This window comes from Blautia sp. HA9023, from assembly GCF_056504095.1.
In genome coordinates this window covers 1-57,671 of record NZ_JBWLUR010000002.1, presented here as the reverse complement: position 1 = coordinate 57,671, position 57,671 = coordinate 1, and the positions used below count along the sequence as shown (strand labels likewise).

Genomic DNA, 57,671 nt, shown 5'->3' with positions numbered 1-57,671 from the left:
AAGCTGTGCCATTTCATGGAAACTATTACACAGTACCTGGAAGCGAGACCAATATCCGTATCATACACAGACATAAAAAGCAGCAGTGGGAGAGAAGTGAACTTTCTTTTGGAGATGTAAATATTGCAGATTTTGTATACATGTATAAAAAAATGCAGTTCCATAATCATCAGAACCTGGGTTTTGAACAGCTCACGAAACCACTTTCCAAGAATTACGACACAGAAGCTACCTGGCTCAGACTTCCTGAAAATGTGGTCAGACAGTACCGCAATCTCTTACAGCCGGACAGAAACGGTTATTATGTAAGAAATAACCACTTTGAAGGTCTGATGTTTGCGTTGAAAAATGCAGCTCTGATGGTGACAATGACAGAAGGTTCCGATCTTGGGGTGGCAATGTCCACCAATGCACTGGAACTTTCCGGAAGCACTTCTGAGGAGGTTTCTCTCTATTTTTACGACCGTTATGTAGGAGGCCTTGGATTTGCAGAAAAGATCTATGATCTGATCCCCAAAGTGACAGAACAGGCTATCCGAATGGTTTCCGGCTGCAGGTGCAAAAACGGCTGTGCAGTCTGTATTGGAAATGACAGGCTTGACCGGAACGTGATCCTGTGGGGGCTGAAAAATTTATCTGAAGAATCGGAACTGACCGTGCAGAAAACGAGGAATATTTCTTATCCGGATGAAAAGAATACAGAATGGAATCGATCAGGACAACGGGAATTCACATTATCTGATCTGCAGGAGAAGTGGGTTTTATTCTGCAATCGGGTCAAAGAAAATAATAATACATTTGCAGGATTTTTCTCAATGGTATCCGGACTGGAAGTCAAAGCCTCCTCTCTGATCCTCTATCTGAGAGATCCGTTTTATGCAGAATGGGCCAATATGCAGGAGAACCGAACAGGAATCTCCAATGTGCTCAGTACTTACGTCTTTCTTCCGGTTGATTTCCGCTTTGCGATCCTTACAGATACAGAGAAACCGGAAGATATGCTAAAACGTGAAAAAATGATGCGCAGATATCACACTCTGAAAAAGGATGAAACATATGGAACTGAATGATTATCAGAAAACAGCGGTTCTGGATGAACATAATGCCTGCCTGGTCCGCGCAAACGTAGGAAGCGGAAAAACAACGGTTCTTATCGAAAAGATCCGTTATCTTCACCAGCAGAAAAAAATCCCCCTGGAAAATATGATCGTTCTGACCTTTACAAATAAAGCAGCAGGCGAGATCAAAAACAGGCTGAAGATCCAAAATATAGAAGAAAACCCCTCGTCTCTTTTCTATGGAACATTCCACGGCATTGCCCTAAAGCTCCTTCAGGAAGTGCTTCCATTAGAAGAACTTGGCTACACAAAAGATTTCCAGGTCTGTCTGCCTGAAGAAGAACTGGAACTTGCCAATCAGCTGATCCACCAGCATACTCTCAGGATCAAATATAAAAACCGTCTTCGAAAAAGACTGGATCATAAATACAGGTCAGCCACATCCAGACAGCCCGGATACCAGGACGATTTTCCGAAACTGGTAACTCTCCTTACAGAAGAAAAACGGAAACAGAACAAAATGAGCTACGAAGACCTGTTGCAGTGTGCCACGAAACTTCTGAAAGATCATCCACAGCAACTTTTGCAGCTGAAATGGATCATCATTGATGAAGTGCAGGACTGCGATGAACTTCAGTTTGAACTGATTCGTCAATTAAAAAGACCGGAAGTCGGGCTTTTTGCAGTGGGCGATCCCAATCAGGTGATCTACAGCTGGCGTGGAAGTATGTTCAATATTTTTTATAAATTCCGTGAATTGTATCACGCAGAAGAACTATCCCTTCCTGTAAATTACCGTTCTTCCCAGACGATCCTGGCAGTTTCCAGAAGATTTCAGGAATCCGGGGATTCTCTTACCGGCGTACAGGAAGAAGGAGAAAAAATCTCTGTCAAAAATCATTACGATCCTTTTCAGGAAGCAGAATATCTGGCAGAAAAGATCCTTGCTCTTCATGAAAGAGGCGTTCCACTTGAGGAGGTCGCAGTGTTTTACAGGCTTCAGAGCCAGTCAGAGATCCTTTCAAAAGTTCTGGAAAAACATCAGATCCCATATGAAATCTCTCAGAAGAAAATCATTCAGGATATTCCGGTTCTTGCCTGGTTTCTTCATATACTGCGTTTTTTAAGCAATCATGAGGATCTTACCAGCGGAACTTATGTCCTTTGCGACAAAACTTTCGGGGAAGGATGGAACTCAAAAAAAGCCCGGACAGAGATTCTGAATTTTACACAAGGGAGTGTATTTCTCTCGAAATCCTTACTTTTTCAGGCCATGTGGGAGTATCGGGACACAGGCTCCGGCTACATAAATCTGTGGGAACAGCTTTCTCTGGAAAAATATCTCCGACCGTCTTCCAGCGACTATAAAGAAAACAGGAGGCAAATCCTTTCCCTGTTAAAGAAAATGGAATCCTATCACAGTATCAGGGATTTTCTTAATGATCTTGTACTGAATGGCATGGAACCGGAAAAAGATGCGGTTTCCGGAGAATCTGTAAAACTGATGACGCTCCATGCCTCCAAAGGGCTGGAATTCGATTACGTATTTATCATTGGTGTAAATGATGGGCTGATTCCCTTAAATAGCCGTGATGCTTCTACAGAAGAGGAAGAGAGGAGACTGTTTTATGTGGGAATGACAAGAGCAAGGAAATTCCTGGAATTATCTTTTTACATCAATCCCGGAACTGCGCGGGTATTTCCAGGTCCAGGTCGCTACCTTTCCAGTCTTCCGGAGAAATATCTTGCCCATCCGGCAGATGCCACAAGAGATACAAAAGAAGCTGCCCGGCACCTTCAGGACCTGAAAAAGATGATCCTGGAAGAAAAACTCCGAAAATTGGAAACACCGAAAGAATATGCCAGATCCCAGGAACAGGAAACTTCTTTATCCCCAGATGAAAAGACAGCATTGCCGGAAAACATCCCACCAGAAACACCAAAACAACTTGTAGAACATCCCAAATACGGCCGCGGGTCCATTATCTCCGAAACCGAAGATACCATTGTGATACAATTTGATGATTACGGCGAAAAAGAAATGCTAAAAGCCTTTTCACAGTTGAAAAAAATTCCAAACAATAATTGACAAATTTTCCGTATAAATATACACTAAAATTGTTAAAAAAACAAACACGGGCAAAGCAGCCGAAAGACTGTGGCGCAAAGCTATAGGGCCTGTAAAATGGCAGCCAGTTGCATAATTCAAAAGCACTATAGTTCTCTCTGTCTGAACATGGTGCTTTTTTTATTTTACCCCGTGGAAAGGAAATGGTGATGCAGATGGTGCACTTCTGATGTCCTATACGGCTCAGAAGCTGGCATGAACGGATATATACCAAAACCGGTAAGTATCAAGGATATCACAAGGACATTAAACGGAAATATCGTGTAAAAAACAACGAAGAACTGGATGGCGCAATTTACGAAATGCTGCAACTGCTTGGAAAATGCAGTGGTGCCGATCGAGTATATATTTTTGATAAAAAAGAAAAGAACCGAAAAGAATACTTCTGTCTTCAGTATGAATGGAAAAATGAGGACGACATATTAGAAAAAGAACAGTTATTTTCAGAAATCACGGTAGAGGATATTCCACATTGGACAGACGAACTGAAAAAAGGATTGACGATCCAGGTTACAGATTGTGAAGAACTTTCTCCTATGGAACAGGAATACAACCTGATGAAGAAACATCACACATATTCCCGCGTCCTCGCACCTATTTTCAGCAGAGACCATTTAAGCGGATTTATCGGAATGGATCATTTTTATAAAGGAATCTCAGAACTGTTTATTCATCAGCTTGCGTTCGTAGGTGCTCATCTGAATACAGCCAGGGAAAATCTCCGCATGTTTACGCTTCTGGGAAAAAATCTTGAAAGCATGGAAAAAGAACGTCAGATCCTGAATGTTCTCTGTGAGGACTGTACTTCTGTATATAAAGTCAATCTTCTGGATGATACTGCCGAAGTTGTAAAACTGGAACAGGGTGCCAACGCTCCGAAGATTCTGAAAAACAGAGAAAAAATCATACTTTGTTACTCAAAAGAACTGAAATACTATTATGATCATTTTGTCATAAAAGAATCCGCGCCGGATTTTTTGGAGACATTTGACTGTCAGAATCTGATAGGCGAGCTTAAAACCAGGGATAAGATCAGCCGCAGATATCAGTCCCGGGAAAATGCCAACAGGCATCAGTATTTTGAAATCAGAGCCACCAGACTTCCTTCTTCAACGGATTTTCCGGTTCTGATCGCTTTTCGTCATGTAGATGAGATCATAAAGGAGGAGCGAAATCATCAGAGAGAGCTGGAAGATTCTCTGGCAGAAGTGAAAATGAACAATGAGATCATATCCGCCATCAGTAAGATCTACTACATGATCTACCGGATCGACCTTCAGGATTTTTATTATGAGGAGATTACCGGCGGCAGTGAAAATCACCGTTTTACAGGAATGAAGGGAACCGCAGCTGCCCATATCACCAGTGATAGCAGCGAAAAAGTCGCGTCCAAATACAGGGCCATGGTAAAACAGTTTTATGACCTCTCCACTCTGAAAAAACGTCTGGAAAAAGAGGAGTCCATTGCAGTTGACTACCTTGCCACAGATAACAACTGGCATCTGGCCAGGTTTATTGTCCAGTCAAGAGCGGAAGATGGAACAGCCAGACAGGTTCTGCTTGTGATCCGCGTGATCAGTGAGGAAAAAAGGCGGGAAAAATATCTCATAGATGCGGTAGAAGAGGCCAACCGTGCCAATGAGGCAAAATCAGAGTTCCTTTCCAGAATGTCCCATGACATCCGGACTCCTATGAATGCCATTATGGGATTTACCAGAGTTGCAAGAAACCATCTCCATGAACCGGACAAAATACTGGACTGTCTGGATAAGATCAACTTAAGTGGAAGTAATCTGCAGCAGCTGATCAATGATGTCCTGGATATCTCCAGGATCGAAAGTGGGGAATTTCGCATTGATTCTGAGCCAGTAAAACTGTCTGAATTATGTAAACTTTACGAACAGAATATCCGTGGAACAGCAGAAGATAAGAACCAGAAATTTATCTGTAACCGACATGACATTATTTATGATACCGTGCTGTCTGACCGTCTGCGGATCGGTCAGATTTACATGAACCTGTTATCCAATGCAGTGAAGTATACTCCTGAGGGAGGAACGGTTGAACTGGAAGTTTATGAGGAACCATTTCCGGATAAAGATAAGATCCGCCTGGTTTCCATTGTCCGGGATAACGGGATTGGAATGAGCGAAAAATTCATGAAAGAAATGTATTCTCAGTTTTCCAGAGCAATTGATACAAGAGTGAATAAAGTACAGGGAAGCGGCCTGGGCCTTGCTATTGTAAAAAAGATCGTCGACCAGATGAACGGAACCATTGAAGCAACAAGCAGACTCCACGAGGGAACCACTTTCCGTGTGACTCTGGATGTACCTTTTATCAGGGAGCAGGAAGTATCAGAGACAACCGCGGAAATTCCGTTCTTCAAACTCAGGCCATCCAGGATCATAAAAACGCTTCTGATCGCAGAAGATAATGACCTGAATTATGAGATTCTGGAAGAACAGTTGGAAATGTACGGCATTCACTGTGTCCGGGCAGTAAATGGGAAAGAATGTGTACAGCTTTTTGAAATCGATCCCTCCGGAACATACGATGCCATTCTCATGGATATGCAGATGCCTGTGATGAATGGTCTTGATGCAACCAGGGCGATCCGCCGTCTTCCATCCCCGGAATCAAAACAGATCCCGATCATCGCACTGACTGCCAACGCCTATCTGGAAGACGTCCAGAAATGCAAAGAAGCAGGAATGAACGATCACATGTCCAAACCTGTACAGATAGAACAGATCATCCGAACTGTGGAGAGATGGATGAAATAATCGATATAGCAAATTCCAAATGCGCACGACAAACGCATGAGTAAATAAATTGTGAACACACCCCTTTTCTAGTAAAATAAAAGAAAAAGGGGTGTTATTTATGCAGGAATTATTAGAGTGGATGGAATACATTGAAGATACTCGTCAGCAGACAAAGGTTCGTCATACGTTGAAGGATATTCTTGTCATTGTGTTGTTTGCAACTCTTGCGAATGCGGATGACTGGGTTGAGATGGCATTGTTTGCAGAAAGCTATCAGGATTATCTTCGAAAGTATATTGAACTAAAAAACGGAATCCCCTCTCATGATACGATCCGGCGTGTCATGGGGATGATATCGCCCGAAATTCTGCAGCAGCTCTATGGAAAATGGCAGGAGCGGCTGGATAAAAATGATGGAGAACTGTTGAAGAAGATCATCTGCATAGATGGAAAAACGATGTGTTCGAATAAACGTGGAGAAGAAAAAGCAAGTCACATTGTTTCTGCATGGAGTAAGGAAGATGGATTTTGTCTGGGACAGAAAGCAGTCAAAGAAAAAAGCAATGAAATAACAGCGATTCCAGAGCTGTTGGAAAAAATCCAGATAAAGGGTCAGATCATTACGATTGATGCAATGGGAACGCAGACAGCGATCGCAGGAAAAATCAGGCAGAAACGAGCGGATTATGTTCTGGCATTGAAGAAAAATCAATACACAATGTACGAAGATGTAAAAGAATACTTTTCGAATGAGGAGTTTCAAAAAGAAATGCGCGAAAAGGGGGCATATAAGAAGACCCGTGAGAAAGCCCATGGGCAAATTGAGATCCGAGAGTATTATCAGACGGAAGATATCCGGTGGCTGAGCCAAAAGAAGAATTGGAAAGGCCTGAGAAGCATTGTAATGGAGAAGAAACGAATAGAAAAAGCAGGAAAGATAACGTATGAATATCGATATTTTATAAGCAGTTTAAAAACGGATATCAACGAAGTCAGCCGAGCGGTGCGAGGTCATTGGAGTATAGAAAGTATGCATTGGCATTTGGATGTAACATTTCGGGAGGATGCAAATACGACAATCGATAAAATGGCGGCACAAAATTTGAACATTATAAGAAAATGGAGCCTGAGTATTTTGAAACCAGCAGAACTATCAAGACATAAGTTGTCAATGAGAAAGAAAAGGTTCGTAGTAAGTTTGCGTCCAATTAAGTATTTAGAGGAGCTTTTAGAAGCTTAAAAAGTAGAAAAAATAAAATTTGCAGTTGCTAACCATTCATGCGTTTGTCGTGGCAGAATTGTTGTATACATTGCCAAAGTTGCGGTAAAATGATATGCTGATTTTATTGGATAGGAACGATATTTCGGTGGTTCGGAGGCGGAAGATGAGAAAGAAGTTAAACACCCAATTTAATACAAGGCAGTATATGGTTTCAAGAGACTTCGAAATTTATTATTATAAAGATCAGCATATGAAAAAGGTTGCCAACCATATCCATGATTACTATGAGATTTATTTTTTTCTGGAGGGTGATGTATCTCTTGAGATAGAGAAAAAAGAATATCCGCTGCAATACGGAGACGTGGCGGTAGTGCCTCCTGGTCTGGAGCATCATGCAGTCATTCACGATGAAAGCGTGCCCTATAGAAGGTTTGTATTCTGGATTACGGTTGACTATCTGAACCGCTTGATGGAAGATGCTAGGGAGTATGGCTATTTGATACAGCTGGTGCAGACAAAAGGAGAATATATTTTCCATCACGACAGAATCGCTTTTAATACGATTCAGACAAAAGTATTTCATTTGCTGGAGGAAATTTATTCCAATCATTTTGGAAAAGCGGCGAAGGTTTCCCTGTGCGTCAGCGATCTGCTTCTTCATTTAAACCGGACTGTATATAATGAAAGACATGAGCGTAGTGTTCAGGAGGAACAGCAGCTGTCAGAAAGATTGATAGACTATATTGAAGAGCATCTGGAAGAAGAATTGTCTCTGGACAGGATGGTAGCAGAATTTTTTGTCAGTAAATATCATATTGCCCATTTTTTTAAGGATCATATTGGAATGTCAGTTCATCAGTATGTGCAGAAAAAGAGACTGGAGGCATGCAGAGAGGCAATCCGGAATAACATGAAGATCAGCGAAGCTTATCTGCTGTTTGGCTTCAAAGATTATTCCGGATTCTATAAAGCATTCCGCAAAGAATACGGAATGTCCCCGAAAGAATGGCAGGAGACGGTTATGAATATACCGGAATTTTAATGGAAGTGCAGTCGTTTCAGATCCATACATTATATCCATGTACATAATGCATGGATGAGTATCGATCTAATCACAGGAATCATCAAAGAGAAATGAAACGGTACTTGTACCAGGAAAGGAATAAGGATGAATAGAGAGGAAGCAAGAAAAAAAGCGGAAGCGCTAGTTGCCAAAATGACGGTAGAAGAAAAAGCAGGGCAGCTGAAGTTTGATGCACCGTCAATTGAACGCCTTGGAATTCCCGCTTATAACTGGTGGAATGAGGCTCTTCACGGAGTGGCCCGGGCCGGAACTGCTACTGTTTTCCCGCAGGCGATCGCACTGGCTGCAATGTTTGATGATAAAAAACTAAAAGAAATTGCAGATGTAATCGCAGAAGAAGGAAGAGCAAAGTATCATGCATTTTCCGGGGAAGGGGACAGGGATATTTACAAAGGCCTTACGTTCTGGTCTCCCAATGTCAATATTTTCAGGGATCCTCGATGGGGAAGAGGACATGAAACTTATGGAGAGGATCCTTATCTGACTTCAAGACTTGGGGTCGCATTTGTAAAAGGACTTCAGGGCGATGGGGATACAATGAAGGCAGCAGCCTGTGCAAAGCATTTTGCAGTACATTCCGGACCAGAAGCACTCCGACACGAATTTGATGCGAAGGCTTCTCCAAAAGATTTGTATGAAACTTATCTTCCAGCTTTTGAAGCCCTTGTGAAGGAAGCGGACGTTGAAGCTGTAATGGGAGCTTATAACCGGACAAATGGCGAACCATGCTGTGGAAGTAAAACATTGCTGAAAGATATATTAAGAGATGACTGGGGATTCAAAGGACATGTTGTATCAGACTGCTGGGCAGTCCGGGATTTCCATTTGAACCACAAAGTGACGGAAGGGCCAAAAGAATCTGTAAAAATGGCGCTGGATGCGGGCTGTGACCTAAACTGCGGATGCACGTATGCTTATATAATGGCTGCGCTGAAGAAGGGACTGATCACGGAAGAGCAGATTACCAGATCCTGTGTCAGACTGTATACAACGCGGTTTCTATTAGGATTATTTGATGGAAGTGAATATGACAGTATTCCTTATGAAGTTGTGGAGTGTGAGGGACATAGAAAACTTGCGGTCACAGCGGCAGAGAAAGGAATCGTTCTTTTAAAGAATGATGGAATCCTTCCTTTAGATAAAAGCAGAATAAAGACAATTGGTGTAATAGGACCAAATGCAAACAGCAGAAGAGTGCTTTCTGGAAATTATCACGGAACTTCCTCACATTATGTAACTGTTTTGGATGGAATCCAAAAGGAAGCAGGAGAAACCTGCAGAGTTCTGTATTCAGAAGGCTGCCATCTGTATAAGGATAAGACCGAGCCTCTAGCATGGCCGGATGATCGGATCTCAGAAGCGATAATTACTGCAAAACACAGTGATCTTGTTGTTCTTGTGCTTGGCCTGGATGAAACTGTTGAGGGAGAAGAACCGGATGAGGGAAATGCAGGTCAGGCAGGAGACAAGGAATCTCTGGAGCTTCCTCTTTGTCAGCAGAAGCTTCTGGAAGCGGTTGCAACAGCTGGAAAACCAGTTGTCACCGTATTAATGTCAGGAAGTGCAATGGATCTTCGTTATGCAGATCAACATACAAATGCAGTTCTTGAAGCCTGGTATCCGGGTGCTGAAGGCGGAACAGCACTGGCAGACATATTATTTGGCAAGGTGTCCCCTAGCGGAAAGCTTCCAGTTACATTCTATTATGATACCGATGATCTTCCGGAATTTACCGATTATTCCATGGAAAACAGAACTTACCGGTATATGAAGAAGGAAGCATTATATCCCTTCGGATTTGGGCTTACCTACGGAGATGTATTTGCAGAAGCTGCGGAATTTACGGAAAAGCCACAGAAACATAAGAATTTAAAATTAAAATGTACTGTAAAAAATGAAGGTCTGGCAGACACCGACGATGTAGTGCAGGTTTATATCAAGGACTGGAAATCAAAATATGCGGTAAGAAATTATCACCTCTGTGCATTCAAACGAGTACATCTGAATGCCGGAGAAAAAGAAACTTTTGAAATAGAAATTGATAAAGATGCATTGCAGATTGTGGATGAAGAAGGAAAAAGGTATATAGACAGTGATGAATTTTCTGTTTATATTGGAACTTCCCAGCCGGATCGCCGAAGTGAAAGGCTATTAAAAAGAAAGCCTTTAGAACTTCGATTCAATATAGAATGATCTGAGTCTTTGATAAAATAAGCCGAAAACAATTTTAATAAAATTTTCTCATCACAGTATCTTGAACCTCCTGCCCGGATATGTTAAACTTAATAAGTTTTAAAAATGCAACTAACTACTATCTGGCCATGTTTATACACAGATCTAAAAAGCAATTTTCACTGTGGCACAAACATGGTCAGATTTAAGATAAAACGGTGTTACACCGTATAGAACCGTATAGAATAGGAGATTTAGACAGAATGGCATTGAGTCCAAAAATGTGGTAGTGAAATTTCAGTATCTCCGGAAACTCGCATAAATACAGGAAATATGCGGTTTAACGACTCATGAACTTCTATCAGTAAATGGTACTCAGTGGTAAGGAATACGCTCAAGCAGCAACAAAAACTGGGTAAAAATGTGGTCATAAAACAACCTAGACATTTTTTTCTGATGATTGCATGGCACTGGGAAACGAATTTGCAATTATCTATTTTTTTAGTAGTAAATGATTAAAATTAATATAGACTATTGGAGAAATCTTTTATGATGTAAGCAAGGAGATACTGTTTATATTATAAAAGATTTTTACGTATTAAAACCAAAAGTGGATATTCACAAAATCTATAGGTAATTGGATGTTGTTGAAAACGCAGATTTAGAGTATAATAAATATATAGCCGAAGAATAGTTTTTAAAGTGCTGTAGAAAAGGAGAAAGACTTTGAATACAGAAATCAAAAATACGATTCTTACGACGGATAAAGACGCACAATATGATGAAAGCGCGAAACGATTACTTGGCCAGAAAAGTATCCTGGCCCATATATTAGTAAAGACTGTTGATGAATATGCAGGAATGGATCCGAAAGAGGTGGTTTCTTACATTGAAGGCGAACCATTTATTAACACTGTTCCGATAGAAACTGGTCTTACTAATGCTGTTATTAAAAATGCTGGATCTCGTGTGGTTGGTCTTAATTCTGAAAATCCGGAGCTTCATGAGGGAATGATATGATTTGATATTATATTTTATGTCAGAATGAGGGATGGATTGTCGCAGATTATTATCAATGTAGAAGCCCAAAAGGACGAACCAAACGGGTATGATATATTGAATCGGGCAATCTTTTATGTAAGCCGTATGATTTCTTCGCAAAAAGAAAGAGATTTTTCAAATTCAAATTATAATGATATCAAGCGAGTCTATTCCATCTGGGTTTGTATGAATATGCCGGAAAATAGTCTGGAACACATTCACCTGGTGAAAGATAGTATTGTAAATTCCCATGCATGGAAAGGCAAACTGGACTTGGTTAATATCGTAATGATCGGACTTGCCAAAGAACTTCCGAAGCATGAGGAGAAATATGAATTACATAGATTACTGGGAGCATTGTTATCTCAGGATTTAACAGCAAACGAAAAACTGGATATCATTGGAAATGAATATGCAATTCCAATGGAAAAGGATTTTAGAGAGGATGTGAGTATTATGTGTAATTTGAGCCAGAAAATTAAAGAGACTGGAATTGAAACCGGAATTGAGATGGGTAAACGGGAAATGATTATGAAAATGTACAACAAAGGTTATACAGCTGCTCAGATCGCGGATGTAGCTGAAATGGACGAAAAAAAGATAAAAGATATCATAAAAAATGCTGAATTGTTGACAGTATAAAAGATTGAACAGAATCTGATTATTCAAATGTTGTGTAATTGGATGTTTGGCGGGGTGTTACGATAAGCATCTCGCCATTTTTTATTATACGATGTCATGGTCAGAGTATCTGTAAATTATAACATATTATGCATCAGCTGCGATACAGGTATTTCCACAACAGTTACAAAAAGATGGTGAACCGGACTGAATCCACCATCTTTTTTCTTTATCTTCTGTTATTAATAATCTCTCTCGCCATATCTGCAAGTTCTCCGGCAGATAATTTTCCATCTATTTGCAGCAAATCATACTGGATGCCATCCTTATTCCAGTTAACGCTTTGAACCTGACTGACTTCAATCTGAGAAGCACTGTCATTGTAACTGAATATAACTTTTCCACTGGACTGGTCTTTTTTATCTTGTTCTGTCAATTCGTAATCATCTGATACCACTTTATTTATATAATGTACATAATACAAATTTGTTCCATTTACAGTGGCAATAATATCACCTGACGGAGTAAGTTTTGAGTTAAATTTCTGCTGTTCAAACAATACAACATCTCCATTCTTCTGATAATCAAAGGACACAGATTTAAAATTCTCAATTACATTTGCATTGCCATCCTTAAAACTGTTTTTTATAATATTGCCCTCTTTGAAGCAGTACCCGTTCTCAAAGGTATCAATCAATACCGGTCTATACCCAATATCCTTTGTAATCTGTTCTGACGTTGGAAGAGATGTATAATCAGCACGTGATGCAGATGAACCTGTCCACATTGAAATCTTTCCTGTTGCTGCCATAGCAGTAACTCCAATTGTAAGTGTTGCAGCTATCAACAAAGGTAATATTTTCTTTTTTGATCTCATAGTCGTTTGCTCCCTTTCTGTATCTGCGAAGTCAAGTTTTGCATAGACTCTCTGTCTGACATTCTCTGTATCAATATCAAGAGCATTGCAGGAAATATCTGCCTGTTTTTGTATTCCCAATTCTTTAAGCAAATTTTTTCTTCTCATAATTTTTCCTCCGCATCCGATAACATTTTTCTGAGTTTTCTTTTTCCTCTTGAAAGTCTGGTCTTAACTGTAGAAATATTAAGTCCCATTGCTTTTGAAATATCCTTGATTTTTTCATCAAATTTATACCGCCTTACAAAAATCTCGCTGTCAGGTTCGCCAAGGCTCATAACTGTTTCCCATACATAATTATTGTGAAAATTCTCTTCCATGAAATTTTTGCCATCTGACAGCTCAATATCTTCAAGAGATGTATGATCCATCTTTCTGTTTATCCGTTTCAGAGCAAAATTCCGGGCAACAGCAGCAAGATATGACCGTAATGTACCTTTCTGCAAATCTATCCTCCCGGTATTCTTCCAAAGTACAACAAACACATCTGCCACAATTTCTTCAATATCCTCTTTCGGCAGTGAATTGCCGGCCATATGATACAAAACAGTACTCAAATACGGCGTATAAATTCGGATTGCTTCATCTATTGAATTTTTTTCTCTGTTCCTGAGACGCTGCAAAAGTTCTGCTTCATCTGTCATATCAATCCTACTTTCTTTTTAATATTTTCAAAAATTAAAAGCTTTTAACCTTTACATTCTTATATATCCTGTCAAAGAGCAAAAAGTTTCAATTTTAGAAAATTATGATATTGATACACCACTTTACAACTTTTTTATAAAAAAATATCGTACAGGATTTCCTGATGTATAATGAATTTGGCATAAAACATTACAAAGGAAAGTGACCCTGTACGGCAAAAACATTATACAGCGAAAAAACACTGATAGGTAGACTTCAGCAATATTTTTTGATCTATTTTGAAACTTTTTTTGTTCCGACAGCAGATACCTTATTTCTGCTGATATTATCTATACTGGGCCGCACACAACGGTTCCAACTATCTGAATGGACACTGCTTTGTGAGAGTCATGTTATGCCTGAATTTCACAGCAAAGATCATGTCATCATCCCTTGTGACAGCTGGGATACAAAACACAACCTGCTATCCATCGTTGATGAATATCCGAATCTGGATCTGATTGGCAATGCAAGGAGTGCTTCTGTCATGTATGATCTTGCTTATGTCCATCTTTTTGTTTGTAAAATTTCTGAAAATATTCTGGTGAAATGGTAGTATAATACGGAGAATGTAAAAAACGTAAGAGAGTAAAAATGAAACTACCGGATAAATTAGCACCGTTTCTGGAATTATTGCACATATACAGAGAAACTGGGTGAGAAAACAGTAAAAGCATATCGGATTGATCTAAGCAGTGTTTGGTTTTGGTCGCCTGTGAAGAGCAAGACAAAGAGAAGCTTGAGGAATATATTACGGAATTACATAAAAAACACAAACAGAACAGAGATTAAAAAAAGTGGATATTTCGTTGGCAATGGAAGAGACAACGGAAAAAAATACTTTTATGAGAACCGATTTCCTTTCCGATGCATCTAATTAGTGTAAAAGTAAACATGAGTAGTAATCCAGCTGGACAAAAGGAGAAGACAAAGTTATGACAAAAGATGTATTTATTAAGGAGGTTCGGGATGCAGAAGCCATGCTGTATCATATATCAAAGTCCATTCTGAAGAATGACTCTGATTGTGGGGATGCTGTGCAGGAAACAATTCTTAAGGCATATGAAAAACTTCCCACTTTAAAGAAAGAAAAATATTTCCGAACATGGATCACAAGGATATTGATCAATGAATGCAAAGGGATTCTTCGGAAAAGAAAAAATGTTATTCCATATGAAGAATATATGGACAATATGAAAATGACTGAGGAGGATAGATACAGTCATCTGTATATGGCGATTATGGAACTTCCGGAGGATCTGAGGGTTTTGGTAACATTGTATTATTTAGAAGGATTTTCATTGAAAGAGATCAGTGAGGCTCTGGATATTCCGGAAGGAACGATCAAAAGCAGACTTTCACGTGCAAGAGAGTTTTTGAAGGTGCAGTTATCCGAAGAAGAGAAAAGACCGGCAACTGGGAAAAACAGCAAGCAATTAAAGAGAATAACAGGAAAGGGGAAAATGTCATGTTAGAGAAGAAATGGAATAATATCGCACCGGAAGTACCACAGGATTTTCATAATAAATTTGAAGATACACTAAAACAGATTGAACAGGCGGATTCAGTTGATAAAAAATACAAAAGAAAAAAAATCAGTGGACGATTATTGATTGCAGCAGCAGTAATCTGTACTGGTATGGCTGTTACTGTGGCTGCAAAAGAGTTCTTTAAATGGAATGATTACCTGGTGAAAAGACTGGATCCATCGGAGGAACAGCAGGAGACACTGCAGGAATCAACTTATATTCAGAATATAGACCAGTCTGTAACACAAAATGGTGTGACGGTTACCCTGACAGATTCTATTCAGGATCAGGGATTCCTGTATGCTTTTTTTGAAGTGAAAACAGAGGACAGTATTTCTATGACTGATCATACTTCTTTTGAGGAGATGACACATTTTAAGATCGATGGAAAAGAAGTATATGCAGTGGACGATAACAGATTTGGAAGTTTCAATACTGGGGTAGGACAGGATGTGTTACTGAAAACAGATCAAAATTCTACACATCTTAAATATTTTAACGCCTGTATATCTTATGACGGTGATTATGATCTGAGTAATAAAACAGTAGAAATCACATTAAAGAATCTTACGGAGGAAGGAGATTATGATACGACTGTTATTACAGATGGAACATGGGATTTTAAATGGACTCTGGGTGCAGTAAAGCCTCCGACAACTCTGGAAGTGAACCGGAAATGTGATTTTGGAGGTTATGAAATCACAGTGAAAAAAATGGAAGTAACGCCCCTTTTATGGTCATTATATCTTGATTATGATGAAGCTATGAAGGTGTATGAAGATGAAAAAAACAAATTTGAGTACGCAGGTACGGACTATGGCATGGATCTTTATGCCAGAACTAGTATTGACCAGGTGCGTTATAAAGATGGAACGGTTTTAACACTTGATAGGACCATGGGAGGCATCGCTGGCGGTGGAGAAAAACAGGATAAGGAAAATGGTGTCATGATCATCAGAAACAGCTTCCCGCAACTGGTTGATGTAGATAACCTGCAGGCGGTACATTTTGGGAACATTGACCAGTGGCTTGAAGTGCGGGAATAATAGTTTTTTCGGTGATACAGAAAAATCCTCCCATAATTAGATAATGAGAAAATAGGTAACCATACAGTCGGAAAAATGGCTCTGTAACAAAAGACCGTTTTTCCGGCTTTTCATTTTATCAGCAGTGAGGCATTCACACCGTTTGAAAATCTGTAAGAACTGAGTCATTGAGGTATGTCATGACGGGTAATCAAATATATGACATAGATTCTGCAATTGTAGAAAATAAGATTGACTTTTTGATTCTACAGATGTAAAATTAGAAAAGATTTCTACATCTGTAGAAAAATAGGGAGAACACAAGCTGAAGCGCAGACTCACAGACCACTATGATTACGATGTGACTATGTGGGATTCAATTGTGGTAAAAGAGTTGCTGCAGCGTATAAACTACATCAAATAGATACGGAGGATAAAATGTGCGGAATCTGTGGATTTACAGGTTACAGACAGGATCAGAAGACAGTAATTGAAAGGATGATGAAGGCCATTGAGCATAGGGGCCCGGATAGTGAGGGCTCTTTTTGCAGGGAGAAGATCACGCTGGGCTTTCGAAGACTTAGTATTATTGATTTAGAAGATGGGCAGCAGCCTATGGAAAGTGCGGACGGAAACCTTCATATTGTTTTTAATGGAGAAATCTATAATTATAAGGAACTGCGGGCAGAACTTGAGGCTTTCGGCATTTCTTTCTGTACTCATTCTGACACGGAGGTTCTGATAAATACTATTCAGCAGTATGGGGAGAAGGCACTGGATAAGCTCAGGGGAATGTTTGGGTTTGCTGTATGGAATGAACAGGAGCAGAGTTTGATGCTTGCAAGGGATTTTTTTGGAATTAAGCCTGTGTACTATGCCGAAATAGATGGACACTTTGTATTTGCTTCTGAAATTAAGAGTATCCTTGCATTTCCAGGCTATGAAAGGAAAGTAAATCAGAAGGCACTGGAGCAGTATTTGTCATTTCAATATTCCCCTCTGGAAGAAACTTTTTTCAGGGGGATTTATAAGCTTATGCCAGGTCATATGCTTTTATATAAAAACGGAAACTATGAGATAAAGACTTATTTCAAAACAAAGCTTGCACCAGGCCAATGGGACCGTAAGACGAATATGGAGCAGCTGCGGAATCAGCTTGCAGAGAATTTAAAGGATTCAGTGGAGCACCATATGTTAAGTGATGTGGAAGTCGGCGCGTTTTTATCCGGGGGAGTGGATTCCGGTTATCTGGCTTCTTCCTCTGGTGCAGATCAGGCATTTACAGTGGGATTCGATGAGGGAGACCGATATAGTGAAGTAAACAAAGCTGCCAAAGTGGCAGAAAAAGCTGGTTTAAAACACCATGTGAAAATCATATCCAAGCAGGAATTCTGGGATGCCCTTCCAGATGTTATGTATCATATGGATGAGCCCCTTGCTGATGCTTCTGCCGTTGCACTCTACTTTCTCTCAAAAGAGGCTGCAGGTCATGTCAAGGTTGTTCTTTCCGGAGAAGGAGCAGACGAGCTTTTCGGTGGATATAATATTTACAGAGAACCGGAATCATTGAAAAAAATTGCCTGGATTCCATTTGGTGTCAGACGTGTAATTGGAAAACTGGCTGCAAAGCTGCCGGATGTGAAGGGACGAGATTTCCTTATCCGTGCAGGAATGAAAGTGGAAGAACGTTTCATCGGAAATGCATATATTTACCGTGAAAAAGAGAAAGCGCAGATTTTGAAAAATAAAGTAACAGGACCTTCCACACAGGAATATTTAAGACCATTTTTTAAAGAACTTGAGTCAGAAAACAGAGGATCACTTCGAGACATGGAAAAAATGCAGTCTGTAGATCTGAGATACTGGCTTCCTGGCGATATTTTACAGAAAGCAGATAAAATGAGCATGGCACATTCATTGGAAGTCAGGGTACCATTTCTGGATAAAGAAGTTTTTGACTTTGCAGCAAAGCTTCCGAAAGAAGCCAAGATTGCAGCGGGTACAACCAAATATATTTTCCGTAAAGCTGTTTCAGAATTTCTTCCACAGGAAACCGATGAACGTAGGAAACTTGGTTTTCCAATTCCAATCCGTGTGTGGCTGCGGCAGGATGACTGGTATCAGAGGGTAAAGGAGTTATTTACCTCGAAAGAAGCAGAAGAGTTTTTTCATACAGATAAGCTTCTTTTACTTCTGAAAGAGCACAAAGAGAAAAAGGCAGATAACAGCCGTAAAATCTGGACAGTTTTGACATTCCTTATCTGGTATGATAGATTTTTTGCTACATGTTCGAAGTGAGAGAGTTGGTTATGAGACGGTAAAAATATAAATATACGAAAAATCCGTTGACAATGGTATTTGGGACTTTTATGATAAAACTCTATTTGTTTGTATAGAAACTTTCGGATTATTGGAGGAAGAGTTTAAGGAGTATGTGGGTGGAAATCTGAAAGATCTTACGGTTTTGGATGCTTTCGACTCATTGTTCTTAAATGGAAAGGCAAATCAGGAAGCGCAATTTCAGCAGTTTGCTTCCTTGGAAATCCACAATTGCAATCTGTGGCATCTAGGAAAGGAGTTATATTACTATCCTGTATATTTGTTGGATTTATTCTTTTGTTACTTTACAGAGAAATATTTGTTCATCTTAGCATAATTTACAGAAGAGAAAAATATAGTGCAGGTAGTAGTGTAAGAAATGTGATCGAACCAAAAGACCTTGGGATGCAGTCCGATTGTGACGATGCATGCAACTGGGATGATAAGGAGAATATTTATGATTGAAGCTGTAGCAGTACTTCTTTTTTTTATAGTTGCAGGAACTCTATGGGGGATAGTAGAAACTTTTAAATATAGGAAAAATTTTTCAAGAAACTGTGAAAACGGACAAATCTCCACTATTAAAGCGTACCGAATAAAGCGACGTGGATCCTGGCGGATTTTTGGTGACCGTATTCTAGATGAAAAATCGTTTCTGGTAATGAGGGAAAAGGAGTCAAAGTTAAAAATTCATTAATTCAATAGCGGGGTATTTTAAATGGCTGAACAAAATGTTTTTAATCTGATGCAAAACGATGAGATTGGGATGTTGTGGAAAAAGATATATCAATTACATCAAAAAACCAAAATTTATCTACTTACAGCCGAAGAAATATCAGAAAATGGGGATGCATTGATTCAGCCATTAAAAGAGCACCGGGATGCATATGATCATATTGTAAGGATTTTTGCAAGCACAACCAAAAAAGTGCCGGAAGGATACGATTACTATTCTTATATCAAAGGAAACCTTGAGAAAGCATATGGACATGAGTATCGTGCTTTTTTTGATACGGCAGACTGGCTTGCATACAATCTGCGGCATAATTTAAGAGAGCGCATAAATGTGATTCCATATAATAAAAGAAATCAATTAATCCCAAATTGCAAAGAAACAATCAAATTATTGAACCAATACCCATTTGAAATTTCTAATCTACGAAATGACAAGGATATAGTAAAAGAGTCTGACTCGGATGAGACAATAAAAGAATATGAAAATTTGCTTAAGCAATTAATAAAGTTATATAAAGAAATTGATTCAATTTGATGTTGCTACTAAAAACAATTAATAGACTGATTGATCGTCGAAAGGTATCTGTTTGTCCATATCAGTGATATGTTACTCCATAAGGAGAGTTCAGGAATATGTAGAATATTACACTTGCTAAAAAATCTGAGTGCAGAAGCGGCAGACCTTTTTTACAAGTGTAATACGGTTTTACTTTCAAGAGTGACTCAACGACTTGAATAATTGTGCGTCGCATTCTCGTTATTTCAGTGATGAGTTAGACGTGCAAATCTTTTCTAAAAAATACAAATAGAGGGAGTTTTATTGGACTAAATATTTTATAACAGCAGTTGCAGCCGGTATCTCATGATTTATAAAATGAGAATATCGGCTGCTTTTCATTATTTTTACCTCTAAAAGGTAATCTTCTGAAAACCAAAACTGTAGTTTGGATCTCAACTGAAAAAAATTAAATTTTTTTGTTACCATCCACTATTTTTTACGATATATAATATGAATGGAAATTTTTTTATTCAAAAAGGCGCCTTATCTGTTGCTGGTCAGATTATGGACAGTGACTTTTATCTTAAAGAAACCCGGAGGACAACCTGTAAATGAATGATGATGAAATTATAAACCTGTTTTTGAAAAGAGATGAGAATGGAATTATAGAATTGAGTACTAAGTATCATCCCTATTGCTACAAGATTGCCTGGAATTTATTGGCGAATAGAGAAGATGCCGAGGAATGTCTGAATGATACCTGGTTTTCAGTATGGTCACAGATTCCACCTACGCATCCTCCTGTATTGGCACACTTTTGCGGTCGGATTACAAGAAATCTTAGTATTGACTGCTTAAGGAAAAAGTTTGCAGGCAAGCGCCCGGATGTTCATATGGCAGATGTTATGGAGGAAATGGAGCAGCTAAATGTAACTTATACCGTGGAAGAACAGCTGGCGGAAAAAGAACTGATGGAAACCATAAATCGTTTTTTGGAAGAAATGTCTCCAAAGGACAGAAATATTTTTGTACGAAGATACTGGTTTTTAGATCCTGTTTCTGCAATATCCAAAAGGCATCATATGTCAGCGGGAAGCGTGAAAATGAATTTATACAGAAACCGGAAAAAGCTGTTGAAACTGTTGGAAAAAGAAGGAGGACGCATATGAAAAAGTTTGATTTTTCAAAAGAATTTGGTAATATTGATCCGAAATATATAGAGGAAGCAGAGCGGGAATGGAGTGAAAAAAAGGAAAACCGGAGACCAAAAGGGTGGAGCAAAGCAGCAGCTGCCTGTGTGATCGTCACCTTGGGTTCTGTTATCTTTTCTAATCCACATATCCAGGCTGCAATAAAAAATATTACATTGTCCATAGGAGAAACCCTTGGTTTCCCAAAAGGCATTGAATCTTATACGGAAGTGTTGAATACCTCTAAGGAAGACAAAGGAATTACTGTAACATTAAAAGAAGTTGTTCTGGATAATGGGGTTCTGTTAACAAAGGTGCATGCAGAAAAAACATCTTCCGGGCAAAAGGACACGGATGATGTCCAGGATGACTGGACCTTTGCCAATACACAGCTTGACATTGATTATCAGAAAACTACAATAAATGGACAGAAAATTGAAGAATACGAAAGCGGACACCTTCTGCCATATTCGGACGAAGATTTGCTAAATACTGGACTGGATGAAAATGTCTATGATGCTGTTCTGGAATCCCGGTTTTCCCTTGATGGTGATTTGGGAGAAAATCCAGAAGTACATTTGGTACTCGGTGCCTATCAAAATGAAAATCTTGGCGAAGATTATTTCGCAGAGTTTGAGTTTGATTTTTCTATTCCCCATGAGGAGCTTATGAAACAGACAGTTCATAAAAAGCTGGAAGATGTTTCTGTTAAAACAGAAGAAGGAACCGTAAAATTAACAGACTTTTCCATGAATAAACTGCAAAGTATAATTAAGGCAGAAATTCCGGAAGAACTTGAGGAAAAGCTGTATAATGGTAATGAGATGATGCTTATGGGGACAGACAGTAAAGGAAATCAGGTACAGTATGAACTGCGCAGTAATTCGGCAGCAGATGGTAAAACTCAATGGAGTTTTAAAACCAGTTTCTGGGGCATGTATCAGCTGGATTCTGACGGTCCGGTTCTTTTGCTCCCGGATATTGACAGCGATTATCTGGAATTACAGCTTTATACCAGAGAACCTTACATGGCTGCTGCAGACACTGTCTGGGGTGATGACGATTTTGTAGAAATTGGTGAGACTACAGAAGAGGTAGAAGAAGTTCCAGAGGATACTTTGGAGGGAGAAAATCCGTCAGATGCAGAGGATCAGGTTGAAACTCAAATTATCGGAGGGGCAGATGCTCCCACAGAAGTAAGGCTTCAAGACGATACAGACCAGAAAGAAAATACCGACGCAGCAGATAAAACGGATGAAGATTACGGAACCGAAGAAAGCGCATATTATGATGGAGCTACAGGTGAAATCACTGCAGAATCCGGCTGGACACCTGTCGGGGATAAAATAAGGATTCAGATTAAGTAGAGAAACGTGAATCTGTTTTCAAAAATCCCATGTCAAAGAAGCTTTGCATACCTGTTTTTTCGCTGTAAAAGGTAAATTGCTTTTCATTTGGCAGAAATTTTTATATAATCCAAGTGAGAAAGCAAAACCGATTGGAAGAACAGGAGCAGAGCAATATGAATATTGGAACGCAGATACTAAAAATACGAAAAGAAAAGGGACTGACCCAGGAGGAATTTGGAAAAATATTTCATGTTACCAGACAGACTGTGTCTAATTGGGAAAATGAAAAGAGCTATCCGGATCTGCAGATTCTCATAGACATCAGCAACCGTTTTGATATTTCTCTCGATGTCTTAATAAAGGAAGATGTCAAAATGGTAAAAACCATGGATAAAGAAAGAGTGCTTGGATCATTGAAACGGGAAAAGTCTGTTATTGACTTTTTTACAGGTGCAGGAACTGGAATTGTAATTTCCTGCCTGTTTTCAGCTGATACAATGGTCAGAACGGTTACCATTGTATTAGGCGTGGTCATGATCGGAATTGGCTGGTACCGGGAAGCAAAATATGACAAAAGATTGTTCAGATATATGAATAATGAAGAACGGTGAGGTGGAGAGCATGAAAATCTGGCGTGAACTGTTAGGCTATGTGAAATTGATTGTAATAGTAGTGGCAATTACTCTGGTTATCAATAATGTTGTTTTGATTAACGCAAAAATCCCTTCACCCTCCATGGAAAAAACACTTATGGTGAAAGACCGCCTTTTCGGCTTTCGGCTTGCGTATGGAATTAATCTTAATCTGTTCGGTTATGAAATTTCTGAAAAGTTCAAGGACCCGGAGCGATTTGATATTGTAATATTCAAATACCCAGATGATGAAAGCCGTCTTTTTATCAAAAGAGTGATCGGACTGCCGGGAGAGGTAGTGGAAATTAAGGATGGGAAAGTTTACATTGATGGTTCACCCACTCCATTGGATGACTCTTTCATTCCGGAGAAAATGATCGGAAGTTATGGTCCATATACAGTTCCGGAAAACAGTTATTTCATGCTTGGTGACAACCGGAATGATTCGAAGGATTCACGTTCATGGAAAAACAAATTCGTGCGATTTGACCAGCTTGTGGGGAAAGCTATTGTAAGATACTATCCATCTTTCAAGTGGTTAGGATAATAAGAAACGCGAATATCAGTGGCTTATTAAGCACTGGAATATTCGCGTTTTTTATTTGATATCACTAAGATTATATATTTTCAAATATATGTAATCAGTTGGCCACATGATCAAGTTCTTTACAATACGCATTGGGAGGATTGCAAGGAAGTCTTTTCCGTAGAGCATGTCCAGCCGTAAGGTATTTAACAGAATATATAGCAAGAATTCTCCTTCCTCTACAGGTAGGAGATGAATTGCAAAATAAAAAAACATTTGTTCTACAATGCAAATCGTGGTATAATGAATGATTTTCTATAGTTTTTCTATACTTCAAAATACGTGAAAGTATAGTATCTATGCGGATAATCAAAAATTAGATATAAAATATAAAATTTTTGATAAATCTTATTGATATATTGACAAATAACGTAAAATAATCTATTATATAGACAACCGATATATAGAACGTCGATATATAACTTATTCTAAGAAGGGGGTGGGCCAGATGGCTATTGAAAGAGCGCTGGTTTCAGGAAGTATGGCAATGCTTGTAATGAAACTTTTGTCTGAAAAGGATATGTATGGATATGAGATGATCGACACACTGAGGCAAAAATCTCAGAATGTATTTGAGCTGAAGGCAGGAACTCTTTATCCATTGCTGCACAGCCTGGAAGAGAAAGGACTCCTGACAGTATATGAACAGGATGTAGCTGGAAAGACCAGAAAGTATTATAGCCTTACCAGACAGGGAAGAGGATTCCTGGAAAAGAAAATAGAGGAATGGAAAGAGTATTCTGCAGCAGTGACCAATGTGCTTATACTGGAGGTGTGAGTTATGGATGAATATCTGAAATTATTGCTGGAACAGATTCGCTGCACAAAAGCCAGACCATACATAAAACAGGAACTGCAGGATCATATGGAGGATCAGATTGCGGAAAACATGAAGGCAGGCATGGATCATGAACAGGCAGAGAAGGAAGCCGTCAGAGACATGGGGGATCCTGTGGAAACAGGAATCTCCCTTGACAGTATCCACAGACCTCAGGCTGCATGGAAACTTTTGGGAATGATTATATTTATCAGCATTGCAGGTGTTCTGATACATGCAGGGATTTCCGGAAAAGCCAGTGAGAATGCGGCAGCCGGTTCTGACAGATATGTGTTTCATGTTATGATCGGGCTGGCTGTCATGATGATTTTGTATCTGCTGGACTATACCGTACTGGCAAAATTTTCAAAAATAATTGCAGCTGTTTTATTGTCCGTCTGTTTGCTGGTTATATTGGAAGGAGGCCAGGTAAACGGAGCAAGGATTTTTATATCACTGCCAGGAGGCAGAAGAGGCATGGATGTACAAAAACTGATGCTGTTTTATGTCCCCATATATGGAGCAATTTTATATAAATATCATGGGTGGGGATATAAGGGACTGATAAGAGCAATCTTATGGCTGATTGCTCCAGTAATATTAGTTTACAGCCTGCCGGCACTCAGGACAGCTTGTGTGATGCTGGTAACTATGCTGACTATGTTGACGATCGCAATCAAAAAGGACTGGTTTACTGTCAGAAAGAAAAGAACTATCTGTGGAATCTGGGCTGTGTTTTTGACCGCGCCCATAGCAGCTTTCCTGGGTATGTACCTGAGAAACAGGCTGGCGGAATATCAAATTGCGCGCATACAGGCGATGTTTTCCAGTGGTAGCGAAACAGACTATCTCACAAAAATGTTGCATTCACTTTGGAGACAGAATAAGCTGATCGGGAAAAGCAAATCAGATGTAACGGGAATCCTGCCAGCATTTAACGCGGATTATATTCTGACCTATCTGTCATCTGTATATGGAATAATTGCAGCTATACTTTTGTGCTGTGTTCTTGCGGTTCTGATTTTTGCAATCTTTAACACTGCGTTGCGACAGAAAAATCAGCTGGGTATGATGATGGGATGCGGGTGCGGAATTGTATTTCTCATCAGTTTTTTGATAAATGTCCTTGAGAATCTTGGCGTATTTCCGCAATCAATAACATTTCTTCCGTTTTTTTCAGCCGGAGGAAGCTGTATTATAATTTCTTATGGACTCATGGGGATCGTGCTGAGTACTTACAGGTATAAGAATATTTATCCGCGACATCCTGAAACAGGCTTTATGTCCATTAATTCTAAGGTAAAAAAGTATCGTAATATTTAAAACCAATCAAAAACGCTGAGAATTGCTCCCAGCGTTTTTGGTTGGTTTTATTTTGGACAGTTTTCTGCATTCAGCACCAGCTGCTTGCGGAACTGTGAAGGGGACATGCCACACTGTTTTCGGAAAAATCGGCTGAAATATAATGGATTTTCGTACCCGACCAGGTTGGCTATTTCTGTGATATTATAATTGGTCGTTTCCAGAAGCATTTTTGCATTGGTAAGCCTCAGAGACTGCACGTATTGAGCAGATGTAGTATTGGCATACTGACGGAAGTTCTGGATGAACCAGCTGATACTCATATTGTGGGAAACAGCATAGTCCTCAATACTTATAGGTTTATTATAATGCATCCGAAAGTACTGTGCAGCCTGTTCCATATCGTTCATGTTCTGAAGGTTCTTTTTACGTGGCTTTTGCAGTGCTATTCTATGGAGGCTGATCAGGAGAATCATGAAATAATTTATCAGCATCTCCTCGTAATCAATTCGCTGCAGATTCAGTTCCTCGATCATAGACATAAATAGATTTTTGTACTCAATGGAGATACCGGTATAAATAATGCGGGTATCGTCGGCAATCCCATATCTTCTTAGAAAGTTCTTTACATTATTTCCAGTAAAGTGAACCCAGTAAACTTCGGTCTGATCCGCTCCATAATAATAGCGTTGTTCCTCACGTGGACGGTAGAGTACCATATTGCCGGCTTCTACAACAGTAGGTTTTCCATCAAAATAAAATGTGCCCGTCCGGATGCGATGTAAAGAAGCTGATAATCAAGCCGGTCTTTCGGGCGGTGGGTAGGAAGCTTTTCTACGGTGTATAGATGATAAGTACCGCAGCTTCCAATAAACAGGGGATGTTTTTTATCCATAAAATCAACCCTGGATTTGTGATAGTATGCTGATAATGTATACAAGTAATGTCCTCTTTGTCATATTGCACAAAACACAACAATATGAATTGTGCAATTTTACGATTCTACAAAATATTGTTAAAAAATAGTTGGCTATTATGTAAAAGTATAACATTTTGTGCATGTTTTGGCGAATGTTGTTTATGTATTTTTTTATAATAAAAAAGTATAATGATAGTACGACAAAAGCAAAATATCTGGGATTTGCTTTTTATTATCAATTTCAGGAAAAGAAATATAGGATGAAAGTTCCGAAAAAGTCATTGGATAAAGTAATGAAGAAAGTCAGGAAACTTACGAGCCGCAAGTGGAGCGTGAGTAATTCATACAAAGCGAAAAAGATAGCAGAGGTAGTAAGAGGATGGATTAATTACTTTAAAATTGGCTCAATTCTTACAGTAAGCCGAAAACTTGATACAGTAATCAGGTATAGATTCAGGATGTGCATATGGAAACACTGGAAAAATCCAAAAACCAGATATAAAAATTTGGTAAAACTGGGTATTAGTAAAAAGAATGCAAGGTGTGCGGCGGGATTTCATGGATATGCCCGAGTGTGCCGTACAAAAACTGTTTGTTATGCGATGTCAAATGCACGTTTGAAGAAATTTGGTTTACTCTCAGCCGAGGAATATCTTTGTAAAGCGAGATGTCAAGTTAACTGAACCGCCGGATGCGGAACCGTATGTCCGGTGGTGTGAGAGGTCGGCGGCAAAAGCCGTCTCCTACTCGATCAAACCAGCTCCGTTATACCAGGGAGGAAAATATCTCCTGTGTGGGAGGCGGCATTTATCCCAATATGCTGTGTGCACACCCACCGTTCCAGATCAATGGGAACTTTGGCTTTGCAGCTGCGGTTGCAGAGATGCTTATCCAGAGCAGGAAAGGGCATATCCTGTTACTTCCGGCACTTCCGGATGAATGGAAAGACGGAAATGTCCGAGGAATGAAGGTACAGGGTGACATCACAGTTGATTTCGAATGGAGAGATGGCAGGATACACAGGGTTCGCCTCTGCTCTTCCCGTGAGCAGAAAGTAACGCTGGAATGTAATGGAATTTCAAAAACAATATTTTTAAGACCTGATGTGACAGAGGATATGATTTTTGGTTGATCTGTCCCGAGGGCCTGGAAATCATAGACAGTGGTAAGTAATGGGGTACAATAAAATATAGCCAATCGATTTTGCCAGAAACTATTGATATTTCTTAGGGTATCGCATATAATATAGTTAAACCAAAAGGTTTCGTGTAGCGGCACGTAAAAGCTGTACTGTGCCCGGGCAGGGTAATTACTGGGACTATTTGATACTCGGAAGGGTATTACGCCCACACCAGGGAGATACGGTGAGTCCGCGCCGGGGACTTAATGATACCGGCGACATTTTAGACGTTCGGAAGGATGTCGCGGCTGACAGCCAGCATAAAACCGCTTTTTATGATTATGGGCACTGGATAACAAAAAGTTGTCCGGTGCTGTTTTTATATTATAGTGATGATTGGGAAAAGATAGATTGGAAAACAACAGGATAGAGAGAAAATCGTACAGGAGATTAAAATAGCTGCCGATCTGTATAGGAAGCATTTAGTAGGTAAAAGATTTCTATATGTATTTGAAGGCAGATATATTGAGGTGCTTTATAAAGCTGCCAATTTCAGGCACTTAACAGGTGTGGCCACAAACCTTTCCGCAAAAAAGTTTTATAGTTATGCAGCAAAAAAACTGCTTCAGGCTTCGCAGATATTTTTTACACCGCAGCACCCTTTTTCATTGTGTAAGCGTAAAATTAAGCATATCGGCCAGATTGCAATGCTGGCTGGCTCAGAAGGCTTTATGTTGGAAGAGATTGTTACAGATACGAGAACTTATAAGTTTGGCACAACAGATCTTAATTTTACTCTATGCTTAAATAAAGAGTATGATGATCAGGGACAGCAAAAAGGCGATTGCTTTGTAGTAGAATCACTGCGAGATGAAGATTGTTTTTCTAAAAGTACAACAGCATATACAGTAACTCATATTTTCTCAGCACCGAATGATGCGAAAAAATATACAACTTTACTGTTTATGGATGAAAATGCAATGATAGACAGTCTTCCGGATGAAATTAAAAACATGCTGGATCAAACTTTATTACATAAATAAAAATGGAGAGTCTTAGTTGGCGATTCAATTAATCTATCCTGAGGGTATGAGAATTATTGACAGCCGTATCATGTAAAACGCACATGGTACGGCTGTTTTTATACCCTAATAGGACCTGATGATCACAAAATTTGAACGATTTCGGGGGTGTTTTTATCTGGGATAATTTTTTTAAAAATATTTGCAACCTTTTTAGGGATTCGCACGTCTAATAAGTAGAAGCACATAAATGAAGCTTCTATAGTATACTACGGATGACTAGTCTGAGATAGGAGAGCCGGAACTACAATGAATGAGGTTTTGATACGAAAAGCGAAGAAAGGCGACAAAGATGCTTTCTGCCGACTTATGGATGAGAATGTACAGAGTATGTATAAGATTGCGGCAGCATATCTGAAAAATGATGAAGATGTTGCGGATGCAATACAGGATACGATTCTTTCCTGTTATGAAAATCTGAAAAGTCTGAAACAGAACAGATATTTTAAAACTTGGATGATTCGAATCTTGATCAACAAGTGTAAGGACATGATACAGAAGAAAAAGCTGGTTACTTATACGGATCAGATGCCGGAAACACCTTTTCACGAAGAAGAATATGCGGCGATGGAATGGGCACAAGTATTAGAAACATTGGATAGCAAATATCGTTTGGTTGTTCTTTTGTACTATATGGAAGGATTTAGTGTCCGGGAGATCAGTGACGCTCTGGATATGAAGGAAAGCACTGTGAAATCTCGTCTTCATCGTGGTAGAAAACAGATTGCAGAGAAGTATGGATATAAGGTTAAGGAGGGACGTGTTTAATGATGACTTTAAATAATAATGAGAAAGACTTCCAGGAAAAACTTCAAAAGGATACAGAAATGCCGGCAATCGTGCATGAACGTATCAATCAGGCATATCGATTGATTGAAAATAATGCTGTGTTACAGAAAAAAGCACCAAAGGATCCATATCACTGGATGAAAATTGGAGGCAGGGTAGCAGGAGGTATGGCAGCGGTATTGGCAGTCGGATTTATATTCTGTGCAACCAATCCAGTAATGGCAAAGAATATCCCAGTTGTAGGAGGGCTTTTTGAAATCTTGCAGGATAATGTAAGTTTCTTTGGTGATTTTTCGGATTATGCAACAACCTTGGAATCCGTTGATGGAACAACGGCAGATGGCAGTGAAGCAGATGGGGACAAGACAGGTAATGCCACTAGTGAGAATGCTTACATTAAAACAGCAGATGGGCTGACAATTACATGTTCTGAGGTATATGCCAACAGCCAGGCAGTCTATATAACTATGCAGTTTAAGAGTGATAAGCCATTTCCAGAAACGTCAACCAGGGCGGAAAGTGGAACACCGGTCATTGATCTGGATATGACTGGAGATGTGGACTTTGATTCAGAAGCTAGTCGGGTGATCGACGGTCATGTGGAAGGACAGTTTCTGGATGACAACACCTATGCATGCATTTTCCGTTATGATCTTGCTCAGGCGGCAAAAGACTATACGGAATATAATGAGAAATACAATGAAATGACACAGCAGGTAATGGATGAGATGGGAATAACTCAGGCGGACTTAGATGATCAGACGGATGAAGGTTATGCACTGCTGGAAGAGTTTATCAATAAAGTATCTGAGCGTGGTGGAGCATATCAGAAATATATTAAAGATATTGAGATTCCGGATACTTTTAATCTGCATCTGGATATCACGAAGGTAAGAGGGCTGGAAGCAGACTATGAGTGGTCAGAAGCGGATGATGAAAACTATGGAAGGGATGCCGGCTACTACAAATATGAAGGTGACTGGAGTTTCGATATCCCGGTTACAGTAGATGATTCCCGGACAGAAGTATTGGAACTGAATGATACAAACGATGCTGGTATCGGACTCAAATCCGTAATTCGTTCTCCGTATGAACTGACGGTAAATGAACTTTATAAGGAAGGATCCAACAGTGACTGCTTCATGGTAGCTCTTGATGCCAATGGGAACACACTTCCATATAATGAGTCTACTGGAAACTGTAATAACTTCGCAATTCAGGACAGGGATATTTCGACAGTAGATATTTATTTCCTGGATTATATCCAGTATATGGATGAACTGAAGGGGCAGCAGAATTTTGATAATCCTACGAAAGAAGACGGACAGAAATGGAAAAAACTTCTGGAGGAAAATGCAAAGTACCATAAGACATTACATTTTGACAGTGACAATGCAAAAAGCTAATTGATTCAAAGAAAGATAAATAAGACATGAGACCAAAAGAAGTGATAGGGCAATCAATGAGAACCACAAAATCGGCAAGACCAGGTTCAGTTGTGTATGTGCCGATGGATAAATCGGAATTCAGATCCATTATATTTTCAGAAAAGAAGAAAAATAAAATTAAGAAAATTGTAATATTGATGATATTGATGCTTTTTGTTATAGGCTGTTGTATGTATGCAGGTATATCTTATTATTACTCATATCACTTCTTTTATGGGACGACCATCAATGGGATTGACAGTTCAAATAAGACAGCATATGAGGTTGAGCAGGAGATTGCTGGGAAAAAGGATAACTATACTATTCAGGTAAGGGCAAGAATGCAGGACCCGCAGGCCATTACAGGAAAAGATATTGATTATAAATACGTATCCAGCGGTGCGGTTCTCCAGCTGCTGAAAACTCAGAAATCATGGGAATGGATCGGCAGTCTTTTTGAAACAAAAAACTATATGGTTCAAGAAGAGACTTTTTTCAGCCGGGAGAAACTGGAAGAACAGGTAAATTCATTAAATTGTGCGAAAAAAGAGAATCAGATAGCACCGGAAAATGCGTATGTAAGTTTTGTTAACTCAGAATTCACTATTGTGCCAGAAACGGAAGGCAATGAATTAAATACCAAAGAAGCTTATCAGATGATATGCAGGGCAATCGATAACGATGCGGCAGAGGTAGATCTGGAAAGTGATCCAAAGGCTTATAAGAAAGCAGATGTGACGAAAGAAAGTTCAGAGCTTCAGAATATGGTAAATACATATAAGAACCTGACAAAAGTAAATATCACATATACATTTGGAGATGAAACGGTAACACTCGATGGGAATACCATCAAAAACTGGCTGCAGTTTGACGAGAAAGGGCAGCTGCTCCAGAATGATGAAGCCTTCCGGCAGCATGTAGTGGATTATGTGGCACAGCTTGCAGCAGATCATGATACAGTTGGCACTGAAAGACAATTCCAGACCACGAGCGGAAGGACGGTGTATGTATATGGCTCAGCCTATGGATGGAAGATTGATCAGGACAAGGAAGTAGCACAGCTCATGCAGGAAATTCAGTCAGGAACCCAGACAACCAGGGAACCGGTATATTCTATGAGGGCAAATGCACACGGAATCAATGATCTTGGAGATACATATATAGAGGTAGATCTTACAGAACAGTATATGTGGTATTATCAGAATGGAAATATTATTTTCCAATCAGAAATCGTATCCGGACTGCCAAGCGATCCGGATAGAAAAACACCCCCTGGAATATTCACACTGAATTCAAAGAGCAGTCCGTCCGTGCTGCGAGGTGAAATGACAGCAAATGGAACCTATTCTTATGAACAGCCGGTAACGTACTGGATGCCATTCAATGGAGGAATTGGCTTTCATGATGCAGACTGGCAGCCGTACTTTGGTGGTGACAGATATCTTACAGGTGGTTCTCATGGATGCATCAATCTTCCACCAGAAAATGCCGGACAGCTTTATAGTCTTATTCAGTATGATGTCCCGATAATCTGTTTTTACTAATTCTATATTCAAGATGTACAGGACAGGAGCTAAGTTGTAATGCAGCTGGCTCCTGTTTTTCATTGTCAACAGTATCAGCCTGACGCATGATCACCATTTCGGTAATCCAGAACAAAGCAGACTTGATGTGGAAGTGGAAGAGCGATTGGTAAAAGCTAGCAATCTCTTCCTTTCACAAAGAGTGAAGAAGAGAAGGCACATTAATGGGATTGACGTATCAATACTGGAACCATATAATGGGTACAAAGAAAAATTTATTTATGGAAATAAACACATTGACAGAGCATGCAAAAGTGCTGTGATTAAAGTTTAAAAAGAATCCTTATGAATATCATAAGTAATGCTGTCAAATACAATAAAGAAAAAGGAGTAATACTGCTTAGCTATTATGAAACACAGGTGGATGACAGGCATATACTGTTTGAGTTTCACTGCAAGGATACCGGAGTTGGAATGAGTAAAGAATTTCAGAACCATATTTTTGAGCCATTTACTCAGGAAACAGGCGGTGCAAGATCTGTTTATGGAGGAACAGGTCTTGGTATGCCAATTACAAAAAAACTAATAGAGAAAATGGGCGGTACGATTAAATTTGAAAGCGAGAAAAATGTAGGAACCACATTCATGGTACAGCTCCCATTCCTTATTTCTGCTGATATGAAGCAGGCAGAAAGCCAGGATGATGATGTATCAATTGAAGGCATGAAAATCCTTTTGGCCGAAGACAATGAATTGAATATGGAAATTGCGGAATTTCTTTTGACAAATGCAGGAGCAGAAATTATAAAGGCTTCAAACGGCAAGGAAGCTGTTGAAGCATTTGCAAAATCAGGTGTTGGTGAGATCAATGTAATTCTGATGGATATTATGATGCCAGTTATGGATGGCCTGGAAGCTACCAGAGAAATACGTACAATGAACAGAAGTGATGCATCTGCTGTTGTGATTATAGCTAGAGGGGGCATATCAATTGGACAATGATATGCTCCCCCTGCCGATGTTTGTTAACTGATGCATTTTGTTTATATATTCCCTTATTTTGTACATGGACTCTTTTATATGGAAGGTGTATAGTGAATGAAAACTATATGATAAAGATTATGGAGGCATAAGATCATGGCTAACTTGATAAATTTTGTTACGCTGTTGAATGGAAAATTTGATAATAAGGATCAATTTGAGAAAATAAGTAAGACAAATCCACAGTATCCATATGCAAAGCACATCAATACAATATGTAATTCAAAAATCGCAAATCTCCCAAATGGTTTCGAAGGCGTATTTATGATTGAAGAAAGTTATTATTCTGTACAGGGGACTACCCGCTCTTCTTCACATTTGTTTCTTTTTATGGAAGAAAGCAATTCAATAAAGCTTATTTCTTATGAGATACCGGAAGGATATGATAAAAAGAATTTTACTTACAAAATCTTCAAAGGTGCCGACTATGATCAGCTAAAGTGTTCTGCAAAATTTACTCCTGCATTTTTCAGAAAATCAGGTGATACATGGGAAGGCGGAAGTGTAAGTATGTTTTCACCCGTATTGAAATTTTCTCTGCATGAAAAGTTCACTGAAAATCAATTGGAAGTATCAGAGTCCATGGAAGTAAATGGGAAAAGAACTTTTGGTTATGATGAGCCGATTATTTACAAACGAATAAAATAGAACATTGACAGGGGATGCTCTGCTAAAAAGATTGATTTATTAAGAAGAGCAGAATTCCTAAAGAAAGAGCAGAATTCCTAAAGAAAGAGGAATACGTATGAACATTGTTTTTTCATCTGATAAGAAAGAATATAATACTATTAAAAAAGGTACTGAAATACTGCTGGCTGAAAATGACGGTTTCAACCAAAACATAGAATTGTCTGTTGAATTTCAGGACAGACCAGAAATATTGATAAATAAAAGAAAAAACCAGATTCGTATCATCTGTCGGGAAATATCTCATTATTATCGCGCACTTAATTATGCCATACATCATATGAAAGAGGATGAATTTCAATATCAAGAGCATGTCTGTTTTGAAAGAAACGGTCTTATGCTGGATTGTTCCAGAAATGCTGTATTTACAGTTGAAAAGGTGAAATTCCTGATCAAGACACTGGCAAAACTTGGAATGAATGTACTCATGCTTTATACAGAAGATACCTATGAAGTAGAGGGGCAGCCTTATTTTGGGGCTTATCGCGGAAAATACACCAAGGACGAAATAAAAGAACTGGATGCTTACGCTTCCATGTTTGGGGTAGAGCTTGTTCCGTGTATTCAGACCCTGGCTCATCTGCACAATGCGCTGAAGTGGCCGGGAATGGATAAGATTCGTGATTCTGCGGACATTCTCCAGCCTGAAAAAGAGGAAACTTATCAGTTTATTGAAAAACTGCTCAGCTCAGTAAAAGAGAATTTTTCTACCAACAGGGTACATCTTGGAATGGATGAGGCTGTCATGCTGGGACTTGGAAATTATCTAAAAGAAAATGGATATAAAAAAGGGTCACTGATAATCAGGGAACATTGTAACAGGGTCGTAGATATTTGCAGAAAATTAGAATTAAAGCCTATGATATGGAGTGACATGTACATTACAGCAAATTCTGCAGGCGGATACTATGATCTGCCCGAAAACACGGACTGCTCCAAATGGGAAAAACCGAAAAAAGATTTAGGATTAGTATATTGGGACTATTATCATGCTGATACCAGAACCTATGAAAAAATGCTGGATATCCATGCGCAGCTTTCGGATAACGTTATTTTTGCAGGAGGATCTTGGATTTGGAACGGAATTTCCCCCAATTATTCTAAGACCTATGCGTGTACCAAAGCAGCTCTTTCTACTTGTAAAAAATACAATATAAAAGAGGTGCTCTGTACAGCATGGATGGATAATGGTGCAGAAACCCCGGTGGATGCTTTGCTTCCGGGACTTGTACTTTTTGCACACCTTGATTTTCACAGAGACTATGACGAAACAATCCTTAAGCAGGAGTTCAGGAACTGCACAGGCGGGGAATTTGATGATTTTATGGCACTTGACAATTTTGATTCCTTATTCTTAAATACGAAAGAGAATAAAGAGGCTCAAAATCCTTCAAAATATCTGTTATACCAGGATCCAATGTTAGGCATTTTTGATTATCATGTGAAAGAATCAGGTGTCAATACAAAATCTTACTACCAAAACATACAGAAATGTATGAATGAATGTGCAAAAAAAACAGGAAAATATCAGCTTTTATTTTCGTTTTATGAAAAACTGGCGGCGGTATTAGCTGATAAAGCCGATTTGGGCATGTGTATAAAATCAGCATATGACAGATCGGACAGAGCAGCGTTGAAAGATATCAGTCAGAATGTTATTCCTGGAATCATCTGCAATCTGACAGATATGAAATCATCAAGAGAAAAAATCTGGATGAACGATGCAAAGCCATTTGGTTATGAGATTCTGGATATAAAAATTGGTGGCGTAATTACAAGACTTAAAAGTACAGGATACCGGATTGACAATTATCTGAATGGAAATGTGCTTCGTCTGGAAGAGCTGGAAGAGGAAAGACTTCCCTATTTTACCAAAGGAATGGACAAGCGGGAGAACTTATGGAATCGCATCATCAGTGGATGTGATTTGAATGATACGATCTGGTAAAGGTAAATGAAAGGAATCCGGCTACGTATGGAAACCAAAACTATTCTCACAGAATGGTTTTGGTTTCCTTTTTTGCTGTTACAAATCAGTTACAACTGCATTATAGAATTTAATGTATAATTAACCTGTGAAAAGATATTTATAAAAACATGTTGATTATTCCGGGACTCTCAGAGCCACCTGTCCGGACTTTGAGAGCCACCATTCCGGAGAATGGGAGCCATATATTCCGGTAATTCAGAGCCACCTTATTGGACTCTATTACATATATTTCCTTTATACTGTAAATACACACCTTTGGTGTGAATACAGATAAAGGAGGTCGTAAATTATGACCAAGTATCGTGAAATCCTACGCTTGAAAAGCTTAGGATTCAGTGAGAGGAACATCGCACAAAGTTGCGGTGTATCCAGAAACACAGTCGCCAAGGTTTTGAAAAAAGCAGCGGAAATCAATCTTTCATGGCCGCTGGATTTTGACATGACCGACAGTGCGCTAGAGGAGCTGATGTTTCCTAAAGATAAGTCGGCAACGAATAAACGTATGCCAAACTTTGACTACATCCGCAAAGAACTTCTGCGGAGCGGCGTAAACAAAAAACTTCTCTGGGTAGAATACTGTGAGGAGTGCCGCATGAGCAGCGAAGAGCCTCTAATGTATTCTCAGTTCTGCTACTACATCCAGAAGGATGAAGAAAAACGCAGGGCTACCATGCATATCCCTAGAAAACCAGGTGAACAGATTGAAGTTGACTGGGCCGGTGACCCTGCTCACATCATTGATCCGGACACCGGAGAAATCACAAATGCATGGATATTTGTAGGTGTATTAACTTACAGTCAGTATGCTTTTGTAAAAGCATATATGAATGAGAAAACCGACAACTGGATCAAAGCTCATGTCCAGATGTTTGATTTCTTTGGCGGTGTCACACCTATGCTCGTTTCTGATAACTGCACAACCGCAGTGAATCATAAAAAGAGTGACTGGTACAACACTGCCTTAAACACAACTTATCATGAGATGGCAGAACATTACAATCTTGCCATCCTTCCGGCCAGAGTCCGGAAACCCAAAGATAAACCGAATGTAGAGGGATCGGTAGGAAAGATATCCACATGGATAACAGCAGCCCTTCGCAATGAACAGTTTTTCTCTCTTGCAGAATTGAATGCTTCAATCCGTGAAAAACTGGATGCCTACAACGCCCGTAAATTCCAGAAAAAGGAATGTAGCAGACTCAGTTTATTTCTTGGGGAAGAAATGCCATTACTGGCTCCGTTGCCTGCTACACCTTTTGAACTGGCTGAGTGGAAACAAGCCACCGTCCAGTTTAACTATCACATCGCAGTAGACAGAATGTTCTACTCCGTGCCTTATCAGTATATCAAAAATAAGGTTGATGTGCGTATAACAGATACAACGGTTGAAATATTTTATAATCACAATCGTATTGCCTCTCACAGACGACTCTATGGACGAAGCGGTCAGTATTCTACAGTGACAGAACATATGCCGCAGGAACACCAGAAATATCTGGAATGGAACGGTGACCGATTCCGTAAGTGGGCTGATTCGATTGGAATTAACACAAGTAAGGTTGTCGATGCAATACTTACCTCCGGCAGGATTGAACAGCAATCCTACAGAAGCTGCATGGGATTACTGAAACTGGCAGAAAAATATTCGCCAGAAAAACTGGAACAGGTCTGCGCTAAGGCGCTCTCTTATTCCGGTAAACCCAGCTATAAAAGTATCAAAAATCTATTGGCTGCAACAAAGGATGCACCTGATACCGAATCAGAATCATTTCAAGCAGTAAAACCACATGGCATAACCAGAGGAGCCAGATACTATGGAGGTAAAAAATCATGACAAATCAAAGTACAATCGATAAACTTATTGAAATGCGTCTGACTGCTATGGCAGATGCATTCCGCATCCAGATGGATGATCCTGCAATGAAGGAAGTTCCATTCGAAGATCGGTTCGGCATGCTTGTTGATGTCGAATACAGCAACCGCAAAAACAATCGTCTGAAAAGGCTGATCCGCCAGGCTGAGTTTGAACAGCCAGATGCCAGCATCGCAGCGATTGATTACCATTCTGGACGAAAGCTGAACAAAGCACTGATCAACCGTCTGGCAACCTGTGAATACATTACAGAATACCGAAACATCTTTATTACTGGAGCAACCGGAAGTGGTAAAACTTATATGGCCTGTGCCTTTGGCATGGAAGCATGCAAGCACTATTACTCAGTACGGTATGTACGGCTTCCTGATCTATTATTGGACTTACAGGCTGCCAGGGACAATGGAACTTTCTCAACTGTCCTGAAGAAATACACCAAGCCAATAGTACTGATCATTGATGAGTGGCTGCTTCTTAAACTGACAGAAGCTGAAGCCAGGAATCTTTTTGAACTGATACATAAACGACGAAAAAAATCTTCAACGATCTTTTGTTCTCAGTTCCGTGAAAGTGAATGGTACCAGCAAATCTGTGATGGTGAAAGTACTCTTGCCGATGCCATCATGGATCGTATATCGTATGATTCCTATAAGATCGATATTGAAAGTGTTGACCCATCTAAAGACCTCTCTATGAGAGAAGTATATGGACTGGATCCAGCAATGGCAAAGTAACTTAATAAACAAAATGGGGTGGCTCCGTTAGTCCGGACAGGTGGCTCTCGCCACACCGGACTGGCGGCTCTGCCGCACCGTAATATTCACATGTGAGGTAATAATTATGAAGGCAAGAATTCTTGTGATAGAAGACGAAATGTCAATCAATGACCTGCTATGTATGAATTTGGAGATTGCAGGGTATGAAACAGTAGGATATCTGGATGGAAATGAGGCATATGAAGCAATTATTCAAGATCATGCGTTTCAGTGTGCACTTGTAGATATTATGCTTCCCGGAAGAGACGGATATAGCCTGTTACCGAAACTGAAGCAGTATGAAATCCCCGTAATATTTCTTACCGCAAAGGGAGATATCGCGAGCAAGATAAAGGGATTAAAAGACGGTGCAGAAGATTATATTGTAAAACCATTTGAAATGCTGGAAGTGATGGTCCGTCTTGAAAAGGTACTGGAACGTAATGGCACTGTACAAGAACAGATTCAAATTGGTGATGTTATCATTGATACGTCTAGTCGTACTGTTACAAAAATGGGCATGGAAATCTATTTAAAGCCAATGGAATATAACTGCCTCATGGTGTTCGCCAAAAACCCGAACAAAGCACTGACCAGGAATCAGATTCTGCAGGAACTGTGGAATGAAGAGTTCTGCGGAGAAACAAGAACTGTGGATGCACATGTGGGTCGTATCAGGAAAAAGCTTGGCTGGCAGGATAAGATTAAAACAATTCCCAGAATCGGTTACAGACTTGAGGTGGATTTATGAAACTCTTAATAAAGATCTTTGCTCAGACTACATGTATCATTTTGTTGGTGTCGTCAGGGATCTTTCTCTATACCAATTATTGTTGGAAAAATCAGAGTATACAGAATATCAACAGTTATGAAAGCAGTATATTCAGAACAAATATCTTACAGTTTGAAAATAAAACAAGCCGTTCCGACGATCAGAAACAGAATGCCGACAACGAAATGCGCCCCCAAATAGTTACTTATGCTTTTCGGCAGGTTTTTCATGACAGCGCGGTTTTATATCTTGATGGAAAAATGACCTATAATGGAACTGTTTATGAATTCGATGTAAAAAAGTTAAGAGAATTATGTGCAAGTAAGGCAAACATGGTGGATCATGGCAGCAACAGTGATGGTCATGGCCCTATGATCAGTCAGATAAATGGAAGGACACTTTTGTTATTTTACTATGGCAATGTAAATATGGGATATCAGATTGTTACTTATAAAGATATAACAGATGTAATAGAAAAAAGTCATCTGCTGTTTTTTCAGACGGGTGGATTTACTTTATCTTTGATCGTGGTGATGGGAATTATCCTTTATTTGAGCCTTAGAAAAATCACAGCACCGCTTACAGGCCTAAGAGAAGCTACGCTTCTTGTTTCTGAAGGTATTTATGATTTTAAAGTACCGTCAGAGGGAAATACAGAACTTGCGCAGATAGGTGCAACCTTTAATTTTATGACAGGTAAAATAAAAGAACAAATTGAAAGTCTTTCTAACATAAACCGGACACAAAAACAGCTTATTGGAAGTCTGGCTCATGAGCTGAAGACCCCAATGACTGCAATCATAGGCTATGCAGATACATTGCTTACTGTGCGCCTAACCCCAGAAAGGCAGGAGAAGGCTCTGATTTATATTGAAAATGAATGTCGCAGGCTGTCAAGACTTTCTATGAAAATGCTGGAATTAACCGGACTCTACGAAGCTTCGGAAGACTCATTCAATCCAGCTGAAATACAGGTGGATAATTTCCTGAAAGAAGTAAAAGAACTTATTGATTGCAGGCTTCAAGAAAAAAACATCTCTCTTGATGTATTTTGTGAACCAAAAGAATTGGTAAAGAAGTTTGATCAGGACTTAATGATAAGTGTAGTGACAAATCTAGTTGATAATGCAGTCAAAGCTTCCAGGAAAGAATCAAAAATTGTGCTTGAGGCAACCCCAGACCATCTGATGGTTCAGGATTTTGGAAAGGGAATACCGAAAGAGGATCTGGAAATGGTGACGGAACCATTTTATATGGTAGACAAATCTCGTTCCAGGGCAAAAGGAAGTGTAGGACTCGGTCTTTCTTTATGTCAGAAAATTATAGAACTGCACGATTTCCAACTGAAGATTGAAAGCAATCCGGGAAAAGGAACTACCGTCTCTGTTTTCTGGTGATCACACTAACGTTTACATATCAGTTACAAATCGCGAAAGATTTGGTGTAATGCTCGATGATATACTTATAACAACCTTAGAAAGGAGATTTTACCAGAAATGAGAAAAAATATTAAAAAGTTTGCAGGAATAGTGCTTTGTATTGGAATGTTTACAGGATGCGCACAGACCCCGGATTCTTCTTTGGTAAAGCCGAAGGGGAGCAAGGCTGTAGATGCTTATACGGAAGCGGATGATGTTAGCGGTTCTAAAGGAGAAGCATCTGAAAGCAAGAACGATGACGGTTCAGAGTCAAAGACAACCATCAGGAATCTCATTGATGCTCCTCAAAATTATAAAAGCCATGTGGAAGATGACAGTGCCAAGCTCGTGGTAAATACAGATGCAAGCGTAGAAATTCCGGAAGTGGAAAAGATATCTGCTATTTCTGTCACTGCGGCAGAAGTTACCCAGGAGCTTCTAGACCGTATTACAAACGCATTCTTCTCAGAGGCAAAACTTTATACCATGGATAGTTATTATGTGAAGACAAAGGATGAAATTAAAAAAACTCTGGATGAACTAAAAGAAGACGTTACAACCGGAAACCTGGATCCGTATAACTATGGAACAGATGATGATGGTAATTATGTCTATGATATCTATGAAGATATTGAGACATGGGAACAGGAATACGAAACTGCTCCGGAAAAGAAAACCCTGACAGAGGCAAAACCTGTTGCCGGAAATCCTTTCGATTGTATTGCACAAATGCCAGACGATTCACAATACTACTATAAAATATCTTCCTCTGGTTCCGATACCTTGTCAGTCAAGATCAAAAAAGCAGCAAACAAGGGCGGGAAAATAATACCGGAAGATGCAATGTGGTGTGACTACGGATATTCTGAAGAGAAAGAAAAACCCACAGAAGAATCTATCGGGCTGTCCCTGGATGAAGCAAAAAAACTTGTAAAGGAAAAAGTTGAAAAAATGGGCATCACAGATTTACAGTTTTCTAACTGGAATTACGCGGTGTGCAAAAGTTTTGAAGGCGATAATAGTTCAGGTAATTTTGGAAATGGATATAGAATTGACTATGCACGTACCATAAATGGTGTGCCGGTAACTCAGACAATTGCAGACGGTGGGGCATTGGAAGATATGGACAGCACAATGGAAACATGGTCTTATGAAAGTCTCTGTTTTTATGTCGATAAAGATGGCATAGAAAGCATGACTTATTCAAATCCCTACACAATTGGTAAAATAAAGACAGAGAATTTAAATCTTCTTTCATTCAGCGAGGTTATGAAAATTTATGAAAAAATGATGGTGGTAACAAACGCTGATAATATGCAATATGAAAATTCCAGGGTCTATAATATTGATCGGATCGTTCTTGGTTATGCCAGAATATATGAGCCGTCTACTGACGCACACACAGGTATTTTGATCCCCGTCTGGGATTTTTTCGGCAGCATGACTTCAGAAAGTGAATATAACGGAGAAACAGAATCAAATACCAGTAAAGATCCGAATGAAAGTTTCCTTACCATTAATGCCGTGGATGGCAGTATCATAGACCGGAATCTGGGTTACTGACATGAGACAGGTATTTGGAATTGTAAGGTACAATTTCTTCGGATTTTTACGCAATCCCAAAGTTATTTTTATATTTCTGTTAGAATTTGTACTTAGTTTCCTGCTTACAGGCAGAATCATGGTTGTAATGGAGACCTACGATACACCGGTACAGGCCATTGAACCATTTATCTGGACATTTGGGGATGGGATAGCAGTACTGTCCAGTTCGCTGCTCTTGCTTCTTATGTTTTCTGACCTGCCGAAGATGACACCTATTACTCCATACCAGCTGACCCGGACAACCAAGAGAAAATGGCTTTTAGGTCAATTCATTTATGTTATTCTTGTAACTGTTTTATATACGGTTTTGATGCTGCTGTTTACGTCCGTGCTGTGTATGAAAAAGAGTTATCCAGGTAACCTGTGGAGCGAAACTGCGGCCATGCTTGGTTATTCAGAATTAGGAAAAAAACTACAGGTCCCTTCTACAGTAAGGGTCATGGAAAGTATCTCACCCTATGGCTGTATGCTGCAGGTTTTCTTCCTTCTGTTTTGTTATTCGCTGACCTTAAGCTTTGTAATCCTTGTAGGAAATCTCTATAAAGGGAAGACTAAGGGGATGATTTTTGGCCTTCTTTACAGTGTTTTTGGCTTTTTATTGGACCCGAAAGTACTGGCTGCAATTTTACATAAAGAAAAATACGAAATGTATCAGGTAAATGTATTAATCTGCTGGATTAGTCCTCTGAACCAGGCAGTATACGGAAAACATAACTTGGGTTATGATCCATTGCTCCCGAAAATCTCGCATTCCTATATGTTTTTTCTGGGTATTTTAGTTCTTCTTGCAGTTTTTGCAATTAACCGGATGAAAAAATATACCTTTGAATTTCTTGGAGAAAAGACATGATCGGAAGGGGGAAAACCTATGTGGGGTGAAACAAAACGTATGTTTTTTAATAAAAATTTTCTGGCAGCATGGCTGATAGCCTGCATCTCCATCGCCATTGGACAGACTTATCCCAGCTTAAAAAAAGCACTGACATGTGGTACTTTTATCAGTATACTGGAAGGTTCCTTAAAAAGTCAGGCAGTATCTTTTGCCATTCCGGTAGCAGCCGTATTGCCATGGAGTGATTCCATTCTGCAAGAATATAAAAGTGGATTTTTAAAGGAGATACTTCCCAGAACGACTCGCAGACAGTATATCGAAGGTAAAGTTTTTTCCATTATGGTATCTGGTTTTATGGTCTGGACGTTATCTATACTAACGGTACTTTTTATCAATTTTATTGTGTTCTATCCGCTGGAGATAAAGGGTGCTATTCAGAAAGAAGCACTTCTGGACTTACTCATGAAGGCATTTCGGACAGGACTTATCGGAAGTATCATAAGTACTTTCGGTGGAAGCTGCGGGATTTTATGGGATTCTGCTTACATGGCATATGGAATCCCTTTTGTAAGCTTTTATTTCGGAATTATCCTTCATGACCGCTATTTTAAGAATCAGATATGGTTTTATCCAGTAGAATGGATACTGGCTGATGAAAATTGGGGACCGGACAAAATAGGAGTTTGGCTATTTCTACTGTTGTTTTTATTAGTAATGCTGGGAATTCTGGGAGGTGTTTTATATGGAAGATTGGAAGAAATCTGAAGGGACATTTAATCTGGCCTGTGATCCGCAAAGAGTAAGTGGAATGATGCAGAACACCTGCGTAAAAATAGAACACGTGACCAAACGCTTCGGTGAAGACATCGTGTTACAGGAAGTAAATCTTTCCTTGAAAACAGGGAACGTCTATGGGATTGTTGGAAATAACGGTTCCGGAAAGACCGTTCTTATGAAATGCATCTGTGGGTTTCTCCCTGTAACTACGGGCACTATTTTTGTATTTGGAAAAAAAATAGGCCATGATGTGGATTTTCCTGAAAGTCTTGGAGTTATTATCGAGACTCCCGGTTTTCTTACACAATATACGGGCTTTAAAAATCTGGAGATCCTGGCAGACATGAATGGCCGGATTTCGAAGGCCGATATCCGCATAGTCTTAAAAAGGGTAGGATTGGATCCGGACATGAAGAAACCAGTCGGAAAATATTCCCTTGGAATGCGTCAACGCCTTGGTATTGCACAGGCCATTATGGAAGATCCTCTTTTTTTGATCTTGGATGAGCCGTTTAATGGACTGGATAAACATGGCGTGGAAGAAATAAGAGAACTGCTGCTGGATTTAAAAGCAGCAGGAAAAACCATTTTGCTGGCAAGCCATAATGAAGAGGACATCAGAATCTTATGTGACCACGTATATGAAATGGATGGAGGAATCTTAAGAGAAAGGACTGCCTGATAATGAGAAATTTATTTGTAAAAACGGCATTAGTATTGTGTACGACAATAATATTTCTTCCGGCTACCGTTTTTGCCACAGAGCCTTAAAACACGGAGATTACATCTGCTGAAGAAGGATTTACGGACTCAGATCCGTCCGTATCTTATGAGAATGACAACTCGTTAACCCTTGATGAAAAAGAGGATGATTCTACGAGTACCGAACCTCCGAGTACCGAACCTCCGGCAGAGGATGAAAAGACTCCTGATAAAGCTGATAGCGATAAAGAAAATCCGGATCCGGATATTTTTACATCAGGAGATGACTTTGGTGATGGTTCTAAATCGAATCCTTTTCATGTTGTAATAGACAGTGATAATCCGGAGGACGATAACGCCCCTCAGATAACAGATCCGGTTATAGACAACGGAGGGTACTCGGGCGGTGAGGGAGGAGGTAATTCAACATCAGACTCATCAAGTGAAAAAATATTACATAAACCGCAGGTATTATTAGAAGACAGCAATCTTTCGGGTCAACGACTGGAGGCTGGTTCTACAACAGAAATGTCGCTGACATTTCGAAATAAAAGCTGCAGTCAAAATATATTTGGTTTAAAAATTTCCCTTTCTACAGAGAACAAAGGAATTGAATTTGAGAAAAACTCTTTTTATGTACAAGTCCTGGCTCCTGGTGAAGCAATTACTTTGGAACAGATGATTACTATAACAGAAAACTGTGATCCTGGCCAGGCTGTCATTACTTTTTCTCTGGATTATGAAGATTCGAAAGCAACGGCAACTACCGGTACAGAATTACTGTCTTTTCAGATCATCCAACCGGTTCGTGTTAAGCTGGAAGCTTCAGATATTCCATCTGTTTTATACACTATGGATACAGTAGAGATCCCGGTAAAAGCAATGAATCTAGGAAGAGACAAAATATACAATGCAAGTGTCAGCTTAAAGGCTGATGAATTAAGCTCAAACGATACTGCATTCTTAGGGACCATAGAGGCCGGAGATTTATCCCAAGGAAGTCTTCGCATATATGTAAAAGGAAAAACAGGAAAATGTGCAGGTCAATTAATTCTTACGTATGAGGATGCAGATGGCAAATCATATGAGGAAGAAATAAAATTTGATTCTGAAATCAAAGAAACCCAGATAAAATCTTTAAAGGTTGAAGATGACCAGGAGAAAACCAATAACTGGTGGTATTCCATAGCTGCAGTTGTTGCAGTACTGCTTATTTCCATAATCCTGATTCTGGTCAGAAAGCTTCATAAGAAAAATATCCTTCTTGAAGAAGCGAGAAAGGCGGTTTCTCATTGAAAAGAAAAAAAATAGACAGCTTTACCTTATTTGTCATACTTCTGCTGGCATTGATACTTACATTATTAGGAATGCTGCTGGCAGACATGAAAGAAGAAAAACGGCAATTTACTATATTGCTCCCACTTGGAGATCTGGCTTATGATGAAGATTTTTTGCAGAAAGCGAAGAAGATAAAAGGTATAAAAGAAATCTGGCCAGTCATAGAAGTCCCGGTTGTCATCAAAATTGAAGATTATACGGAAACAACGACTTTTTCAGGAATTGATATGAATGCGTTTGGAAAAAATCCAACTCAGAATGAACTGGGGAAGATGCCGTTGTTATTGCTGGGAAATGGTTCCCTACGGGATATGAAAGACTATAATAATCATGCCATTTCAAAAAAACAACAGGAAAAATTTTTAGAGATAGGTGAAAACCTGAATATTTTTTATTCCCTGGCTGAAAAAGAGAAGGATACTTCCAAAGCCACGGATGATCTTCCCACTTTATCCGGCAATTCCGCAAGAGGACCGCAAACCTCATATATGCCCTGTAAAGCCGCTGTAGTAACAGAAGGCAACGAAATCTACATACCCATTTCCCAGGCACAGGATCTCTGCAGAGAAATAGGAGAGCCTTCTGAGATCAGTAAAGTATATCTAAAAATAAATGGAAAAAATAACCTGGAGAACGCAAAGAAAATACTTTCAGGAATTTAACATAATATATAGCAATTCGGCGATCGCCTTCGAAATGGTCTGGCGGCGGGTGTCCGGTTCTTCAAATTTTTTTGTTGCCATAGGCAAGCAAAGTCGCATTGGCCTGGTCAGTGTATCCAGCAGCTTTTCAATTTCTGCTTCCACCTGTACCAGCTCCACTTGATAGGCAGTCAGTTTTGGATTGACTTTTTCCTCCCTGCCGTGGAGTATCTGAAAGTCTTTGAACTTCTCCTGCATGGCAGAGAAAATGAATTGCTCAAATTCTTCTTTGTGGATTTTTTCGTAGCCCGAGCAGTTCTTGCTTTTTGCCCGTTTGATACAGCGGCTCTGAAAATCAATGCCGCTGCTTCAAACGGGCGTGTTGATAGGGCTGCTGTACGACGGCTTTTTTTCTTTTGCCGTCGTGCGGCAGTTTCTAAATCAATATGATAGGCTGTTAATCGGTAGTGCTGCCTACCCAATTAGGACTGAAAGTTGTCATGCACTCCGTATCTCCATCCACGGATTTTGACACGAGAAGTCCGTTCTTGATGTCTTTCAGTGTCTGCTCATATTCAGCAATGCTCTGATCTGTCATTTCCTGCGTCCACTCGAAAGATCCCTCGCTGGTTTCAACCATTGTGTGGTCATCGGCCATTTCCTGAAGATTTTTCTTTTCCTGCTCCAGCCATTCCTTGTACTCGTCATAAGTCCACCACTCATAGCTGATTGCGGGATGGCTGTTATTATAATCTTCTTCGGACACCCAGCTTGCGCCATTGTCCTCGCTGACAAAGGTCTTTCCGCTCTCCTTGTAGCTCATAACGCCATCGGAATCATCCGTTGTGGACACGACCGTTTTCTGTTGTGCAGAATTGGCAGCAGGTGCGTTCAGCGCATGAGCCTCAGCGACCCCATGTAAGGGACTCACTGCCCCCAGTCCCATCAATACCGTCAGAGCCAATGCTCCGAATTTAGCTTTTACCATTTTGTTTTACCTCGCTTTCAAGAATTATAGCTGTCCTTTTGAGGACAGCTATAAGATAACAAAATCATTTGGATATAGTTTGCAAGGAATATGGAGTTTAGATGGAGTTGATAGCACCTCTTTTTTGCGGCATTTCAAGCCAGAACATCACACCTCTGCTTGTATTCTTGATGCCGTATTTTGCATGGTGCAGCTCCATGATCTTGCGGACGATATAAAGCCCTAAGCCAGTGCCCCCGGTATTACGATTGCGGGAGGTATCTGCTCTGTAAAACGCTTCAAACAGATGGGGGATCATTTCCTCTGGAATATGGACGCCTGTATTTTCAACTTTACAGAAAACGGTATTTTTATCGTTCAACAAGGATATATAGATTGCCTCTCCATTCGGTGAATAGCGAATGGCATTTACCAAAACATTTTGAATGGCTCGTTCCATCTGCGCCGGGTCTGCTTCACACAGGATTTTGTCAGGAATATCCACAGAAAGGGAGATTTCTTTTTCAGACAGCAAATCGGTCACATCAGCTATTTGTACCCGGAGAAGCTCCGCAAAGTCAATCGTCTTATATTCCGATCTCTGCTTTCCGTCTGTTTTAGATACATAGAGCAGTTCTTTCACTAATGTTTCCATTTTTTCGACAACGGCCAGTGAACGCTCCATATACGCCTCTTGATTTTCATATCCTTTGACCTTATTGAGCATCCCCATTAAATGGCCTTTCAGAATTGTCAAAGGCGTTTTTAGTTCATGTGATGCCGCCGAGAAAAATTCTTGTTGCTTTTTTTCAAGTTCTCGTTCTTTTGATATTTCGGCCTCTAACTCGGAATTGCTTTTTTTCAGTTCTGCCAATGTGTGCTGTAAATTATCTGACAAAGTATTCAAGCTGTCTGCGAGTATTCCTATCTCGTCTGAACGGTTAGAATTTCCGTGCGGCTCAAAATCGAGCTGGGCCATTTTTTGCGATGTACTGCTTAATTCAATAATCGGTTTTGTTATATAGCGTGAGTAAATGACGGAAAACAAGATGGACATGAAGAAAATTCCCAATATAACCAGCGGAACGGTTTGCCAAATCGCTTCTGTTGCCTGATTGACGGACACCGTATCACTTTGCACATAAAGAGTATAGTCCTGCCCTAACAGGCTGAACACATAACCGGCCTCTGTCAGCAGCTCGTCATCTGTGACGATTCCGCTATCAGAATGTTCTTGAATTGTAGCAACAGAATCCTTGTCCGTTGTTATCGTCAATTCATCGCTTGAATATAAAATATCTCCATGCCCATCTTCAATATAGGCAGTTGCTTTCGTCTGTGCGACAAATTGCTGAACAAGGGAATAACATTCCTCTAAGGAATCAGCCTGTTCCAATACTGGCACTAAATCATTTGCTTGCTTTTGCAATTCTGCGCTAAGACGATTGCTATATGTTTGGGGAATATATCTCGCCATACTGAAAACAGAAAGCAAACATACCAAAATCAAAAGAACCGTTGTCGCTAAAAAGAGCTTTGCCGTTAGGCTCGTTTTAATTTTCCTTATCAATTCTGTATCCCACTCCTCTGATTGTTTTTATATAGTCAGCATTTAATTTTTTGCGAATGTTCTTTATGTGACTGTCAACGATCCGATCTTCGACCTCCAAATCGGCCGCCCACAATCGGTCAAGTAGCATTTGCCGAGTAAAGACCTTTCCCTGATTTTCAAGCATAAGCCTAAGAAGAGCAAACTCTTTGCTGGTTAAAACAACCTCGTTTCCGCCTTGATATACATGGAATCCGTCAACGTCCATACTCAGCTCTTTATAAGTAAGCAGGGATTGATTTTGATTTTCCACAGTCCTACGGCGAAGAATAGCCGCAATCTTGCACAGTAGGATTTTGGGCGAAAAGGGCTTTGGAATGTAATCGTCAATCTGCTGTTCAAAACCCCGCAACTGGTTTTCTTCATCCGAAAGCGCAGTAAGCATAATAATAGGGACTTGTGACCGCCTACGAATGACCTCACATACACCATAGCCGTCGATTTTAGGGAGCATGATGTCTAACAGCACAAGGTCGATGGTATCCCCAAACATTGCAATGCCCGCCACACCGTCAGAAGCAACAGCGACTTCATATCCCGCATCAATCAGATGGTTCTTTAATATATCCTGAATGTCAATATCGTCCTCAACAATTAAAATCTTCTGCATTGTTCCACCTCCAACTTTTCAAGTATAGCAGAGAAATATGTATCTATTATGGAGTCTCAAATTTTATCCGCATTTATTTTACCGCCATTCTTTCAATCTATCAATGTTGTCATCGAGTATGTAGATAAAATACTACTAAAACATAAAACTGCGTATCGTCCTCATAATCAAACCTGAATACCTTTTACCAAATCGTCACCTTGCTGGACATTTCCGTAGACCAGTTCTTTTATCCTGACAGGCAGAACAGCGAAAGTAACTGCTGCCAGCACATTGATGTCCTTATAAACTCTAATGAAAAAGAATTTGTCGTGATAGAAGCCACAACCGAGGGCATTAAGAAAGCCAGAGAAACGGAGGTTCCAGGAAAATCTACATACCCATTTCCCAGGCACAGGATCTCTGTAGAGAAATAGGAGAGCCTTCTGAAATCAGTAAAGTATATCTAAAAATTCTCTTTCCTTTACAGATGTGCAATGAATTGTAAAAGCACTGTACGAACGCTGTAAAAGCAAAAAAGAACACTTGGTTGGTGATGCAGTTCATGGTATAATAGTATCAGTTGATAACATAAATGATAAAAAAGCTAATTTTGTTAAAAAAGGATCACAATGTACATTTAGAATATCAGATTTACCGCCTTTTGATCATGTGGTTGTAATGTTCCGTGCATAGCCCAGAATGGAACTAAGTAAATTTATCAATGTCTGTCCCTTTTTCAAAATCTGAGATTTAATTGGCAGAAGTATATCACATGATAATGTTTATGGTATGAAAAAAAGCTTTCGTTGTAGCCTATGGTTCTGCATGGAAAGTTATTGGATAAAAGATACTGATTAATACTTGGTAAAATGAGGGAGCTCACAAATGAAAAAAATTACAATTGCCTTAATTATGGTTATATCATTAATAGCACCAATTCAGACAATGGCGGAGAGTGTTACCCAGAACGGTACAATAATAGAGCCTTTGGAACAGAATATTGAACAGATCATCGATGAAATCACTTCTGAACCGCGTCCAATAAATTCTGATGCAATACAGAATGTAAAAGAATATATTAGTGAATATTTTGGCAATCTGGGATATGACAATATAGAATACCAGAAATTCGAATATAACGATGAAAACAATGAGAATGCAATAAGGCATTCCTCGCAGGCGGATGTGTTTCTGGCATCAACAGCCGAGGATGCAATTGTTGACGGCATTGGTGAAAATATCATTGTGACAAAAAACTCATCCATTGATACTACAAAAAATCTGATCATAAGTGCCCATTATGACAGTGCAGAAGATTCGGTGGGCGCCAATGATAACGGTTCCGGAGTGGCAGCAGTGCTTGAACTGGCAAGGATTTTAAAAGATACAGAGATACCGTATAATATAAAATTCATCCTATTCTCGGGCGAAGAGAAATATATGCTGGGTTCAAGATGGTATGTTGGTAAGCTGACGGAGGACGAGCGGAAACAGATCATCGGAGTAATAAATATTGATACTATTGCAGAAAAAAGTGATCTGGGTTATATGGCGATGATCGAAGGAAACAAAAGACCAGACAATGCGGAATATGATGATGAGGGATTGAAAAAACTGGCAGAATTAAATAAAAACAGTATGTCAGAACTATTTACACCCAGTGACAGATTTTTCCTGACAATGGCAACCAACAGTGACCATTATCCGTTTGCATTAGTGAATATCCCGGCAGTATCTATTGTCCAGGACTGGCAAGATGGTTTGAACGTGAATGATAGTTCTGATGTAAAAGAAAATATGGATATACAGAGAATTGTGGAAGTGATTGATCAGGTTATGGAAGTACTTCCAACGATCAATTAAATTTATATCAAAAATCTCCCACTAATGGTAGTGCCAGATAAAAAACATTGTAGAAGTCAGTAATATTAATGTATTTCATGGTGCTAGCACGGTGTGAAGTCGAAATAATCAAATACTGACAGAGACTAGGAGGTGGAATAATGAAAAAATGGATCGTGATGCTGGCGGTACTTTTTATGTTCTGTCTGGCGGGATGCGGGGAAAAGCCGATGACAGCAGTGTATTTTCATACAGATGATAACAGCTGGTATTTTGCGGATCTGGACACGGACACGATTTTCTCCGGAACGATACCTGATAAGCTTACGGATGAGAATGGAAAGAAGCTGACAGAGGAAGATATGACAGACGGAGATGTTTACCTGATCTATGGAGATGGTATCATGCTGCAAAGCTTCCCGGGACAGTATCCGGGAATCACAAAGATGGTACGGAAAGAACAGGGCAATCAGGAAAAGGCCGATCATTATCGGAAGGAGCTGCTTTCCATGATGCGTCCGGTGACTAAAGAGTGATAAAATAAAGCTTTTTTAGAAAAATATTAAAAGAAAATATATATCCATTTCTTCTATATTTTGATAAACTATATATTAAGGCCACTGAGAAGAATAAATTTTAACAAATGTAGCAAGAATTCTCCCACCTCTTCAGGTGGTGAGATGAATTGCACATCTGAGCATATCTGCTCAAAAAAAATCTCTATAGTATAAAAGAAACACTCGTTCTCCCTTCCCTGATGTAGTATACTGAAAAAGAACAATTAGTTCATAAATACATATCCGTCGATATAAGAAAAAGGACGATAAATATAATGGAGTTAGACCATGAAAGATGCATTCTGGGGTCAGATCTTCGGCCTGCTCAGTGCAGGTGGAGCAACGATTGAAACGATACGGCAGTATATAGAAAGCCAGGGTGAGAAGAATGAACCGCGCCGTAAAAATAAGGATCTATCCAAATAAAGAGCAGAGAGTTCAGATAGAGCAAACAATCGGCTGCAGCCGCTTTATCTATAACCAGATGCTTGCAGATAAGATCAGCTATTACCAGAAAGAAAAAAAGATGCTCCGGAACACACCGGCCGGATATAAAAAGGAATATCCATGGCTGAAGGAGGTGGATTCCCTTGCCCTGGCGAATGCGCAGCTGCATCTGGAAAGTGCGTTCCGGAAGTTTTTTCGGGAACCAGCCTGCGGATTTCCACGTTATAAATCAAAGAAGCATGCAAGAAATTCATATACGACCAATGCACTAAACGGAAATATCCTTTTGCAGGATACCCATCTGAAACTTCCAAAGATGTCCGTCATAAGGATAAAACTTCACCGTCAGATTCCATCAGACTGGAAACTGAAGTCTGTAACTGTGAGCCGTGAGCCATCCGGGAAATATTTTGCCAGCCTTTTGTTCTGCTGTGAGAACCAAACAGTGGAAAAAAGACCGGCAGAGAGATTTCTTGGGATCGATTTTGCCATGCAGGGAATGTGTGTATTTTCTACAGGAGAAAGAGCCGGGTACCCTATGTTTTACAGAAAAGCAGAGAAAAAACTTGCAAGAGAACAGAGAAAGCTCTCCCACTGTGAAAAAGAAAGCCGGAACTATCAAAAACAGAAAAAAAGGGTAGCTTTATGTCATGAAAAGATAAAGAACCAGAGAAAAGATTTCCAGCATAAGCTCAGCAGGGAGCTTGCGGAAAGATATGATGCAGTATGTGTGGAAAATCTGAATCTGAAGGGAATGTCCGGAGGGCTGCACCTTGGGAAAGGTGTGCAGGATAACGGGTACGGGCAGTTTCTGTTCATGTTGGGATACAAGCTGGAAGAATATGGAAAACATCTTATAAAAGTAGACCGTTATTTTGCATCCAGTAAGATCTGCAGTGTATGCGGACATAAGAAAAAGGAACTGGCATTGTCGGACAGAATGTATGTTTGTGAATGTGGAAATAGGATAGACCGGGATGTGAATGCAGCAGTCAACATCCGTGAAGAAGGAAAAAGAATCTATAAAGAATGTGCCTGACGGCACAAGAAAAAAATCCGTAACTGGATAAACATAAAAAACAAAACCGCGGGACACGCGGGGATAGCCTGTTTTAGCTTTGCCCTAAAGGGTAATCGAGCAGGAAGCCCCCACTTCAAAATCGTAAGATTTAAGTGGTGGGAGCATGTCACTTGCTTTGTGGAACAGATTGATATTTACAGGGAGGAATCGTATTTCAGATTCTTCAAGTACATAAGAGTTCACTTTTCGTTGTATTTTAAAGAAAGAGAGACATGGAAACTTTGGAACAACAGCGAAAGTATCTTTGAAAAAGATCAAGGGATTACAATAAAATGATATGTAAATGAAGAGTAAGGGGAAAAATGCTGATTACGGATATTATTAACATTTTGGGGAATGAGTTTAGTAGTATATATTGCGTAAATCGTCAAGATCAGTACATTCAGATTTATAGACATCTAAATGAAAACACAGAGTTAGATGAATTAATGAACGAGAAGAAAACATATGAAACCGTAATACAAAAGTATATAGAGACCAATGTATTTGAAGAAGACAGAAATAAAATGCTGGTTGCTACGGATTTTAATAATATATGCAAACAACTGCAACTGGTCTCACAGTTCACAATACATTACAGGATAAAAAATGGTAATGATATTTTGCGTTATCGTATGAAATGTGCAAGAATTGGAAATGCAGATACATTCGAAAAAATAGTGTTTGCGTTTGCAAGTGAGGATTCAGATATAAGATTAGATGAGTTAGGCATTATGAACTTGAGCAGCACCGGTGAGAAAGAAAAAGCATCTTTTCTCTGCTTATTAAGTGATGATTGTGAGCTGGATCATCGGAGAATGGACAATGTTATTAATGAGTTTGTAGAGAATGCTCCGATTAAAGGAATAAAGATTAAATATGGTATTTACAAAAATATAGATAAGAATCTTTCAATAGCTACCATATATGATTATGCATCTATGGCGGCAGAAACAGTTATGGAAGATTATAATCATGACTATGCGTATTATACAGATGAACTGGCGCAGAAGAGACTTTATAACCAAATGATAGAAAACGATTTTACAGATGCTTTGAAAAATAAGGAGAGATTGGTATAGACGATATTATTTGGATTATTAATCGGCAGGGATAGTCACTTTCCCTTTATATTCCTGCAGGTTTTACATAAGAAGATGGATTTCGGTCAGCAAAGGCAGCTCCCACAATGCCTTTTGGATATCCGCTTCTGCAAGTTGTAGTAAGTAATTGCTTCCCATCAAAATCATGGGGAAAGCGAACTGGTCTGAAAGACCGCCAGTTAGTGTGATGATGATAAGGAGATTTTGAAACTGATGACAGACAGAGATTATGCAATTAAATCAGTGAAAGAAATTACCTTCCATATGGCAAGTCATGCACAGGATTAAGACATTATACTGATATTAAAGAACTGATGACAAGCTACCAGAAACTGATTTTAGAAAACCAGTTGTATTGGAAGAACTGGATATGGAGTGCCAGGAGAAAATCAATGAAGATATGGCATATGCATTGAGTTATCTGAGCATTTATAACAATCAGCTGAATGTGCCAAAGATGCACCGGGAAATGAATAACCTGATGATCATTTATGGCTTGTCTGATATGATCTATCGTGGAATGACACTGGTGAAGTTCTATGCACCGAATGGTGTGATGCTCAGTGAAATCCTTCATTCCTGTTTTTGCAGTCATTATAATAAGACAGATGTGGAAGTACAGCAGGAGCTAGGAATAGGCAGGACTTCTTTTTATAAAATGAAGAAGCAGGCACTTGGATATTTAGGATTTTATTTTTACGAGATCGTGGTACCGCAGGCAAAGGATAAAAGATTTAAACCGTCACTGGGCGTTGAGGAAGAGTAGGTGAGTAATATGAGATACGAAGATTCGATGAAAGGTGTAGCTGATCAGATAATCAAAGAACAGCAGCGAGCCAGTAAAATTAAAAACAATCCAGAAGAGTTCCATTGGTATGACGAATATGCAACGTTGAATTTCTTTCGGTTTATCTGCAAAAATATCGGTAACTTGAGAAATGGAGAAATTGAAAAAATGGTCACACGTTTAAAGTACATAGATCAGAAAGCAGTGGAAAACCATGTGAATGGTGCTGTTTGGGCATTTGATTATGATAAGATGTTCTGTGTATTGATGGAAAATGAAATTTGTCGAAAGGTGTGTGAAAAGAATAAATATAACAGTTAGATGAATCTGATTGGACAGTATTGTGTTTCAAGGACTTAAAGACGAAGAAAGTTGTTGTAGAGAAATAATTTCCAGCAACTCTGTCTTTAATGAATAGAGTTCATTTTTTTATTCAACTACTCCCATGATATATACAATATGTAAATGTGCAATTCAAATATCAGTTTATGCTAAGTGCAAAAATAATAATAATTACTATTATTGACAAAAGAATAATTATCATGTATAATACAGATATACAAGAAACAAAGTGTTAGAAAAATTGCTAGGAACTTGGTAACAAAAATAAATCGACATTGAAAAGGGAAAATGACTATGAAAAAATATGAATGTGAACCATGTGGATATATTTATGATCCGGCAGTAGGAGATCCAGACGCCGGTATCGCTCCAGAAACTGCATTTGAGGATATTCCAGATGACTGGACATGCCCAATCTGTGGATTAGGAAAAGATGTTTTCGTTCCTGTAGAAGACTAAGCAGAAAATGCAGGTACGAAACTGCCAGACATTAAAAGAGCCTAAGAGAACATATAAAAGAAATGGAGGTCAAATTATGACTTACGATTTAAACATTACCTTTGATGACAATTTAGTAACAGGAAATGAAACAATTGATACCCAGCATAAAGAATTGATCGACCGTATCCAGAACTTTGTAACTGCCTGTCAAAATGGCGACAGCAAAGTAAAAGCAATCAAAATGCTGGATTATCTGGATGAATATACTGACTTTCATTTCAAAGAAGAGGAAAAGCTTCAGGAAAAATCCGGTTATCCAGAGCGTGAAAAACATTATGAAAAACATGAAGAGTTTAAAAAGACAATTCAGGAACTGTATGAATACCTTCAGGAGTATGAAGGACCAACAGATCGGTTCAGTGAACTTGTACAGAAAAATGTAATCGACTGGCTGTTTGGACACATTAAAACATACGACCGCTCTGTGGCAAAATTTATCTTTATGAAACAAAATCCAGATCGATGCTAAAATAAACCAGGGAACGAGTTCACTCAGAATGTAGACAACGTGATGAAGTAAACTAGGGGCTGTCACAATGCAGCCCCTTTCCTGTTATAGCGATATTCTAGGTAATATATTGCGCTGGCATGACATATTATTTTACTACTATATGGGAAGAGCAAGCAGCTCTTCTTTTTTTGTCCTTTTTATCCAATTTTAAGTTGTAAAGTCTCTTTTCATTCGACAAAATTCTCCACAGACAGAGGATATGCGACGAGCATTGATATGAACATCTATTTATGGAAAGAGGATATTGAAGACGGGGAATCGGTAATGACAGCCGAATATAGACCTGTAGAATACGGAAAGGACTATGATGTTGTCAATAATCCTGATAAATTTCAACTATATATAGATGGAAAAGAGATTAAATAGTAATCTCCTGAAAGCAAGC

57 protein-coding genes, 1 pseudogene and 1 riboswitch (2 of these 59 only partly in view) are annotated in these 57,671 nt (G+C 39.4%); of the genes and pseudogenes, 51 read left to right on the top strand and 7 right to left on the bottom strand.

Translation table 11 applies throughout. The features are described from left to right. Positions 1–76: the 3' end of a DEAD/DEAH box helicase gene (locus tag AC04Q6_RS01715; RefSeq protein WP_476389494.1), read on the top strand. 1,631 nt of this gene lie to the left of the window's left edge; the window shows 76 of its 1,707 coding nt (coding positions 1,632–1,707); the start codon falls outside the window, past its left edge; the stop codon is at positions 74–76. Further along, on the top strand, positions 1–1,070 hold the 3' portion of the coding sequence (locus tag AC04Q6_RS01710) for a Zn-binding domain-containing protein (protein WP_476389493.1). The gene continues 25 nt to the left of window position 1, outside the view; only the last 1,070 of its 1,095 coding nucleotides appear in the window; its start codon lies beyond the left edge, outside the window; it ends in the stop codon at positions 1,068–1,070. The genes AC04Q6_RS01715 and AC04Q6_RS01710 overlap by 101 nt, the downstream gene beginning before the upstream one ends. Beyond that, entirely contained in the window at positions 1,057–3,147 is a 2,091-nt protein-coding gene (locus tag AC04Q6_RS01705; RefSeq protein ID WP_242997057.1) for an ATP-dependent helicase, read from the top strand. The genes AC04Q6_RS01710 and AC04Q6_RS01705 overlap by 14 nt, the downstream gene beginning before the upstream one ends. Before the next feature lie 39 nt (positions 3,148–3,186). Beyond that, positions 3,187–3,262, top strand: a riboswitch (cyclic di-GMP riboswitch). A 226-nt stretch (positions 3,263–3,488) separates the two neighbouring features. Next, positions 3,489–5,972 (top strand): hybrid sensor histidine kinase/response regulator, encoded by a 2,484-nt coding sequence (locus AC04Q6_RS01700; RefSeq protein ID WP_118071420.1) that lies wholly within the window; start codon positions 3,489–3,491, stop codon positions 5,970–5,972. 100 nt (positions 5,973–6,072) lie between these two features. Then, positions 6,073–7,194: an ISAs1 family transposase gene (locus AC04Q6_RS01695; RefSeq protein WP_118064820.1), complete on the top strand. Its 1,122-nt coding sequence runs from the start codon at positions 6,073–6,075 to the stop codon at positions 7,192–7,194. A gap of 145 nt (positions 7,195–7,339) precedes the next feature. Further along, positions 7,340–8,218, top strand: a complete 879-nt coding sequence (locus tag AC04Q6_RS01690) for a helix-turn-helix domain-containing protein (RefSeq protein ID WP_118071913.1) — start codon at positions 7,340–7,342, stop codon at positions 8,216–8,218. A gap of 126 nt (positions 8,219–8,344) precedes the next feature. After that, positions 8,345–10,453 (top strand): glycoside hydrolase family 3 C-terminal domain-containing protein, encoded by a 2,109-nt coding sequence (locus AC04Q6_RS01685; RefSeq protein ID WP_118071914.1) that lies wholly within the window; start codon positions 8,345–8,347, stop codon positions 10,451–10,453. A 705-nt stretch (positions 10,454–11,158) separates the two neighbouring features. Continuing rightward, positions 11,159–11,452 carry a hypothetical protein gene (locus AC04Q6_RS01680; RefSeq protein WP_330384580.1) on the top strand — a complete coding sequence of 98 codons (294 nt, stop codon included), beginning with the start codon at positions 11,159–11,161 and terminating at the stop codon, positions 11,450–11,452. A 36-nt stretch (positions 11,453–11,488) separates the two neighbouring features. Continuing rightward, complete coding sequence (locus tag AC04Q6_RS01675) at positions 11,489–12,115, top strand: hypothetical protein (RefSeq protein WP_330384579.1); 627 nt, start codon at positions 11,489–11,491, stop codon at positions 12,113–12,115. Positions 12,116–12,323: 208 nt separating this feature from the next. Here AC04Q6_RS01675 and AC04Q6_RS01670 read toward each other — a convergent pair whose 3' ends face one another. Continuing rightward, complete coding sequence (locus tag AC04Q6_RS01670; RefSeq protein ID WP_118071915.1) at positions 12,324–13,118, bottom strand: hypothetical protein; 795 nt, start codon at positions 13,116–13,118, stop codon at positions 12,324–12,326. Beyond that, positions 13,115–13,654, bottom strand: a complete 540-nt coding sequence (locus AC04Q6_RS01665) for an RNA polymerase sigma factor (RefSeq protein WP_059085733.1) — start codon at positions 13,652–13,654, stop codon at positions 13,115–13,117. The genes AC04Q6_RS01670 and AC04Q6_RS01665 overlap by 4 nt, the downstream gene beginning before the upstream one ends. Before the next feature lie 269 nt (positions 13,655–13,923). Here AC04Q6_RS01665 and AC04Q6_RS01660 point away from each other — a divergent pair, with 269 nt between their 5' ends. The 12 genes from AC04Q6_RS01660 to AC04Q6_RS01605 all read left to right on the top strand — a co-directional run bounded on the left by AC04Q6_RS01660 (position 13,924) and on the right by AC04Q6_RS01605 (position 25,698). Next, positions 13,924–14,250 (top strand): hypothetical protein, encoded by a 327-nt coding sequence (locus AC04Q6_RS01660; RefSeq protein ID WP_476389492.1) that lies wholly within the window; start codon positions 13,924–13,926, stop codon positions 14,248–14,250. A 379-nt stretch (positions 14,251–14,629) separates the two neighbouring features. Beyond that, positions 14,630–15,169 carry an RNA polymerase sigma factor gene (locus AC04Q6_RS01655; RefSeq protein ID WP_055056185.1) on the top strand — a complete coding sequence of 180 codons (540 nt, stop codon included), beginning with the start codon at positions 14,630–14,632 and terminating at the stop codon, positions 15,167–15,169. Then, entirely contained in the window at positions 15,163–16,269 is a 1,107-nt protein-coding gene (locus tag AC04Q6_RS01650; protein ID WP_118071916.1) for a DUF4179 domain-containing protein, read from the top strand. The genes AC04Q6_RS01655 and AC04Q6_RS01650 overlap by 7 nt, the downstream gene beginning before the upstream one ends. Positions 16,270–16,686: 417 nt before the next feature. Continuing rightward, the gene (gene asnB, locus AC04Q6_RS01645; RefSeq protein ID WP_118071917.1) at positions 16,687–18,546 is read left to right on the top strand and encodes an asparagine synthase (glutamine-hydrolyzing); all 1,860 of its coding nucleotides are present in this window, start codon (positions 16,687–16,689) and stop codon (positions 18,544–18,546) included. A 478-nt stretch (positions 18,547–19,024) separates the two neighbouring features. Next, positions 19,025–19,264: a hypothetical protein gene (locus tag AC04Q6_RS01640; protein WP_005423104.1), complete on the top strand. Its 240-nt coding sequence runs from the start codon at positions 19,025–19,027 to the stop codon at positions 19,262–19,264. A gap of 21 nt (positions 19,265–19,285) precedes the next feature. After that, entirely contained in the window at positions 19,286–19,837 is a 552-nt protein-coding gene (locus AC04Q6_RS01635) for a hypothetical protein (RefSeq protein WP_118071920.1), read from the top strand. A gap of 575 nt (positions 19,838–20,412) precedes the next feature. Continuing rightward, complete coding sequence (locus tag AC04Q6_RS01630) at positions 20,413–20,970, top strand: RNA polymerase sigma factor (protein WP_059085740.1); 558 nt, start codon at positions 20,413–20,415, stop codon at positions 20,968–20,970. Further along, a complete protein-coding gene (locus AC04Q6_RS01625) occupies positions 20,967–22,358 on the top strand; it encodes a DUF4179 domain-containing protein (protein WP_118071921.1) in 1,392 nt (463 codons plus the stop codon). Before AC04Q6_RS01630 ends, AC04Q6_RS01625 begins: the two co-directional genes overlap by 4 nt. A gap of 155 nt (positions 22,359–22,513) precedes the next feature. Next, complete coding sequence (locus tag AC04Q6_RS01620) at positions 22,514–22,951, top strand: helix-turn-helix transcriptional regulator (protein ID WP_070100277.1); 438 nt, start codon at positions 22,514–22,516, stop codon at positions 22,949–22,951. A 10-nt stretch (positions 22,952–22,961) separates the two neighbouring features. Continuing rightward, positions 22,962–23,519, top strand: a complete 558-nt coding sequence (lepB, locus tag AC04Q6_RS01615; RefSeq protein WP_055066335.1) for a signal peptidase I — start codon at positions 22,962–22,964, stop codon at positions 23,517–23,519. 487 nt (positions 23,520–24,006) lie between these two features. Next, positions 24,007–24,336: a PadR family transcriptional regulator gene (locus AC04Q6_RS01610; protein WP_055066334.1), complete on the top strand. Its 330-nt coding sequence runs from the start codon at positions 24,007–24,009 to the stop codon at positions 24,334–24,336. Positions 24,337–24,339: 3 nt separating this feature from the next. Further along, positions 24,340–25,698 carry an FtsW/RodA/SpoVE family cell cycle protein gene (locus AC04Q6_RS01605; RefSeq protein ID WP_118071922.1) on the top strand — a complete coding sequence of 453 codons (1,359 nt, stop codon included), beginning with the start codon at positions 24,340–24,342 and terminating at the stop codon, positions 25,696–25,698. Between the two features lie 47 nt (positions 25,699–25,745). Here the strand turns inward: AC04Q6_RS01605 and AC04Q6_RS01600 are convergent. Next, positions 25,746–26,617: pseudogene (locus AC04Q6_RS01600) on the bottom strand (helix-turn-helix domain-containing protein). Between the two features lie 119 nt (positions 26,618–26,736). Here AC04Q6_RS01600 and AC04Q6_RS01595 point away from each other — a divergent pair. The 20 genes from AC04Q6_RS01595 to AC04Q6_RS01500 all read left to right on the top strand — a co-directional run bounded on the left by AC04Q6_RS01595 (position 26,737) and on the right by AC04Q6_RS01500 (position 46,989). After that, positions 26,737–27,279 (top strand): group II intron maturase-specific domain-containing protein, encoded by a 543-nt coding sequence (locus AC04Q6_RS01595; protein ID WP_431833597.1) that lies wholly within the window; start codon positions 26,737–26,739, stop codon positions 27,277–27,279. A gap of 110 nt (positions 27,280–27,389) precedes the next feature. Continuing rightward, positions 27,390–27,728, top strand: coding sequence for a glycoside hydrolase family 95-like protein (locus AC04Q6_RS01590; RefSeq protein ID WP_476389491.1), 339 nt, complete (start codon positions 27,390–27,392; stop codon positions 27,726–27,728). A 398-nt stretch (positions 27,729–28,126) separates the two neighbouring features. Continuing rightward, positions 28,127–28,759 (top strand): PBECR4 domain-containing protein, encoded by a 633-nt coding sequence (locus AC04Q6_RS01585; protein WP_118071925.1) that lies wholly within the window; start codon positions 28,127–28,129, stop codon positions 28,757–28,759. Between the two features lie 288 nt (positions 28,760–29,047). After that, positions 29,048–29,566 carry an RNA polymerase sigma factor gene (locus AC04Q6_RS01580; RefSeq protein WP_118071926.1) on the top strand — a complete coding sequence of 173 codons (519 nt, stop codon included), beginning with the start codon at positions 29,048–29,050 and terminating at the stop codon, positions 29,564–29,566. Continuing rightward, positions 29,566–30,993 carry a DUF4179 domain-containing protein gene (locus AC04Q6_RS01575; RefSeq protein WP_118071927.1) on the top strand — a complete coding sequence of 476 codons (1,428 nt, stop codon included), beginning with the start codon at positions 29,566–29,568 and terminating at the stop codon, positions 30,991–30,993. The genes AC04Q6_RS01580 and AC04Q6_RS01575 overlap by 1 nt, the downstream gene beginning before the upstream one ends. A 212-nt stretch (positions 30,994–31,205) precedes the next feature. Further along, positions 31,206–32,558 (top strand): L,D-transpeptidase family protein, encoded by a 1,353-nt coding sequence (locus tag AC04Q6_RS01570; RefSeq protein ID WP_226844725.1) that lies wholly within the window; start codon positions 31,206–31,208, stop codon positions 32,556–32,558. Positions 32,559–32,685: 127 nt separating this feature from the next. Next, the gene (locus AC04Q6_RS01565) at positions 32,686–32,871 is read left to right on the top strand and encodes a hypothetical protein (RefSeq protein ID WP_005423080.1); all 186 of its coding nucleotides are present in this window, start codon (positions 32,686–32,688) and stop codon (positions 32,869–32,871) included. Between the two features lie 11 nt (positions 32,872–32,882). Further along, positions 32,883–33,539, top strand: a complete 657-nt coding sequence (locus tag AC04Q6_RS01560) for an ATP-binding protein (protein ID WP_242997146.1) — start codon at positions 32,883–32,885, stop codon at positions 33,537–33,539. Between the two features lie 135 nt (positions 33,540–33,674). After that, a complete protein-coding gene (locus tag AC04Q6_RS01555) occupies positions 33,675–34,226 on the top strand; it encodes a hypothetical protein (RefSeq protein ID WP_118071929.1) in 552 nt (183 codons plus the stop codon). Positions 34,227–34,323: 97 nt separating this feature from the next. Continuing rightward, entirely contained in the window at positions 34,324–36,213 is a 1,890-nt protein-coding gene (locus AC04Q6_RS01550) for a beta-N-acetylhexosaminidase (protein WP_118071930.1), read from the top strand. A gap of 331 nt (positions 36,214–36,544) precedes the next feature. Beyond that, complete coding sequence (istA, locus tag AC04Q6_RS01545) at positions 36,545–38,089, top strand: IS21 family transposase (protein WP_476389460.1); 1,545 nt, start codon at positions 36,545–36,547, stop codon at positions 38,087–38,089. Continuing rightward, positions 38,086–38,862 carry an IS21-like element helper ATPase IstB gene (istB, locus tag AC04Q6_RS01540; RefSeq protein WP_055057938.1) on the top strand — a complete coding sequence of 259 codons (777 nt, stop codon included), beginning with the start codon at positions 38,086–38,088 and terminating at the stop codon, positions 38,860–38,862. Before istA ends, istB begins: the two co-directional genes overlap by 4 nt. 106 nt (positions 38,863–38,968) lie before the next feature. Next, positions 38,969–39,634 carry a response regulator transcription factor gene (locus AC04Q6_RS01535; RefSeq protein ID WP_059085761.1) on the top strand — a complete coding sequence of 222 codons (666 nt, stop codon included), beginning with the start codon at positions 38,969–38,971 and terminating at the stop codon, positions 39,632–39,634. Beyond that, positions 39,631–41,052: a sensor histidine kinase gene (locus AC04Q6_RS01530; protein ID WP_119248366.1), complete on the top strand. Its 1,422-nt coding sequence runs from the start codon at positions 39,631–39,633 to the stop codon at positions 41,050–41,052. Before AC04Q6_RS01535 ends, AC04Q6_RS01530 begins: the two co-directional genes overlap by 4 nt. A 99-nt stretch (positions 41,053–41,151) precedes the next feature. Continuing rightward, positions 41,152–42,636 (top strand): DUF6034 family protein, encoded by a 1,485-nt coding sequence (locus tag AC04Q6_RS01525; protein ID WP_119248365.1) that lies wholly within the window; start codon positions 41,152–41,154, stop codon positions 42,634–42,636. A gap of 118 nt (positions 42,637–42,754) precedes the next feature. Next, positions 42,755–43,528, top strand: a complete 774-nt coding sequence (locus tag AC04Q6_RS01520; RefSeq protein ID WP_476389490.1) for a hypothetical protein — start codon at positions 42,755–42,757, stop codon at positions 43,526–43,528. A gap of 18 nt (positions 43,529–43,546) precedes the next feature. Beyond that, complete coding sequence (locus AC04Q6_RS01515) at positions 43,547–44,275, top strand: ABC transporter permease (RefSeq protein ID WP_227190740.1); 729 nt, start codon at positions 43,547–43,549, stop codon at positions 44,273–44,275. 43 nt (positions 44,276–44,318) lie between these two features. Then, on the top strand, positions 44,319–44,969 hold the full coding sequence (locus AC04Q6_RS01510; protein WP_044925097.1) for an ATP-binding cassette domain-containing protein: 651 nt from the start codon (positions 44,319–44,321) through the stop codon (positions 44,967–44,969). A gap of 689 nt (positions 44,970–45,658) precedes the next feature. Next, complete coding sequence (locus AC04Q6_RS01505) at positions 45,659–46,285, top strand: hypothetical protein (protein ID WP_242997132.1); 627 nt, start codon at positions 45,659–45,661, stop codon at positions 46,283–46,285. An 86-nt stretch (positions 46,286–46,371) separates the two neighbouring features. Then, entirely contained in the window at positions 46,372–46,989 is a 618-nt protein-coding gene (locus AC04Q6_RS01500) for a hypothetical protein (protein WP_242997131.1), read from the top strand. Here AC04Q6_RS01500 and AC04Q6_RS01495 read toward each other — a convergent pair. From AC04Q6_RS01495 to AC04Q6_RS01480, 4 genes are all read right to left on the bottom strand, one after another. Further along, the gene (locus AC04Q6_RS01495; RefSeq protein ID WP_243101115.1) at positions 46,978–47,133 is read right to left on the bottom strand and encodes a hypothetical protein; all 156 of its coding nucleotides are present in this window, start codon (positions 47,131–47,133) and stop codon (positions 46,978–46,980) included. The two genes, AC04Q6_RS01500 and AC04Q6_RS01495, sit on opposite strands and share 12 nt — an antisense overlap. A gap of 292 nt (positions 47,134–47,425) precedes the next feature. Then, positions 47,426–47,956 (bottom strand): hypothetical protein, encoded by a 531-nt coding sequence (locus AC04Q6_RS01490; protein WP_118071963.1) that lies wholly within the window; start codon positions 47,954–47,956, stop codon positions 47,426–47,428. A 97-nt stretch (positions 47,957–48,053) separates the two neighbouring features. Next, positions 48,054–49,505, bottom strand: coding sequence for a sensor histidine kinase (locus AC04Q6_RS01485; protein ID WP_118071962.1), 1,452 nt, complete (start codon positions 49,503–49,505; stop codon positions 48,054–48,056). Further along, complete coding sequence (locus tag AC04Q6_RS01480) at positions 49,489–50,154, bottom strand: response regulator transcription factor (RefSeq protein WP_118071961.1); 666 nt, start codon at positions 50,152–50,154, stop codon at positions 49,489–49,491. Before AC04Q6_RS01480 ends, AC04Q6_RS01485 begins: the two co-directional genes overlap by 17 nt. An 867-nt stretch (positions 50,155–51,021) precedes the next feature. Here AC04Q6_RS01480 and AC04Q6_RS01475 point away from each other — a divergent pair. The 10 genes from AC04Q6_RS01475 (at position 51,022) to AC04Q6_RS01430 (ending at position 57,652) form a co-directional block, all read left to right on the top strand. Then, a complete protein-coding gene (locus tag AC04Q6_RS01475; RefSeq protein ID WP_227752247.1) occupies positions 51,022–51,999 on the top strand; it encodes a M28 family metallopeptidase in 978 nt (325 codons plus the stop codon). 140 nt (positions 52,000–52,139) lie between these two features. Next, positions 52,140–52,514 (top strand): hypothetical protein, encoded by a 375-nt coding sequence (locus tag AC04Q6_RS01470; protein ID WP_118071960.1) that lies wholly within the window; start codon positions 52,140–52,142, stop codon positions 52,512–52,514. Positions 52,515–52,823: 309 nt separating this feature from the next. Continuing rightward, complete coding sequence (locus AC04Q6_RS01465; protein ID WP_199579967.1) at positions 52,824–52,961, top strand: hypothetical protein; 138 nt, start codon at positions 52,824–52,826, stop codon at positions 52,959–52,961. Further along, positions 52,924–54,021 (top strand): RNA-guided endonuclease TnpB family protein, encoded by a 1,098-nt coding sequence (locus AC04Q6_RS01460; RefSeq protein WP_110925765.1) that lies wholly within the window; start codon positions 52,924–52,926, stop codon positions 54,019–54,021. Before AC04Q6_RS01465 ends, AC04Q6_RS01460 begins: the two co-directional genes overlap by 38 nt. Positions 54,022–54,365: 344 nt before the next feature. Further along, on the top strand, positions 54,366–55,124 hold the full coding sequence (locus AC04Q6_RS01455) for a hypothetical protein (RefSeq protein WP_476389489.1): 759 nt from the start codon (positions 54,366–54,368) through the stop codon (positions 55,122–55,124). Between the two features lie 391 nt (positions 55,125–55,515). After that, the gene (locus tag AC04Q6_RS01450; RefSeq protein ID WP_015524973.1) at positions 55,516–55,911 is read left to right on the top strand and encodes an ArpU family phage packaging/lysis transcriptional regulator; all 396 of its coding nucleotides are present in this window, start codon (positions 55,516–55,518) and stop codon (positions 55,909–55,911) included. Positions 55,912–55,920: 9 nt separating this feature from the next. Further along, the gene (locus AC04Q6_RS01445; RefSeq protein ID WP_118070515.1) at positions 55,921–56,253 is read left to right on the top strand and encodes a hypothetical protein; all 333 of its coding nucleotides are present in this window, start codon (positions 55,921–55,923) and stop codon (positions 56,251–56,253) included. 315 nt (positions 56,254–56,568) lie between these two features. Continuing rightward, the gene (rd, locus tag AC04Q6_RS01440) at positions 56,569–56,733 is read left to right on the top strand and encodes a rubredoxin (RefSeq protein ID WP_015524975.1); all 165 of its coding nucleotides are present in this window, start codon (positions 56,569–56,571) and stop codon (positions 56,731–56,733) included. 76 nt (positions 56,734–56,809) lie between these two features. Next, positions 56,810–57,244 (top strand): bacteriohemerythrin, encoded by a 435-nt coding sequence (locus AC04Q6_RS01435; protein WP_015541209.1) that lies wholly within the window; start codon positions 56,810–56,812, stop codon positions 57,242–57,244. A gap of 258 nt (positions 57,245–57,502) precedes the next feature. Continuing rightward, complete coding sequence (locus AC04Q6_RS01430) at positions 57,503–57,652, top strand: hypothetical protein (RefSeq protein ID WP_015524977.1); 150 nt, start codon at positions 57,503–57,505, stop codon at positions 57,650–57,652. Positions 57,653–57,671 lie beyond the last annotated feature (19 nt).

Bases quoted from the DNA above. Each gene is read 5' to 3' on its own strand.
- AC04Q6_RS01460 (WP_110925765.1), top strand. From the start codon at position 52,924: ATGAACCGCGCCGTAAAAATAAGGATCTATCCAAATAAAGAGCAGAGA.
- AC04Q6_RS01610 (WP_055066334.1), top strand. From the start codon at position 24,007: ATGGCTATTGAAAGAGCGCTGGTTTCAGGAAGTATGGCAATGCTTGTA.
- AC04Q6_RS01480 (WP_118071961.1), bottom strand. From the start codon at position 50,154: ATGCAGAAGATTTTAATTGTTGAGGACGATATTGACATTCAGGATATA.
- AC04Q6_RS01520 (WP_476389490.1), top strand. From the start codon at position 42,755: ATGGTTGTAATGGAGACCTACGATACACCGGTACAGGCCATTGAACCA.
- AC04Q6_RS01655 (WP_055056185.1), top strand. From the start codon at position 14,630: ATGACAAAAGATGTATTTATTAAGGAGGTTCGGGATGCAGAAGCCATG.
- AC04Q6_RS01510 (WP_044925097.1), top strand. From the start codon at position 44,319: ATGATGCAGAACACCTGCGTAAAAATAGAACACGTGACCAAACGCTTC.
- AC04Q6_RS01705 (WP_242997057.1), top strand. From the start codon at position 1,057: ATGGAACTGAATGATTATCAGAAAACAGCGGTTCTGGATGAACATAAT.
- AC04Q6_RS01475 (WP_227752247.1), top strand. From the start codon at position 51,022: ATGAAAAAAATTACAATTGCCTTAATTATGGTTATATCATTAATAGCA.
- AC04Q6_RS01570 (WP_226844725.1), top strand. From the start codon at position 31,206: ATGTATGCAGGTATATCTTATTATTACTCATATCACTTCTTTTATGGG.
- AC04Q6_RS01625 (WP_118071921.1), top strand. From the start codon at position 20,967: ATGAAAAAGTTTGATTTTTCAAAAGAATTTGGTAATATTGATCCGAAA.
- asnB (WP_118071917.1), top strand. From the start codon at position 16,687: ATGTGCGGAATCTGTGGATTTACAGGTTACAGACAGGATCAGAAGACA.
- AC04Q6_RS01555 (WP_118071929.1), top strand. From the start codon at position 33,675: ATGGCTAACTTGATAAATTTTGTTACGCTGTTGAATGGAAAATTTGAT.
- AC04Q6_RS01465 (WP_199579967.1), top strand. From the start codon at position 52,824: ATGAAAGATGCATTCTGGGGTCAGATCTTCGGCCTGCTCAGTGCAGGT.
- AC04Q6_RS01670 (WP_118071915.1), bottom strand. From the start codon at position 13,118: ATGAGAAGAAAAAATTTGCTTAAAGAATTGGGAATACAAAAACAGGCA.
- AC04Q6_RS01700 (WP_118071420.1), top strand. From the start codon at position 3,489: ATGCTGCAACTGCTTGGAAAATGCAGTGGTGCCGATCGAGTATATATT.
- AC04Q6_RS01695 (WP_118064820.1), top strand. From the start codon at position 6,073: ATGCAGGAATTATTAGAGTGGATGGAATACATTGAAGATACTCGTCAG.
- AC04Q6_RS01525 (WP_119248365.1), top strand. From the start codon at position 41,152: ATGAGAAAAAATATTAAAAAGTTTGCAGGAATAGTGCTTTGTATTGGA.
- AC04Q6_RS01595 (WP_431833597.1), top strand. From the start codon at position 26,737: ATGTTTTGGCGAATGTTGTTTATGTATTTTTTTATAATAAAAAAGTAT.
- AC04Q6_RS01630 (WP_059085740.1), top strand. From the start codon at position 20,413: ATGAATGATGATGAAATTATAAACCTGTTTTTGAAAAGAGATGAGAAT.
- AC04Q6_RS01690 (WP_118071913.1), top strand. From the start codon at position 7,340: ATGAGAAAGAAGTTAAACACCCAATTTAATACAAGGCAGTATATGGTT.
- lepB (WP_055066335.1), top strand. From the start codon at position 22,962: ATGAAAATCTGGCGTGAACTGTTAGGCTATGTGAAATTGATTGTAATA.
- AC04Q6_RS01650 (WP_118071916.1), top strand. From the start codon at position 15,163: ATGTTAGAGAAGAAATGGAATAATATCGCACCGGAAGTACCACAGGAT.
- AC04Q6_RS01445 (WP_118070515.1), top strand. From the start codon at position 55,921: ATGAGATACGAAGATTCGATGAAAGGTGTAGCTGATCAGATAATCAAA.
- AC04Q6_RS01620 (WP_070100277.1), top strand. From the start codon at position 22,514: ATGAATATTGGAACGCAGATACTAAAAATACGAAAAGAAAAGGGACTG.
- istB (WP_055057938.1), top strand. From the start codon at position 38,086: ATGACAAATCAAAGTACAATCGATAAACTTATTGAAATGCGTCTGACT.
- AC04Q6_RS01635 (WP_118071920.1), top strand. From the start codon at position 19,286: ATGGCTGAACAAAATGTTTTTAATCTGATGCAAAACGATGAGATTGGG.
- AC04Q6_RS01685 (WP_118071914.1), top strand. From the start codon at position 8,345: ATGAATAGAGAGGAAGCAAGAAAAAAAGCGGAAGCGCTAGTTGCCAAA.
- AC04Q6_RS01430 (WP_015524977.1), top strand. From the start codon at position 57,503: ATGAACATCTATTTATGGAAAGAGGATATTGAAGACGGGGAATCGGTA.
- AC04Q6_RS01575 (WP_118071927.1), top strand. From the start codon at position 29,566: ATGATGACTTTAAATAATAATGAGAAAGACTTCCAGGAAAAACTTCAA.
- AC04Q6_RS01515 (WP_227190740.1), top strand. From the start codon at position 43,547: ATGTGGGGTGAAACAAAACGTATGTTTTTTAATAAAAATTTTCTGGCA.
- AC04Q6_RS01470 (WP_118071960.1), top strand. From the start codon at position 52,140: ATGAAAAAATGGATCGTGATGCTGGCGGTACTTTTTATGTTCTGTCTG.
- AC04Q6_RS01665 (WP_059085733.1), bottom strand. From the start codon at position 13,654: ATGACAGATGAAGCAGAACTTTTGCAGCGTCTCAGGAACAGAGAAAAA.
- istA (WP_476389460.1), top strand. From the start codon at position 36,545: ATGACCAAGTATCGTGAAATCCTACGCTTGAAAAGCTTAGGATTCAGT.
- AC04Q6_RS01550 (WP_118071930.1), top strand. From the start codon at position 34,324: ATGAACATTGTTTTTTCATCTGATAAGAAAGAATATAATACTATTAAA.
- AC04Q6_RS01580 (WP_118071926.1), top strand. From the start codon at position 29,048: ATGAATGAGGTTTTGATACGAAAAGCGAAGAAAGGCGACAAAGATGCT.
- AC04Q6_RS01640 (WP_005423104.1), top strand. From the start codon at position 19,025: ATGATTGAAGCTGTAGCAGTACTTCTTTTTTTTATAGTTGCAGGAACT.
- AC04Q6_RS01455 (WP_476389489.1), top strand. From the start codon at position 54,366: ATGCTGATTACGGATATTATTAACATTTTGGGGAATGAGTTTAGTAGT.
- AC04Q6_RS01450 (WP_015524973.1), top strand. From the start codon at position 55,516: ATGGAGTGCCAGGAGAAAATCAATGAAGATATGGCATATGCATTGAGT.
- AC04Q6_RS01435 (WP_015541209.1), top strand. From the start codon at position 56,810: ATGACTTACGATTTAAACATTACCTTTGATGACAATTTAGTAACAGGA.
- rd (WP_015524975.1), top strand. From the start codon at position 56,569: ATGAAAAAATATGAATGTGAACCATGTGGATATATTTATGATCCGGCA.
- AC04Q6_RS01605 (WP_118071922.1), top strand. From the start codon at position 24,340: ATGGATGAATATCTGAAATTATTGCTGGAACAGATTCGCTGCACAAAA.
- AC04Q6_RS01500 (WP_242997131.1), top strand. From the start codon at position 46,372: ATGAAAGAAGAAAAACGGCAATTTACTATATTGCTCCCACTTGGAGAT.
- AC04Q6_RS01560 (WP_242997146.1), top strand. From the start codon at position 32,883: ATGAATATCATAAGTAATGCTGTCAAATACAATAAAGAAAAAGGAGTA.
- AC04Q6_RS01490 (WP_118071963.1), bottom strand. From the start codon at position 47,956: ATGGTAAAAGCTAAATTCGGAGCATTGGCTCTGACGGTATTGATGGGA.
- AC04Q6_RS01535 (WP_059085761.1), top strand. From the start codon at position 38,969: ATGAAGGCAAGAATTCTTGTGATAGAAGACGAAATGTCAATCAATGAC.
- AC04Q6_RS01530 (WP_119248366.1), top strand. From the start codon at position 39,631: ATGAAACTCTTAATAAAGATCTTTGCTCAGACTACATGTATCATTTTG.